Below are 54,874 nucleotides of genomic sequence, written 5' to 3'. Positions count from 1 at the left end.
CGTCTGCACCTTCTGCGGGTAGGCGTCGCCCGGGATCAGCTGCAGCTTGACCTTCAGGTCCGGGTGCTTCTTGACCAGCAGGTCGATGCGGGCCTGATACGTCTTGCGGTCGGGGTCGCCGCCCCAGACCGTCATCAGCAACGGAGCGTCACTCGAGCCGCTGCCGGACCCGCACGCCGTCAGTGTGACGACCCCCGCTGCGACTCCCAGCCCCAGAAAACCCCGACGAGAAAACCGCGCGCTGTCAAGCGTCATGGCACTGCCCTTCCTTGAGACATGCACACGCCTTGAGGTCGCCCGGATGATCAGGCCGGACTTCGAATGGCGGTTAAAATAACCGTCGTTTTAAGCCAGCGACAAGACCTTGTTTCGTGTGGGTTCAGTTGTTACCCGGGGCTCGAGGCAGCACAAAAGCGGGCATCGACGAGGTTGTTGCAGGTGGACCGGCGCGGGTGCCGCGGGGGCGCCCTTCAGCCGGGCAGGAAGGTGGCGATCGCCTCGTGGAGGCGAGCCGGCTGGTCCAGGTGGACGTCGTGCGCCGCGTCGGCGATGCGGACCAGGTGGGTGTCCGGGCGATGGGCGAGCATCGTGGACGGCTCGTCGGGGCGCATCGTGCCCTGTTCGCCCTGGATGAGGAGCGTGGGACAAGTGATGCGGGACCACTCGTCCCAGTAGGCGGTGGTGGCCAGTTCGGCGATCGTGTCGATGATCGTGGTCCGGTCCATGGTGGAGTGCCAGCCGTCGGCTCGCTGCTCCAGCGTCCTCGTCCATGCCTCGTGGCCGAGGAAGGATTGCGCCTCCTCCAGGGACTTGAACGGGGTCGGCCAGCTGTCCAGCCAGGTCGCGATCTGGGTGGGGAGGTCGGGGGCCGGGCCCGCCGGGCCTGCTTCGATCAGGATCAGGGACTTCACCAGGTGCGGGTGGGACGCCGCCAGCACCGCCGACTTCGATACGACCGCCGAGCGGTGGGTACCGGCCCACGCGGATCTGAACTGGGCGAACATGACCGCGCCGCCGTTCAGCCTCTACGACTGGGAGGACTGGGGCAAGGCGCCGCTGGGGCTGGACTCGGCCTCCGTGCGGGCGAGTTCCCTTGCTGTCCCGGCTTTGGCCGATCGCGTACGACATGAGCGCCGGTCCGACTTCGAGAGCCGGGACGGCAAGCTGATGACGTTGTTCGTCTGCTCGAAGATTCTCGGGCCGTACACGCACCCGCAGGACCCTCGGCTGGAGCCCGCGCGGTGCATGGCCGAGGAGGCCATCGATGGGTTTCTGGCAGGCTGAGCACGCGGGCGGCTGGAGCTTGTCTCTTGGATGTGGGCGGGTGCGCGATGTGGCCCCCCTACTCCATCCCACGGTCTAATGCCGTGCCATGGACGCAGGAGTGGCAGCTGTCATCAACGCAGCGATCGGCACCCTTGGAGGTGTTGGGGGCGGGTTGGTCACCGCCATGAGCCAGGGGTTCCAGCAGCGACGGCAGCGGCAGATCGACCGAGAACACGACCTGGAACAGGCTCGCCGCAACGCCTACAGCACGTGCATCAGCACTTCAAAGCAGGTGTCTGCGGCGTAGTGGAAGTCAGCAGCGAGTCTGCGCATTGACGGCAGTACGGAGAAACAGTGGCATGAGCCCGCGGCCGGTGCCCATGCGGCATGCGCGCCCTTCAGTTCCGCGGTGGCTGAAGTCACGGTCGTAGGACCCACATTTGTGGCTGACGCGGCCGATGCTCCGCGACGAGCGATGTACGACTTGGACATGGCTGGAACGGCTTGGCATGAGGCTGCATGCCAAGCCGGCGCAGGCCGTCTGGAAGCGTTCGACGCGCGGTACATGCAGGCGGTTGAAGCAAAGCGCGCACCGGGAAGTGCTTTTCAGGCTGCGGCACGCAGGGCGTTGGTCGCGGAAAACCAGTTCTTATCTCTTCGTAGCGCCTCGAACTGCTGGCTGCCAAGACGTACTCACAGCCGCCCGGTTTTCCCGAGGTTGGCGCCTCCGGGGCGAATGCCAAGAGCGCCCTTCGGGCGTCGGCTTTGCCGATTGCGCTTCGCTTCACTCTTGACACTCGCCCCTCCACCGCGGGTTTTGCCCGGCCGGGCGGCCCCAGGGTGGAGCGGCGGGGATGGTGGGGAGGGGTGCAGGACCGTGGCCGGGTTACCGGCCCGTGGTGGGGGGGCAGGTCGGGATCCGCGGGTTGCCAGGCGGCGGGAGAGCCATTTGCCGCCGCCGAGCCAGTGGCCGTCTGCCAGCAGGGCCAGTTCCGAGGCGCGTTGCAGGAGTGGGTCACCAGGTACACCCGTTCCAGGTGGTCTGAGCAGCCTCGTAGGTCGTCCAGCATGTCGGTGAGTGCGTACCGGTGGTAGTTCAGCTCCTCCGCTGAGAGGAAAGGCGGTCCGGCGGCCAGGACCTGTCCGGCCGATCACGTGGCCGCCCGGTGTCCGAGGCTCCCGACCGCCGATCGCGACGGCGCAAGGCGCGGCTGTGTGTCCGGCCGCCCCGGTGATGGGCCATGCAGACGAAAAAGCAGGGAAAGCGACCCGTTCGGCCCATTCATGGACGTCACCATTCCCGTAGTCCTTCGTTCTTGGACCGCCAGGTTCGACTTCCTTTTTTCCGACATGGAAGGGAATTCATGCGCTCCATCAGAGCCCTCGCCGTCGCCGTTTCCGTAGGCGCCCTGACGATGGGCATCACCACGATTTCGCAGGCGATCGACCTGCATCACCCAGGCGCGAAGCAGGTCAGGTCGCACCTCCCCGCCAAGGGAGGAGAGAAGGGAGACGGCAAGGGCGGCAAGAAGGACCATTCGCGCTCCCCCGCCAAGGGCGGGAAGAAGGGGCACGGCAAGGGCGGCAAGAAGGTCCACGTCGAGAACTACAACCTGCACCACAGCTGCGTGGGTAAGTCGTTCGACTACTGCACGAAGAACGTCAACTTCAAGCAGACGCTGATCGGCGATGTCACCACGGGGCTGATCGGCCTTATCGGCACGACCAGCACGCCGCCGAACACGAACGGCACCTCTACGCCGCCGAGCACCAACACCACCACCACCCCGCCCGGCGACGCGCAGTGGTGCTCGCCCGGCTTCTGGCGCAACCACCACCCCGAGGCATGGGGCCCCACGGGTCTGACCGGCTCCGAGTCCTACAGCTCGGTGTTCAACGGCGATCTGCCCTCGCGGACCCAGGCCGGCATCAACGCCGGAGCGCCGACCAACCCGTCGATCCTCTTCGTCCTGCAGAACCCGCAGTACTACGGCGGTGACGACACGAACCGGATCGCGGACGAGCTGAGCGACCGGCACCCGGACATCAACTTCACGGGTGAACGCGTCGACAACTGCCCGCTGTGACAGACGGCTTGTGCGGTGGACGCCCCCCGTCCACCGCACAAGCCATTTCGCCTTCGCGGAAGGAACGTGAATGCAACCATCCACGGGAACCCCCACCGCACTCCCCCATCCCCGCCCGGCGGAGGACGACGGCGCGGCACCACACTGGTCCCCGTGGGCGGTGTGCACGCTCGTGGCGACCGGGCTCCTCCTCGCCGGGACCGTGGTCTTCCACGTCGCCATGGTCTTCCTCAGCCTCGCCCCCTCCAACGCCGTCATCACCCGGCACCGCGAGGTGGTCAACGCCTATGTCCAGCCGGAGTTCGGCCAGGACTGGAGGCTGTTCGCACCCAACCCCCAGCAGCGCAACGAGGCCGTCGGCGCCCGGCTGCGCACCGCGGGCGCCGGCGGGACCCAGGTCGTCTCCCGGTGGGTCAACGTCACCGCCGAGGACATCGAGGCGATCAGGGGCAATCCCGCGCCCAGCCACGCGCACCAGAACATGCTCCGCCGGGCCTGGGACGGCTACGTCAACAGTCACAGCCCCAAGGAACGGCCCCAGAGGGGCCAGCTCAGCGAGCTGTCCAGCACTTACCTCAAGCGAGTCGTCCTCCAGCGGATCGGACGCGAGTGGCAGGGCCGGCCGATCGTCGGCCTCCAGGTCGCCGGCCGCTTCACGGCCGTCCCACCGCCGTCGTGGAGCACGCGGCAGACCCCGGACACCACCACCTACCGGGTACTGCCCTGGTGGCCGGTGACGGACCAGGACTACAGGGAGCTGTGAGTTGAGCACCGTACCGTTCCAGCGACTTGCCCGGTTCGCCTGCGCCACGCAGGCCCCCTACCAGGCCGCGGTCTTCAGGATCGGACTGGCCGCCGTCATCACGGCCTTCCTGCTGCGGGAATGGCCGCACCGCCGTGTCCTGTTCGGCGACCGCAGCCCCTTGTCGCACGACATGGCCCTCACCCTGATCGCGGAGGAGGGCACCTTCACCGTACTGAGCTGGTGGGGCGGGCAACTCTGGTTCGAGATCGTCTACACGCTGAGCATCGTGGCGGCGCTTGCCGTCATGCTCGGCTGGCGCACCCGGACCATGGCCGTCCTGCTCATGGTGGGGGTGATGTCCCTGGAGAACCGCAACACCCTGGTCGGGGACGGCGGCGACAACATCATCCGCATCATGGTGATCTACCTGGTGTTCACCCGCTGCGCCCAGGCGTGGTCCCTGGACGCGCGGCGCGCCCGTGCCGCCCGGGCGCGCGGCTCGAACCCGTCCGCCGACGGGACCGGTGTCGTCCTCTGGGCGGTGGCGGGCGCCCTGCTCTTCTGGGCGTTCGGCCTTCCGTTCCAGGGCGGCTGGCCGCTGGTCCTGTGGCTCCTGTGGGCAGTGCACGGCGTCTGGTACGTGGTGAACCGGCGCCTCCCGAGGCACGAAGCGCGCTCCGTCCTGGACGGCTGCGCGGCCATGCTGCACAACGCCGCGATGCTGGTGATCGCCGTACAGGTCTGTCTGATCTACTCCACGGCCGGCTGGTACAAGATCCAGGGTCTGCGCTGGCAGGAGGGCTCCGCCCTCCACTACGCGCTGCACCTCGACTACTTCACCCCGTGGCCCTGGCTCTCGGCCGTCGTCGCGGCCAACGCCGTGCTCGTCCTGGCCCTCACCTACCTCACCGTCGCGGCGCAGGTGGCCTTTCCCTTCGTCCTCGGCAACCGCAAACTCAAGAACGTGCTGCTGGCGGTGATGATCGCGGAGCACCTCGGGATCGCCGTCCTGCTCGGCATCCCGTTCCTGTCGCTGGTCATGGTGGTGTGCGACGCGGTGTTCCTGCCGACGGCGCTGCTGCTCAGGGTGGGCAGGTGGCGCGGACGCCGCACGCCAGGCCCATCCGGCCCGGTCCCGCGGGGACTGGCCACGTCGACGCCACCGGCGGCCGCCCCCGAGCCCGCGCGGAGCATCTGACCCAGTTCCACACGCCCGGCAGTTCGTAGTGCGTCCTCGCTCCAGATCCCTTCGGGCACCAGGCGATGTCCGCCACTCATGAGCGGAACCACATGACGACCGCTGCGGCGGTGACAGTGCAGAGGAAGACGTGGCCGCGTCCCCCGTCGGTGTGTTCGCCGTGTGGTCGCGTTCCGCAGGATGGCCGGGACGGCGGGGGCTGTCGATCTATTTCCCGTCGTCGGGAAGGCTTCCGTCGCCGCCCAGGTTGGCGACGATCCGGCGCAGCACGTTGATCGTGGTGACGAAGTCGGCCGGGTCGATGTTCTCGTGGGTCTGGTGGTGGACGCGCAGGTTGCGGTCCCGGGCGCGGAGGCGGGCCGCCTCGCCCGGCTCGGTCAGGGTCATGGTGCCGGTGGTGGCGTCCTCGGTGAGCCAGCCGCGGGTCACCAGGTCGTCGTAGACCGCGTCGAAGTCGGTGTCGAGGTCGTCGTACGGGAGCAGGCGTTCGGTCAGGGTGGGGCGGGTCCACACGCCGGGGGCGCCGGCCGCGTGGTTGAGGGTCCACCAGTGAGGTTGGGTGAGGTCCTCGACCGCCAGTTGGGCGCGGAGGGCTCCTACCACTCTGCGGTAGGCCATGCCGGTCCATGCGCCGATCGGCTGGGCGGCCAGTTCTTCGTGGCTGTACTCCTTGAGGTCCTTGGTGCCGGTGCTCATATCCGTCCTCGTCCTCTCGTGGTCGCCTGGACACGGTCAGCGTAGGACCTCGACATTGGTTGAGGTCAACGCCCAAGACTCAGTCAGGAGTTGAAGGTTCTGATCGCCTCGTAGAGGCGGTCCGGCTGGTCCAGGTGGACGTCGTGGGCCGCGTCCGGGATGCGGGTGAGGTGGGTGGCCGGGCGGCGGGTGAGCATGGTGGTGGGCTCGTCGGGGCGCATGGTGCCGTGTTCGCCCTGGACGAGGAGTGTCGGGCAGGTGATCTGTGTCCACTGGGGCCAGTAGGCGGTGGTGGCCAGTTCGGCGACCGAATCGACCATCGTGGTGCGGTCGAAGGTGGGGTGCCAGCCGTCTTCTCGCTGCTCCAGGGTTCTCGTCCAGGCCTCGTGGCCCAGGAAGGTCTCCGCGGCCTCCAACGACTCGAACGGCGTCGGCCAGCCGTCCAGCCAGGTCGCGATCTGTGCGGGGAGTTCCGGGTTCGGGCCCGCCGGGCCCGCTTCGACCAGGATCAGGGACTTGACCAGGTGAGGGTGGGAGGCGGCCAGCAGCATCGCCGTATGGCCGCCGAGGGACTGTCCCACCAGGGTGACGGGGGCCAGGGCCAGTTCCTCGATCAGGGTCACGGCGTCCTGGACGTGGGCCGCGCGGGTCGTGGTCGCGGGCGTGCGGGTGCTGGCGCCATGGCCTCGGGCGTCGTACGTCACCACGCGGTGGCCGCCGGAGAGGAGCCGGGCGGCGACCTCGTCCCACTCGCCCTGGTGGCCGGCCAGGCCGTGGAGGAGGAGGAAGGGGGTGGCGGATTCCTGTTCGGGGCGGTGGTCGTGGTGGGCGATGCGGGTGCCGTCCGGCGTGGTGAGGGTCGCGGACGTGGTGCGGACGGTTCTCGGGTGGGGAGTCTTCAACTGACCTTCCTCCGGTGACGGCTTGAGCCAGCCTCTCCTTCCCCGACGGCCGCCGCCAGCCGATTTGCGTGGGGCCGGCGGTGACCGTCTTACGCGGGCTGCGGGGTTACGGCCGTAAGCGGGCTACCGTGTTACGGCCGTACGCGGACCACCCGGCTACGGCCTCGGGCCCAGGTCCGCTCGGCCGAACAGCAGGGCGTAGCCCGGCGGTAGCTGGGCCAGGATGCGGGTCACCAGGTCGTCGCCGACCAGGGGCGACAGGACGCCCAGGACCGAGCTGACGTCCCAGCGCGCTGTGGCGGGAGTGGCTCCCGGTGTGCGGGCCGCGACCGAGTCGACGAACTCGGCGGCCGTCAGCCGGTCGGTGGCCGGGATCTGGGAGGCGATCAGCCGGGCGGCCTCCCCGGGCAGGGCGCGGGCGAGGTCGACCCGTTCGTCACCGATGACGTGGGTGCCGAGGGCGGCCAGGACGGTACGGGTGACCTGTTCCGCCTTCGACCAGGTGGGGTACAGGCCCGACTCGCGGACCGCTTCGATCAGTTGGGGCCAGCCGTTGCCGTCGGCGGCGTGGGGGGCGCGGCTCGTCGTCACACGGGGCACCGTCGTCGTGCTCATGTGTGGGGTTTTCCTCCGGGTGCGTGCGGGGGTGCGGGCGTGGGTGGGCGGGTGGGTCGCGCCGCCGGGAGCTCGTACCGGCGGCGCGACGTGCACCAGGGCGTGCGGTGAGGTCAGCTGCTGAGCTGCCTGCGCGCGTCTCCGCCCGTGATCTGGATGCGGCGCGGCTTGGCCTGCTCGGCCACCGGGATGCGCAGGGTCAGGACGCCGGCCTCGTAGGAGGCGTCGATGCGCTCCGTGTCGAGCGTCTCGCCGAGGAAGAGCTGGCGCGTGAACGTGCCGGTGGGGCGCTCGGCGACGAGCGGTTCCGCGCCCTCGGGGGCGGGGGACCTGCGCTCGGCTCGAACGTTGAGGACGTTGCGCTCGACGTCCAGTTCGATCGTCTCGGGGTCGATGCCGGGGAGGTCGAAGTGGACGAAGAAGTCGTCCCCGGAGCGGTAGGCGTCCATCGCCATGGCCGACGGGCGGGTGGCGGCGGGGCCGAAGACCTGCTGGGTGAGTCGGTCGAGTTCACGGAAGGGGTCCGTGCGCATGAGCATCACTGGTCACTCCTCTCTTCAGGTGCAGTCGGTGCGATGCCCTACGGTCTGCGTCTTCTTATATAGCTCGGAGGAGGAAACTTGACAAGCCCTGGCTCAGGTTCGCGGGCTGCGGCAAGCGTGCCCCTGGCGCGTGTGCACCTCGGCGTGGGAGTTAGCCTCAAGATCTCGAGCAGCAGCAGGAGGCAGATATGGCGAAGGTTCCCAGCGCGGTGGTCGCCGCGAGCGGGCTCGTGGGCGGGTACGGCGTGGCCCGCTGGACCAGGCAGCGGCCGCTCGGCGGGGTCGTGCTCGCCGTGGCCGGAGTGGCGGCCGCGCGGCAGTGGCGGCAGCAGGCCGGTGGGGTGGCCGCGGGGGTGTTGTCCGCCGCGTATGTCGCCGCCTTCGCCGGGTCTCATCCGCTGGCGAAGAAGGTGGGCGCCTGGCCTGCCGTGTTCGGGGCGGCGGGGGCCGTGGGGCTGGCGTCGTGGGCGGTCGCGGACCGGCGCGGCTGACCGGCCGATCTCGACGGACACGGCAAGCCGGCACAGCAGGCGGAGACAGCAAAGAACCCGGCCCTGAATCCCAGGGCCGGGTTCTCGTCGGAGCGCCGGGCAGGCCTTGCACCTGCATTTCCCCACAGGAAGTGGGGCGTCTTTCCTTGGACCACCAACGCACTGTCCGTTGACCGGAGTTCCGGCGGCTGGACGCAGATCAACTATAGCGCAGTTCTGTTGTCGCCCGCGCCGCCCGGTCGTCTCCTCACCGTCCCCCGCAGGTACGGGACTTGCGACGCTGAGGTACGACGACGTGCCTTGCCCCGGGACCCGCCTGCACCCCGGCCGACGGCCTCTCTACGCCGTCGCCGAACGGGCCCCCTCCGTGTCGGAGCCGCCCTTGGGGTCGTCGTCCGCCCCGCCGCTGTCCGCCGCCGTCAACGGCTTGGCGATGTCCTCCAGGGAGCGGCGTTCCGCCTTCACCGCGAGGAACGCAGCGACGAGGCCTGCCAGGCACATCAGGGTCGCGCCGATCTGGAAGGCGAGGACCGTGTCGCCGACGACACCGGATTCCGTGAGCTTGGCGAAGATGAGCGGGCCGCTGATGCCGCCGGCCGCCGTGCCGATGGCGTAGAAGAACGCGATCGACATGGCGCGGGTCTCCATGGGGAAGACCTCGGAGACCGTCAGGTAGGCGCTGGACGCGCCGGCCGAGGCGAAGAACAGGACCGCGCACCAGCACGCCGTCATCGTGTCCGCGCTCAGGGAGCCCTGGTCGAAGAGCCAGGCCGTGCCGAAGAGGAGCAGGCCCGAGAGCAGGTAGGTGCCGGAGATCATGATGCGGCGGCCGACCGTGTCGAAGAGCTTGCCGAGGAGCAGCGGGCCGAAGAAGTTGCCGAGTGCGATGACCGCGAAGTAGTAGCCGGTGTTGCCGCTCGGGACGTCGAAGAACGTCGTCAGGATCGCGCCGAAGCCGAAGGTGATCGCGTTGTAGAGGAACGCCTGGCCGATGAAGAGGGAGAAGCCTAGGACGGCGCGCCTGCGGTAGTCGGAGAAGACCGTGCGGCCGATCTCCAGGAAGGAGACGCTGCGGCGCTGGTGGATGGTGATCTCGCCCTCCGGGTGCGGCAGCGGCTCGCCCCGCTCCTCCTCGATCTTGCGCTCGATGGAGGAGACGATGCGTTCCGCTTCGTCGTCGCGGCCGTGGATGAGCAGCCAGCGTGGGCTTTCGGGGACGTGCCGGCGGACGAGGAGGATCACCAGGGCGAGGACCGCGCCCAGCGCGAAGGTGAGGCGCCAGCCGACGTTCGCCGCGAAGATGTCCGTGTCCAGCGCGACGATGGACAGCAGCGAGCCGAAGACGGCGCCCAGCCAGAAGCTGCCGTTGATCATCAGGTCGGTGCGGCCGCGGTACTCCTTGGGGATCAGTTCGTCGATCGCGGAGTTGATCGCCGCGTACTCGCCGCCGATACCGAAGCCGGTGAGGAAGCGGAAGAGGAAGAACCACCAGGTGTCGAAGGCGATCGCGGTGAGGGCGGTGGCCGCCAGGTACACGGCCAGCGTGATCATGAAAAGTTTTTTGCGCCCCCATTTGTCGGTGAGGCGGCCCCAGAAGAGGGCTCCCAGGCAGGCGCCCGCCACGTACAGGGCGGCCGCCATGCCGGTGACCTCGCCGGAGGTGATGGGCAGGCCGCTGCCGGGCTCGGACAGGCGGCTGGCGATGTTGCCGACGACGGTGACTTCGAGACCGTCGAGGATCCACACGGTGCCGAGGCCGATGACGATCGTCCAGTGCCAGCGCGACCACGGGAGGCGGTCGAGGCGGGCGGGGATGTCGGTGGTGATGGTTCGGCCGGTCCCGGCCTGGGCGGTGGTCATGGGCTCCCTCCTCATCGAGCGGACCCCGGTTCGAGTGCCCTGAGCGGTTTCTCTTACGCCCTGAGCTACCTCTCCCACCCGCCGAGCTGCCCGTCTCACGCCCCGAGCGCGCGCGACACCGTGTAGATGAGCAGACCGGCCAGCGAGCCGACCACCGTGCCGTTGATGCGGATGAACTGCAGGTCGCGGCCGATGTTGGCCTCGATCTTCTTCGTGGTGTGCTCGGCGTCCCAGCTCGCCACCGTGTCGGTGATCAGGGAGGTGATCTCCTTGCGGTAGGTGGTGACGACGTAGACGGCCGCGTCCTCCACCCACTGGTCGACCTTGTCCTGCACCTTGCGCTCGGCCGCCATCCGCGAGCCCAGCGACAGCAGGGACGCCCGCACCCGCAGCCGCAGTTCGCTGCGCTCGTCCTCCGCCGCGGCGACGATCATGGACCGTACGGCCGTCCAGGCGCTGGCGATGAGGTCCTGGACCTCGCCGCGGCCCAGCACCTCGCCCTTGAGCCGCTCGATGCGGGCGCGGGTGTCGGTGTCGGACTGGAGGTCGGAGGCGAAGTCGGTGAGGAAGCGGTCGAGGGCGCCGCGCGCGGGGTGGGCGGGCATGTCGCACATCTCGGTGGCGAAGCGCAGCAGTTCCTTGTAGACGCGCTCGCCGACCTTGCGGTCGACGAACCTCGGCGTCCAGCCGGGGGCGCCGCCCTCCACGGCGTCCATCACCTCGTCGCGGTGCAGCACCAGCCAGTCGTGCGCGCGGGTGACGACCAGGTCGACGACCCGTTTGTGGCCGCCGTCGGCGACGACCTTCTCCAGCATCTTGCCGATGCCGGGCCCGATCTCCTGGGCGTTCGCGCGGCGGGTGATGGCCTCGCCGACCACGGCCTGGACGTCGGAGTCGCGCAGGACCGTCAGGGCGCCGCGCAGGGCGGTGGACAGCTCGGCGGTGACCCGGTCGGCGTGTTCGGGGACCGCGAGCCAGGCGCCGAGGCGGCTGCCGATGCCGACGGCGCGCAGCCGCTGCCGTACGACGTCCTCGGAGAGGAAGTTCTCGCCGACGAACTCGCCCAGGGAGACGCCGAGCTGGTCCTTCTTGGTGGGGATGATCGCGGTGTGCGGGATGGGGATGCCGAGGGGGTGCCGGAAGAGGGCGGTGACGGCGAACCAGTCGGCGAGCGCGCCGACCATGCCCGCCTCGGCGGCGGCGGCGACATAGCCCGCCCAGGGGCCGGCGCCGGAGTTCTGCGCCCACTTGGCGAGGACGTAGACCACGGCCACGAACACCAGGAGCCCGGTGGCGGTGAGCTTCATCTGCCGCACGCCGCGCTGTTTCTCCTCGTCCGCCGGGCTGAAGGTCGTCATCGCACGGTTCACGACGGCACCGGGCCGGGCATGCTGCCCTCCGGCACCGGCGTCCTTTTCTGCTGCTTTCGTCCGTTCCATCCGCTCCACCCGCTTGGTGATCCCGCACACATTGTCCCTTCCTGACCGACTCCTGGAACGGAACAGGAGTTCCCGGCGTCTGTCGGGAGGGGGTATTGCCATGGGGTCCTGTGAGCTTCCCCCGGTCCATGACGCATCATGGGCACATCAGATCGGAGCCTTGGGCTCCCATCGCCCGAGGAGAACAACACAGCATGACCCGAGGACGTGGCTACGCCCTCCTTGCCCTGGTCGTCGCAGCGATCGTGGCCCTTTCCACCGCCATTTACGTCGGCGTGGCGCCCGACGACAGCCTGCGCGACCGGGCCGCCCTCGGCGACGGCCGCGCCCCTCACAACTCCGCGGCCCCCGCCTCCACCGGCACCTGGGTCGGCACCTGGTCCACGTCTCCCTCTGCCGCCGAACCGGGCACCGAGACGACCGGCATGGCGGACCGTTCGGTTCGCAACGTCGTCCACACCAGCGTCGGCGGTACGAGTGCCCGCGTGACGCTGTCCAATCTCTACGGCCAGTCGCCGCTGAGCATCACGCGGGCGACGATCGCCGTCTCCGCGGGCAGCGGTACGGCGGCGGCACTCGCGGACACCATGCGGCAGCTGACCTTCAGTGGCGGACCCACCGTCGTCATCCCGCCCGGCCGACAGGTGATGAGCGACGCGGTAAGGGTCGTCGTCCCGCACGACTCCGACGTCCTGATCACCACCTACACCCCGGCCAGCTCCGGCCCGGTGACCTACCACCGGCACGCCCGGCAGATCTCCTACCTCGCCCAGGGCGACCAGACGCAGGACGCGACGGGCACGCCGTACACCGAGCAGACCGGTTCCTGGCGGTACCTGACCGCGCTGGACGTGCTGAGCAACGAGTCCGACGGCACGATCGTCGCCCTCGGCGACTCGCTGACGGACGGCATCACCTCCACGCCGGGCACCAACAGCCGGTGGACCGACGTGCTCTCCGACCGGCTGCGCGCGGAGATCGCGGCCGGGCGGGACCTGCCCCGCTACAGCGTCGTCAACCAGGGCATCAGCGGCAACCAGGTCCTCGCCGACGGGCTGGGCCGCCCCGCGGACAACCCAAGCGGGCTGAACCGCTTCCAGCGGGACGTGATGGAGCGGACGAACGTCAAGGTCGTCGTCATCGACCTCGGCGTCAACGACATCCTGCGCAACCCGCGCCTCGCCGACCCGAACGCGATCCTGAACGGACTGCGCACGTTGGTGGGGCAGGCCCACGCGCGCGGCATCAAGGTCGTGGGCGCGACCCTGATGCCGTTCTACGGACACCGCGGGTACACGGAGGCCCGCGAGGCGGTACGCCGGACGATCAACGCGGAGATCCGTGCCGGCCGGGTCTTCGACGCCGTGGCCGACTTCGACCAGGCGCTGCGTGATCCGTACGACCCGAGGCGGCTGCGGGCCGACTACGACTCGGGGGACCATCTGCACCCCAGCGACAAGGGATACGCGCGGATGGCGGAGTCCTTCGACCTGGAGACGCTGAAGGGGTCGGCGCCGGCGGAGCTGTAGCCCGGCCCCGCCCCGTGCCCGCCGCCTGTCCGCAGGCGTCCCCGTGCCCGCCACCTGTCCGCAGGGGCGGGCACACGGCTGCCGGGGCTCGGGTTCCGCACACGGCTGCCGGGGCTCGGCCTCCGCACACGGCTGCCGGGGCTCAGAACCCGCCGTGCGAATCCCGCCGGGGCGGCTCGTCCAGCTCCCGCCGCCCCGTCTTCCGCTCCAGCTTCTCCTGGCGCCGTTCCTCTCGGATCCGCAGCTTCTCCGCCCGCGTCAGCTTCCGCTGGACCCCGACGCCGCCCCAGAACGCGAAACCCGTGACGACGACCCGCGGGGCGCCCGGCTCACCCGGCACGCCCTCCTCGCGGTGATCGAAGCCGCCCATGACGCCGATGCCGCGGACGACGACCTCGACACCGGGCGGGACGATGACATCCACCCCGCCCATGATCGCGATCGCGCTGACCTCGACCTCGCGGTCCGCGAAGTTCGCCTCGCGCAGGTCGATCTCCCCGCCGCCCCAGAAGGCGAAGCAGGTGAAGCGCCGGGGCATCGTCCAGCGCCCCTTGCGCTGGAAGCCGGACATCACGGCGACGGCCCACGTGGACGAACCCTCGCCGCCCACGATCCGCCCGGACCAGTCCGAGCCGGCGGCGGGATCCTTCGTCAGGGACACCGACGGCACCGTGACGCCCTCGGCCGGCAGGTCCCGCGTGATGGGCGCCAGTTCCCCGTACGTCCGCGCCCGGTACGTCGCGTCCAGCCGCTCCTCGAACTCCTCCATGTCGAGGCGCCCCTCCGCGAGGGCGTCCCGCAGGATGCCGGCGACCCGTTCACGGTCGGCGTCGGAGGCACGGAGGTCCGGGACTGCGTCGTCGGTCATACACAGCAGATTACGAGTTCGCCCCGCCGGGGGCTACGAGATCGTCCGCTCGGCCTGCTCGACGTACATGCGGGCGATCACCGCCTCGATGTCCGGCTCCCGCACCGACAGATCCACCAGCGGGTACTCGGCCGCGACCCGCGCCACCAGCGGCGCCGCCGACTCCCCCGCCGGGAACGCCAGCCACTGCCGCGGACCGTCCACACGGACCACCCGCGCGGGCGCCGGTGCCTCGATCGGCGGCAGCTCCCGCTCCAGGTCCACCACCAGCGTCCGCTCGCTCTCCGCCGCCTCGTGCAGCCCGGCGAGCGGACCGTCGTACATCAGGCGCCCGTGGTCGATGACCATCACCCGCTTGCACAACTGCTCGATGTCCTGGAGGTCGTGCGTGGTCAGCAGCACCGTGGTGCCGCGCTCGGTGTTCAACTCCCGCAGGAACTCCCGCACCTTGGACTTGGAGACGACGTCCAGCCCGATGGTCGGCTCGTCGAGGTACAGCACCTCCGGGTCGTGCAGCAGCGCCGCCGCGATGTCACCGCGCATCCGCTGGCCGAGGGAGAGCTGCCGCACCGGCACGTCCAGCAGGTCGCCGAGGCCGAGGAGATCGACCAGACGGTCGAGGTTCTGCCGGTAACGGGCGTCCGGGATCCGGTACATACGGTGCATCAGCCGGTAGGAGTCGACCAGCGGCAGGTCCCACCACAGCGTCGTACGCTGCCCGAACACCACGCCGATGCGGTGCGCGAGCCGCGTCCGCTCCCGGGAGGGATCGATGCCGGCCACCCGCAGCCGGCCCGCGCTCGGCGTGAGGATGCCGGTCAGCATCTTGATCGTGGTCGACTTGCCGGCGCCGTTCGGGCCGATGTAGCCGACCATCTCACCGCGTTCCACACGGAAGGAGATCGAGTCGACGGCCCGCACCTGCCGCCGCTCCCGCTTCATGAAGCCGGTCTTCTTGCGCACCTCGAAGACCTTCTCCACACCCTCCAGTTCGATGAACCCGCTGCTTGAACCGGTCAACTCAACTCCCTGTACTCCGGTACGAACGAAGCCCCGTCCGCCACGCCAGCCCGGCCAGCACGCAGCAGAACACCGCCACCAGCGGCGAGGCGAACGCCGCCCACCCGGGCAGCCCGATCGGATACGGCCGCCCCAGCACATGGGCGGCCGGCACCCAGTTGACGAAGGCCAGCGGCACCATGAAGGTCACGCCCCGCACCAGGTCCTTGCCGAACACCGTCGGCGGATACTGCAGCAGCGTCGTCCCGCCGTAGGTGAAGGCGTTCTGCACCTCGGCGGCGTCCTGCGCGTAGATCTGGAAGGCCGCCCCCGCGACGAACACCGCCGAGAAGATCGCCGCGCCGCTGACCACCATCACCGGCACCAGCAGCACCTTCACCGCGCTCCAGTCCACGTCCACCGACACCAGCGCCCAGCCCAGCACCACCGCGCCCTGGGTGATCCGGCCCAGCCGGCGCAGCGCGAACCGGTCGGCCCCGACCTGCGCGAGCACCGGCACCGGACGCACGAGCAGCGTGTCGAACGAACCGTCGCGCATCCGGGCGCCCAGGACGTCCATCGAGCCGAGCGCCAGATCGGCGATCCCGAACGACGTCACGGACAGCCCGTACAGGAAGGCGACCTCGGGCAGCGACCAGCCGCCCAGCGAGTCGACCTGCGAGAACATCAGCAGGATCCCGACGAAGTCCAGGCCGGTCACCGTCAGGTTCCCCAGCACCGTGACCAGGAACGAGGCGCGGTAGGTCATGCTGGACCGCACCCACATCCCGGCGATCAGCCGGTAGGCCCGCAGCCCCTCGGCCGCAGCACCGCGCTCACCCACCCTGCACCACCACCCGCCGCGTCGCGGCCGACTGCATCAGCCTGCCCGCCGCCAGCAGCGCCACCGCCCACGCCGCCTGGAAGGCGAACGCCCTGAGCGGGTCCGTCTCCCCCATCAGCACGTCCGCCGGCATCTGGATCTGCGCCGCCCACGGCAACACCCGCACCACCTCGCCGAGCGTGCCCGGGAAGGCGTTCAGCGGCAGCACCATGCCCGAGAAGAAGATGCCCGTGACCATCAGGACCTGGCTGACGCCCATGCCGTCCATCAGCCAGAACACGCTCAGCGCCGCCAGATAGCGGATCGCGAAACTCACGACCGTCGCCAGCAGCAGCGTGACCACGAAAGCCGCCCACGGGGCGACGTCCGTCGGCAGCGCCATCGGGAAGAACACCGCGCCGAACACGAACGGGATCACCCCCCGCCCCAGCATCTGGAACAGCGCCCGCCCCACGTCGCCCGCCAGCCACCACAGCTGCAGATCGGCCGGCCGGTACAGGTCCACGGCGATCTCACCCGTGCGGATACGCTCCATCAGGTCCTTCTCGGCGCCGCCGCCCTGGATCGCCAGCGTCGCGTAGAGGCACTGCCCCAGCCACACGTACGTCACGGCCTGCGCCTGGTCGTACCCCCCGAGATGCGGCTTCTGGTCCCACAGCGCCAGATACGTGTAGACGAGGATGACGCCGAAGACCGTGTTGGTGAACACCCCGGCCACCGTGGCCGCCCGATACGTCGCGTACCGCCGGAAACCGCCCGCCGCGACGGCCGCGTACAACCGCCCCGAACCCACATCCACCGCCCTCCTCGCCCCCCGGCACCGAAGCGCAGGAGCCTAGTGCGCCCGCGATCGGGCACGCCACGCAATTTCCGGGAGCGGCAGGGGCGCCGGGGGGTGAGTACGCACCGGCCCAGACGGTACGATCCGTTGCGTCCGCGCGGGCCGAGGCGCCCGTGGCCAGGGCGAGCAGCGTGGCGGCGGTGCCGGCCGGGCGGAGCGTACGAGCCGTCGCGATCCACGGCCGTGTCCCCCTTCGGGCGAATGTCGCGCAGGCGAGATCACGATTCGGGCAGGCGTGCGGAACAGCACGACTCGCCTCGTGCCCGCCCGCGCACGGCCCGCCTCACCACGCGGCTCGCAGCCCGGCCCTCGATCAGGGAACTGATCAACGGATGGGACAGTCTTCATCACAGGGGCGCAAGAGCGAGCAGAGACGTACGGGAACGACGTACGACGCGAAACAGGAGTCCGTGCACGACATGAGTGACGAGCCTCAGCCGCAGCAGCCGAATCCGGGCTGGGCACCGAACCAGCCGCAGGCAGACGCCGACGGCGACCCGGGCACGCCCGAGGCCGGGCCGGCCGGGAAACCGAAGCGGACCGGCTGGCGCCGGATAATCCCGACCTGGCGCATGACGCTCGGCGGCTTCGTCATCGTCGTCCTGCTGCTGGTCGGCGGCTTCTTCCTGGGCTACTCGCTGGTGCAGATCCCGCCGGCCAACGCGCTCGCCACCAAGCAGGCCAACGTCTACCTCTACGCGGACGGCTCCGTGATCGCCCGCGATGGCGAGGTCAACCGCGAGAACGTCACACTCCCGCAGATCTCCAAGGACGCCCAGCACGCGATCCTGGCCGCCGAGGACCGCGACTTCTACACCGAGTCCGCCGTCGACCCCAAGGCCATGGTCCGCGCCGCCTGGAACACCGCCCTCGGCAAGGGCAAGCAGTCCGGCTCCACGATCACCCAGCAGTACGTGAAGAACTACTACCTGCGCCAGGACCAGACCGTCACGCGCAAGGCCAAGGAGTTCTTCATCGCGATCAAGCTGGACCGCGAGGTCAGCAAGGACCACATCCTCGAGGGCTACCTCAACACCAGCTACTTCGGCCGCAACGCCTACGGTATCCAGGCCGCCGCCCAGGCCTACTACGGCAAGGACGCCAAGGACCTCGACCCGGCCCGCGCCGCCTACCTCGCCGCGCTCGTCAACGCCCCCAGCCAGTACGACGTCGTCGCCCACCCCGAGAACCGCAAGGCCGCCGAGTCCCGCTGGAACTACGTCCTGGACGGCATGGTCAAGAAGGGCTGGCTCAGCGAGTCGGAGCGGGCCGGCATGAAGTTCCCCATGCCGAAGGAGTCCACCCTCTCCACCGGCATGTCCGGGCAGCGCGGCTACATCGTCCGGATCGTCAAGGACTACCTCACCGAGAACAAGATCATCGACGAGAGCAAGCTCGACGCCGGCGGCTACCGCATCACGACCACCCTGCAGAAGGGCAAGCAGGACGCGTTCGTGAAGGCCGTCAACGACAAGCTGATGTCCAAGCTCGACAAGAAGAACAACAAGGTCGACACCTACGTCCGCGCCGGCGGCGCCTCCGTCGACCCCAAGACCGGCAAGGTCGTGGCGATGTACAACGGCGTCGACTACGTCAAGCAGTACACCCCCAACGCCACCCGCAGGGACTTCCAGGTCGGCTCCACCTTCAAGCCGTTCGTGTTCACCTCGGCCGTCGAGAACCACTCGGAGACCCAGGACGGCCGCGTCATCACCCCGAACACCATCTACGACGGCACCAACAAGCGTTCCGTCCAGGGCTGGACCGGCCAGCCCTACGCCCCCGAGAACGAGGACCAGCGCTCCTACGGCGACATCACCGTCACCGAGGCCACCGACAGCTCCGTGAACTCCGTGTACGCGCAGATGGCCGCCGACGTCGGCCCCGCGAAGGTCAAGCAGACCGCCATCGACCTGGGCGTCCCCGAGACCACCCCCGACCTCGCCGACGGCCCCGCCATCGCGCTCGGCACCGCCACCGCCAGCGTCCTCGACATGGCGGAGGCCTACGCCACACTCGCCAACCACGGCCGGCACGGCACCTACACGATGGTCGAGAAGGTCACCAAGGAGGGCACGCCCGTCGAGCTGCCCGAGCGCCGCACCCGGCAGGCCGTGAGCCGCGAGGCCGCCGACACCACCACCTCCATGCTGCGGAGCGTCGTCCAGAACGGCACGGCCTCCGCCGCGCAGGCCGCGGGCCGCCCCGTCGCCGGCAAGACCGGCACCGCCGAGGAGGACACGGCGGCCTGGTTCGCGGGCTACACCCCCGACCTCGCCACCGTCGTCTCCGTCATGGGCCAGGACCCCGTCACCGCCGCCCACAAGTCGCTGTACGGCGCGATGGGCCTGGACCGGGTCAACGGCGGCGGCGCACCGGCCGAGATCTGGACGCAGTTCACCCAGGACGCCCTCAAGGGCAAGCCCGCCAAGGAGTTCGACCTCAGGCTCCAGCCCGGCTCCGACGTCTCACAGGCCCCCAGCAGCGACGCCCCGGCCGAACCGACCACCGGCGCCACCACCGACGGCGGCACGACCACCGGCGGCGAGGAAACCGGCACCCAGACGCCCGGCCAGAGCCCCAGCGCCCCCGAGGGGCAGACCGAGGGCCAGACCGACGGCGGCACCACCGACGGCGGCACCGGCGGCCAGTCCCCCACCGGCGGCGGCACCGCGGACGGCGGCACGACCGACGGCGGCGCGACCACCGGCGGCGGCACCACCGACGGCGGCACGACCGAGGGCGGCGGTGGCGACGCGAGCGACGGCGGCGCGACCGGCGGTCCGACCGGCCCCGGCTGGGGCGTGGTCCCGCAGGGCGCCCGCCGCGAGTAGCTCAGTGACCGCTGGTCGCCTTCAGCCCCACCACCGCGACCAGCAGCAGACACACGAAGAAGATCCGGGCGGCGGTCGCAGGCTCACCCAGCACCGCCATGCCGAACACCGCCGCCCCGGCCGCCCCGATCCCCACCCACACGCCATAGGCGGTACCGATGGGCAGGGTCTTGGCGGCCTGCGACAGCAGCAGCATGCTGGCGACGATGCCGGCGCCCGTGAGCACACTGGGCAGCGGACGCGTGAAGCCGTCGGTGTACTTCATGCCGACCGACCACCCCACCTCGAGCAGACCGGCGACGACGAGCAGAACCCAGGCCATGACGGGCACCTCCGGGAAAGGGCTGACGGTGTCGGTGCGTCGTCTTTGCCTTCATCCCGGTACGGCGCGTCTCGTCGGGGTTCCCTCCAACGTAGCAAAGCCGCACGACATGCCGAAGGGGCCGGTGACCAGGGTCACCGGCCCCTTTCCGCACAGCTGCCGCCGGTCCTACAGGTACAGGCCCGTCGAGTCCTCGGCCCCCTCGAACCGGTCCGCGGCCACGGCGTGCAGATCACGCTCGCGCATGAGCACGTACGCGATCCCCCGCACCTCCACCTCGGCCCGGTCCTCCGGGTCGAACAGCACCCGGTCGCCCGCCTCCACGGTCCGCACGTTCTGCCCCACCGCGACGACCTCGGCCCACGCCAGCCGCCGGCCGACCGCCGCCGTGGCGGGGATCAGGATGCCGCCGCCGGAACGCCGCTCGCCCTCGCTGGTGTCCTGCCGCACGAGTACGCGGTCGTGCAGCATCCGGATGGGCAGCTTGTCCGGATGGGTACTGTGCTCGTTTCTCTTGGCGCTCACGCCCTGAAACCTACCTGTCTTCCCCGGATACGTACGCAGTCGGGTCAGCCCTTGCGCCGCCGCGCGCTGACCGCGAGCAGCCCGACCACGCCCACCACGACGAGCGCCACGGGCACGACCCGCTCCAGCCGGGGCGCCCCGTCCTCGTCCACGAACCGGGCCCGCACATCGGTGACGGCCCGGTTGACCCCCACGTAAGCCCGTCCGAGGGTGTGATCAATGTTGGAAGCGACCTTGGCCTTGGCATCCCCGACGATCGTCTTCGGGTGCACCCGCACCCCGATCTCGTCGAGGGTCTCGGCCAGGGTCGTGCGGCGGCGCCTGATGTCCGCCTCGATCTGCGCCGGGGTCCTGGTGTCCGCCGTGTCCGCCACCGTGTCGCCTCCGAAGTCGGTGTGAAGCCTGTGCGGGACAGTCTGTCAGCTCCACGGCTCATCACACTGTCAGCACCCCCGGTTACGCTGGCCAGATGAGCGAGCGACTCCAGCCGGGGGACGTGGCCCCCGCCTTCACCCTGCCCGACGCCGACGGCACCGAGGTGTCCCTGTCGGACCACAAGGGCCGCAAGGTCATCGTGTACTTCTACCCGGCCGCCCTCACGCCCGGCTGCACGAAACAGGCCTGCGACTTCACGGACAACCTGGAGCTGCTGACGGGCGCGGGCTACGACGTCATCGGCATCTCCCCCGACAAGCCGGAGAAGCTGGCCAAGTTCCGTGACAAGGAGTCCCTCGAGGTCACCCTGCTGGCCGACCCGGACAAGCAGGTCCTGGAGTCCTACGGCGCCTTCGGCGAGAAGAAGAACTACGGCAAGACCTACATGGGCGTCATCCGCTCCACGATCATCGTGGACGAGGAGGGCAAGGTCGAGCACGCGCTGTACAACGTCCGGGCGACGGGGCACGTGGCGAAGATCATCAAGGATCTGGGGATCTGAAGCCTCACTGATTCTTCCCGCGAGCGGCTCGTACCGGCAATGCCCGGTACGAGCCGCTCCGCTTTTCGGGCGTGACTGTCCGATAAACGGTTCGTTACTCCGTACGAGATCACGAACGGGTGGTCGAGGACGGAGGGCGTTTGATGGGGGCCAGTGCGTACACCAGAGAGCGGCTGGAGGAGGCGGCTCGGGGGGCGCGGACACTGTCGGAGGCATTGCTGTCACTGGGGGTGGATCCGCGGAGCCCGACGCGGGACTACATCCGGGAGCGGATGAAGAAGCTGCGGGTGGACACGTCCCACTTCGAGCGGGAGGGAAGCAAGTGGACGAAGAAGGTTCTGCAGGCGGCCGCTTCCGCCTCGTCCAGCGTGAACGACGTGTTGCGGCGCCTCGGGCTTGAGCTGGTCGGGGGTCACCACACTCACATCAGCCGCCGCATCAAGGCGTACGGCATCGACACTTCGCACTTCGTGCCCTCGGTCCGCACGGAGAAAATGCGGCACAACCAGCGTCGCCGGACCGCCGAGGAGATCCTCATCGAGGACACCTCCACGCACCCCAGAAGGGTTCCGAGCGCCCGACTAAAGAGAGCGATGCGCGAGCTGGGTATCGAGGAGCGCTGCGCGATGTGCGGTATCGGAGCCGCCTGGCTGGGGGAACCGATGCCCTTGGAGGTCGACCACATCGACGGCAACTGGCGCAACAATCGAGTGGAGAACGTTCGGTTCCTCTGCCCCAACTGCCATTCAACGACGGACAGTTACCGAGGGCGTGGCACGGGGCGCGCGCGAAGGCATGCCTCATGAGCAGGCGGCGGGGCCGGCCCACCCCCGAAGAACTGCGCGCCGCGGTCGCCGCGTCCTTCTCCCTCGCAGAGGTGCTGCGTCGGCTGGCTAGACCGGACAACGGCGGACAGCGGGCCGCGTTGCGTCGACAGATCGCGCAGGAGCAGCTCGACACGGCGCACTTCCTGGGGCAGGCGCACAACCGGGGCAAGCCAGGCACCATCCCGGCCAAACGTCCCGAAGAGATTTTGGTCCGGCATGGCGCCAAGCGCAGGACCACGACCACCCTGTTGCGCCGCGCACTCAGCAGTGTCGGCGTACCGGAGCAGTGTGTGCGGTGCGGCATCGGTCCCGAGTGGCTCGGCAAGCCCATGACGCTGGAAGTCGATCACATCAATGGGGACTGGAGTGATGACCGGCTGGAGAACCTGCGGTTGCTGTGCCCCAACTGTCATGCGGTCACTGCCACCTGGTGCCGAGGCGGGAGAGGCAGATAGACGAGCCACGGCTGCCCGGTAGCATGGCCTGACACGCGGCCGTTGCTGAACGGTATAAGCAGAGGTTTTAGGTGCCTCGGGGCGTTTGCCCATGTGGGTTCGACTCCCACCGGCCGCACGCCAAGAGGGGCTGCCCAGTCGGGCGGCCCCTCTCACGCATCTCAGTCCAACAGCTCCCGTACCACCGGCACCAACGCCCGGAACGCCTTCCCCCGGTGACTGATCGCGTTCTTCTCCTGGGGGGTCAGTTCCGCGCATGTTCGGGACTCGCCCTCCGGCTGGAGGATCGGGTCGTAGCCGAAGCCGCCCGAGCCGGTCGGCTCGTGGCGCAGCACTCCCCGCAGCTGTCCTTCGACCACCCGCTCCGTGCCGTCCGGCAGGGCGAGTGCCGCCGCGCAGGCGAAGTGGGCGCCTCGGTGTTCGTCGGCGATGTCGGAGAGCTGGGCGAGGAGGAGGTTCAGGTTGGCCTTGTCGTCGCCGTGGCGGCCGGACCAGCGGGCGGAGAAGATGCCGGGGGCACCGTTGAGGACGTCGACGCAGAGGCCGGAGTCGTCGGCGACCGCGGGCAGGCCTGTCGCCTGGGCCAGGGCGTGGGCCTTGAGGAGTGCGTTCTCGGCGAACGTCACGCCTGTTTCCTTGACGTCGGGGATGTCCGGGTAGGCGTCGGCGCCGACGAGGTCGTGGGGCAGTCCGGCTTCGGCGAGGATCGCGCGAAGTTCGGTGATCTTCCCGGCATTGCGGGTGGCGAGGATCAGGCGGCTCATGGCCACCACAGTATGGCCCCGAGCGGCCGGACCTCCGGCGCCCCGTAAGGGGCGCGGGGAACTGCGCGATCGGCCACGGCGGACCCGCAGACGGCTACCCGCACAACTCGGCACCCGGGTAGCCGCAGTCGGCTCAGGCAGCGCAGCGTTACGGCGTGCAGACCTTCGTCAGTTCGCCCGCCGCGTCCGTGACCGGGCTGATGTCGGGTGTCTCGTCGCCGTTCTTGATGGAGGTGCGGACGTTGTCGACGGCCTTGTCGAGGTCGTCGACGGCCTTGCTGACATCCGCGTTGTCGGTCTTGTCGCCGATGTCGCCGAGGTTTTTGTCGATGGAGTCGAGGGACTCGTCGACCTGCGTGGGGTCGTTGGCCGCGCTGTCGACCGCTTGCTGGAGTTCCGTGACGCTGTCGGCGATGGCGTCGGCGGTCTGGACACAGTCCAGCGCCTTGTCGACGGCGGCGCAGCCGGTGGTGAGTCCGGCGGTCAGCGCGACGGCCGCCAGGGTGGCGGCGACGGCTGCGGTGCGGCGTCGGCGGCTCGCGGCCATGGAGCGGTCCCTCTCGTTCGGTGGGGCCGGTCGGGCCCGCGTGGCTGGCCGGGCGCACAGGGATGAGCCGTGCGCCCGTACTTCTTCAGACGCGAGTGTGCTCGGCGCGGTTGCCCGTGCCGGGCATCCGTCTTGGTGTGCCCTTTACTTTCCGAGGGCGGTGTCGAGTGCGGTGCGCTGGTGGGTGGCGAGTTCGGTGCAGCCGGCGACGGCGAGGTCGAGGAGGGCGCCCAGTTCGTCGCGGGCGAAGGGTTCGGCTTCGGCGGTGCCCTGGACCTCGACGAAGCGGCCGTCGCCGGTGCAGACGACGTTCATGTCGGTGTCGGCTGTGACGTCTTCTTCGTAGCAGAGGTCGAGGAGGGGGACGCCTGCGACGATGCCGACGGAGACGGCGGAGACGGTGCCGGTGAGGGGCTTGCGGCCGGGCTTGATGATTTTCTTGCCCTGGGCCCAGGTGACGGCGTCGGCCAGGGCCACGTATGCGCCGGTGATGGCGGCGGTGCGGGTGCCGCCGTCGGCCTGGAGGACGTCGCAGTCGAGGACGATGGTGTTCTCGCCGAGGGCCTTGTAGTCGATGACCGCGCGCAGTGAGCGGCCGATGAGGCGGCTGATCTCGTGGGTGCGGCCGCCGATGCGGCCCTTGACGGACTCGCGGTCGCCGCGGGTGTTGGTGGAGCGGGGCAGCATGGAGTATTCGGCGGTGACCCAGCCTTCGCCGCTGCCCTTGCGCCAGCGCGGGACGCCTTCGGTGACGGAGGCGGTGCAGAAGACCTTGGTGTCGCCGAAGGAGACGAGGACGGAGCCTTCGGCGTGCTTGCTCCAGCCGCGCTCGATGGTGATGGGGCGGAGCTGCTGGGGGGTGCGGCCGTCGATTCGAGACATGCGGATGAGCCTATCCGTACGCGCGGAAGGGCCCCTCCCGTGGTGGGAGGGGCCTGGTGGTGAGCTGGAGTGTCGGGGGGTGTCAGGGGGTGAAGCCCGGGACGATCCCCGCTCTTCACATCAGGTCTTCGATCTCCGCTGCGATGGGGTCGGCGTCGGTGCCGATGACGACCTGGATGGCGGTGCCCATTTTGACGACGCCGTGGGCGCCGGCGGCCTTCAGGGCGGTCTCGTCGACCTTGGCGGGGTCCACGACCTCGGTGCGGAGGCGGGTGATGCAGCCTTCGACTTCTTCGATGTTGTCGATGCCGCCGAGCCCGGCAACGATCTTCTCAGCCTTGGTGGCCATGTTCGTTCTCCCTGATCCGAACCGCTTTGTCGCAGTAACCCACAGTTGGCCCATCTTTGCGAGCGGTCATGTCGTGTGTGCCGAAGGATGGCGTCACGTCTGCGTGACCGTCCGGACGACTGGTCTACACCACGAGCCCGTCTCTCGACAAAGGGGACCGGAGATGAGTGCCGAGAGCCCGGCCGGATCCGCGGCCGCCGTCAGCCCCGCGCGTGCTCGCTGGAACCGATTGTTCCAGGGGTTGCAGAAGATGGGCCGCAGTCTGCAGTTGCCGATCGCGGTGTTGCCGGCGGCGGGGATCCTCAACCGGCTGGGGCAGCCGGATGTGTTCGGGGACGACGGGCTGGGCTGGACGAACGTCTCGAAGGTGATGGTGGGGGCGGGGGGTGCGCTGCTGGACAGTTCGCTGGGGTTGCCGCTGCTGTTCTGTGTGGGCGTTGCGATCGGGATGGCGAAGAAGTCGGACGGTTCGACGGCGCTGGCGGCGGTGGCCGGGTTCCTCGTGTACTTCACGGTGCTGCGGCAGTTTCCGGAGGGTTGTCCGGAGGGGTCGGTGGCGGTGCCGAACGTGGGGTGCCAGGTGACCGAGGGGGACCGGACGGTGACGGCGTTCACGTTCCAGAATCCGGGAGTGTTCGGCGGGATCGTGATGGGGCTGCTGGCGGCGTTCTTCTGGGCGCGTTTTCATCGCACGCGGCTGGTGGACTGGTTGGGGTTCTTCAACGGCCGGCGGCTGGTGCCGATCATCATGGCGTTCGTGGCGATCGCGTTCGCGGCGTTGTGTCTGTGGGTGTGGCCGCCGATCGGTGACGCGCTGGAGGGTTTCAGCGACTGGATGGACGGCCTGGACGCGTGGGGTGCGGGTGTGTTCGGGGTGGCGAACCGGGCGTTGCTGGTGGTGGGGCTGCATCAGTTCCTGAACGTGCCCATCTGGTTTCAGTTCGGCTCGTTCACGAGGCCGGACGGGACGGTGGTGCACGGTGACATCAACATGTTCCTGGCGGGTGATCCGGAGGCGGGGCAGTTCCTCTCGGGGTTCTTCCCGATCATGATGTTCGCGCTTCCGGCGGCGGCGCTGGCGATCACGCACTGTGCGCGGCCGGGCCGGCGCAAGGAGGTCGGTGGCCTGATGCTGTCGGTGGCGTTGACGTCGTTCGTCACGGGCATCACGGAGCCGATCGAGTATTCGTTCCTGTTCGTGGCGCCAGCGCTGTATGTGGTGCACGCGTTGCTGACGGGGGTGTCGATGGCGGTGACGTGGGGGCTGGGGGTGCACGACGGGTTCAGCTTCTCGGCGGGGTTGATCGACTACGTCATCAACTGGAATCTGGCCACGCGGCCGTGGCTGATCATCCCGATCGGGCTGAGTTTCGCGCTCGTCTATTACGTGATCTTCCGGTTCGCGATCACGAAGTTCGATCTGAAGACTCCGGGGCGGGAGCCCGAGGAGGACGTGGAGGACAGCGCCAAGGCGTGATCCTCGCAGCGGGCGGAATTGGCGGGTTCCACTCGTTCGGCCTACCGTGCTACAACTGGTCTACACCACTCAGTGGTGGAGGTAGCGCGGTGATGACCGCGTTCCCCTTTCTGTGAGACGCCGCCGTCCCCCGTCGAACTCTTCCTGGGCGGCGCCGTGCCCCCTGGAGGAAGTTCATGTCCACAGACACAGCCGCGCCCGCGAGCCCGAGCAAGGGGTCGGCCGTGATGGCCGTCATGCAGCGGATCGGCCGCAGCCTCATGCTGCCGGTCGCCGTGCTGCCCGCCGCCGCCCTGCTGGTCCGCCTCGGCAACACCGACATGCTCGGGCGCGAGTCGTTCCCCGCCTTCATCACGAAGATCGCGGGCTTCATGGCGGCCGGCGGCAACGCGATCCTCGACAACATGGCGCTGCTGTTCGCCGTGGGCATCGCGATCGGTTTCGCCAAGAAGTCGGACGGCTCCACCGCCCTGGCGGCCGTGGTCGGTTACCTGGTCTTCAAGAACGTGCTGGCCACGTTCACCGACAAGAACCTGCCGAAGGTCGCCACGGCGGTCGACGGCAAGGTCGTCATGGTCGACGCTCCCGTGGACGCCAAGGTCCTCGGCGGTGTGGTCATGGGCATAGTCGTGGCCCTGCTCTACCAGAAGTTCTACCGGACCAAGCTGCCCGACTGGGCGGGCTTCTTCGGCGGCCGCCGTCTCGTGCCGATCCTGTCCGCCTTCGCCGGCCTGGTCATCGGCATCGTCTTCGGCTACGTCTGGCCGGTCCTCGGCACGGCGCTGCACAACTTCGGCGAGTGGCTGGTCGGTTCCGGTGCGGTGGGTGCGGGCATCTTCGGCGTGGCCAACCGTGCGCTGATCCCGATCGGCATGCACCACCTGCTGAACTCCTTCCCGTGGTTCCAGGCCGGCACCTACGAGGGCAAGAGCGGCGACATCGCCCGGTTCCTGGCGGGCGACCCGAGCGCCGGGCAGTTCATGACGGGCTTCTTCCCGATCATGATGTTCGCCCTGCCGGCCGCGTGCCTGGCGATCGTGCACTGCGCCCGTCCCGAGCGTCGCAAGATCGTCGGCGGCATGATGCTGTCGCTCGCACTGACCTCGTTCGTCACGGGCGTCACCGAGCCGATCGAGTTCACCTTCATGTTCATCGCCCCGGTGCTGTACGCGATCCACGCCGTGCTCACGGGTGTCTCGATGGCGCTGACCTGGGCCCTGGGGATGAAGGACGGCTTCGGCTTCTCGGCCGGCGCGGTGGACTTCTTCCTCAACCTGGGCATCGCGACCAACCCGTGGGGCCTGGCCCTGGTCGGCCTGTGCTTCGCGGCGGTCTACTACGTGGTGTTCCGCTTCGCGATCACCAGGTTCAATCTGCCGACGCCGGGCCGCGAGTCCGACGAGGAACTCGCCGAGCTCCAGAAGGCCGAGGCGAAGTAGCCCGCGTCACGTACGAAGGCCCCGGAACCCGCTCGGGTTCCGGGGCCTTCGTGTGCCGGCCGGGCCTTCAGATCTCGTACGTCTGCCGGGGTGCGGCGAGGTCGACCGGACCGTCGTAGACCTCGCGGGCGTCGGCGACGTTGACCTGGGGGTCCGTCCACGGCGGGATGTGGGTGAGGACCAGGCGGCGGGCGCCGGCCCGGGCCGCCGTCTCGCCCGCCTCGCGGCCGTTGAGGTGCAGGTCGGGGATGTTCTCCTTGCCGTGCGTGAACGCGGCCTCGCACAGGAACAGGTCGGCGTCCCGGGCGAGTTCGTCCAGGGCGGGGCTCACGCCGGTGTCGCCGGAGTACGTCAGGACCTTGCCGCCGTGCTCGATCCGGATGCCGTACGCCTCCACGGGGTGGGCCACCCGCTCGGTGTGCACCGTGAAGGGGCCGAGCTCGAAGGTGGACGGCTTGACCGTGTGGAAGTCGAAGACCTCGCTCATGGAGGAGGCGGAGGGGGTGTCCGCGTAGGCGGTGGTCAGCCGGTGTTCCGTGCCTTCGGGGCCGAAGACGGGGAGTGGGTCGCAGCGGCCGCCGTCGTGGCGGTAGTAGCGCGCGACGAAGTACGCGCACATGTCGATGCAGTGGTCGGCGTGCAGGTGGCTGAGGAAGATCGCGTCGAGGTCGTAGAGACCGCAGTGGCGCTGCAACTCGCCCAGGGCACCGTTGCCCAGGTCGAGAAGCAGCCGGAAGCCGTCGGCCTCGACGAGGTAGCTCGAGCAGGCCGATTCCGCGGACGGGAACGACCCCGAGCAGCCGACGACGGTGAGCTTCATGAAGCAGAAACCTCCGCTGGCGGGAAATGTCTGAGAGGGGCGTCGGGGGTCGTGCGGTCCGTCGAGCGTAAGGCGCAAAACCTCCGGTAGCTCCTCCGCCAAGGCCTGTTGTGGGCGAACTCACCTGTGCTGTCACCGGTTCGGCTGGCAGGGTCGGGGAGTGATCCTCGTGAGAGGGGCGCGTGGCAGGGGCGGCGCCGGTAACGTCTCAGTATGGACACGTCCTGGTGGCTGGCGCTCGCCGCGGTGGTACTGCTCGCGCTCGTTGCCACGCTCGTCGACGGCTGGGGCCGCGGGCGGCGGCCGTCGGCCCGGCGGGTCCGGACGGCGGCCCCGGCCGCCGCGCCGGAGGGCCGGCCGCAGCCGGCGGAGATCTGGTGGGCGGACGTGCCCTACGAGGACGCGACCCGCACCAAGGACCGGCCCTGTCTGGTGCTGGCGGTGCGTGGGGAGCGGGCGACGGTCGCGAAGATCACCACCCGGTTCCGGGACGAGCGCACCGGAGTGATCCCGCTGCCCCCGGGCTCGGTGGGTGACGCCCAGGGGCGGGCGAGTTTCCTGGAGACGGACGAGCTGCGGGAGGTCCCGGTGTGGGGCTTCCGGCGGCGGGTCGGAGTGGTGGATCCGGCGCTGTGGGACCAGGTGCGGTACCTGGCGGGCTGAGCACCGGAAAAAGGGCTGGAGTCATGGACTCCAGCCCTTTGTGTCGGTGTTCGCCGTCGGCTACGCCCAGAGCTGGCCCTGGAGCGTATCGATGGCCTCCTCCGTCGTGGCCGCCGTGTAGACGCCCGTCGAGAGGTACTTCCAGCCTCCGTCGGCGACGACGAACACGATGTCGGCCGGCTCCCCGGCCTTGACGGCCTTCTTGCCGACGCCGATCGCGGCGTGCAGCGCGGCGCCCGTCGAGACGCCGGCGAAGATGCCCTCCTGCTGGAGCAGCTCGCGAGTGCGGGTGACCGCGTCCGCGGAGCCGACCGAGAAGCGGCTGGTCAGGACGGACGCGTCGTACAGCTCGGGGACGAAGCCCTCATCGAGGTTGCGCAGGCCGTAGACGAGGTCGTCGTAGCGCGGTTCGGCGGCGACGATCTGGATGCCCGGCTTGTGCTCGCGCAGGAAACGGCCCACGCCCATGAGGGTGCCGGTGGTGCCGAGGCCGGCCACGAAGTGCGTGACGGACGGCAGGTCCTCGAGGATCTCGGGGCCGGTCGTGGCGTAGTGGGCGCCCGCGTTGTCCGGGTTGCCGTACTGGTAGAGCATCACCCAGTCCGGGTGCTCGGCCGAGAGCTCCTTGGCGACGCGCACGGCGGTGTTGGAGCCGCCCGCCGCCGGGGAGGAGATGATCTCCGCGCCCCACATGCCCAGCAGGTCCCGGCGTTCCTGCGAGGTGTTCTCCGGCATCACGCACACGATGCGGTAACCCTTGAGCTTCGCCGCCATCGCCAGGGAGATGCCGGTATTGCCCGACGTCGGCTCGAGGATGGTGCAGCCCGGGGTCAGGCGGCCGTCCTTCTCCGCCTGCTCGATCATGTGCAGGGCCGGACGGTCCTTGACCGACCCCGTCGGGTTGCGGTCCTCCAGCTTCGCCCAGATGCGGACGTCGGCGGACGGCGACAGCCGCAGCAGGCGCACCAGGGGGGTGTTGCCGACCGCGGCCAGGGGGGAGTCGTAGCGCATCGGTGATCAGACCATGCCGCCGGCCACGGCCGGCAGGATCGTGACGTTGTCGCCGTCCGACAGCTTGGTGTTGATGCCGTCGAGGAAGCGGACGTCCTCGTCGTTCAGGTAGACGTTGACGAAGCGGCGCAGGCTGTCGCCGTCCACGATGCGGGCCTGGATGCCGGCGTGCCGGGTCTCGAGGTCGGTGAAGAGCTCGGCGAGGGTGTCTCCCTTGCCCTCCACTGCCTTCTGACCGTCGGTGTAGGTGCGGAGGATGGTCGGGATGCGGACCTCGATGGCCATGGCTTCAGGGCTCCTGTCGGGAGTGGTCGGTCAGGGCGCGCGGCAGCGCAGGAACAGCAGGTGGTGCGTGTGTGCAGCGCCGCGGCTCACGGCCGTACGGCGGCAGGGACCGGCGTCAACAGATGGCGCTGGCGAGCCTGCACAGGTCGACGTGCAGCCGCGCCACGAGCAGATCGCCCGGCGTCTTTTCGCTCACGTCATGGAAAACCATGGGCTCATCGTATCGATTCCCGGTCCGGGTCCTGGAATGTGATCCCACATGGCGGACGCATTCGGGCCGGAGAGTGAGACCGCCCTGCTCAGACGTCCTCAGTAGGCCTCGACTACCTGGACTTCCTCCTCCGTGACCTCGCCCTCGACGATCCGGAAGGAGCGGAACTGGAACTCGCCGGCCCCGTCGGTGTCGGCGGTGGAGACCAGGACGTAGTGGGCACCGGGCTCGTTGGCGTAGGAGATGTCGGTGCGCGAGGGGTAGGCCTCGGTGGCGGTGTGGGAGTGGTAGATGACCACCGGCTCCTCGTCGCGGTCGTCCATCTCGCGGTAGAGCTTGAGCAGGTCGCCCGAGTCGAACTCGTAGAACGTGGGCGACATGGCCGCGTTCAGCATGGGGATGAAGCGCTCGGGGCGGTCCGAGCCCGCCGGTCCGGCGACGACGCCGCACGCCTCGTCGGGGTGGTCCTTGCGCGCGTGGGCGACGATCTGGTCGACGAGGGCCTGGGTGATGGTCAGCATGCCGGCAAGGATAAGCAGAAGGGCCGTTCCGTACCGAGGAATGGTACGGAACGGCCCACATGCCGGACGCCCTGAGCGGCAGCCGCAGGGGGTGCCACGAGTACTCCCTGCGGCTGGGCGTCCGCGCGTTGGTCAGCCGACCTTCTCGAACTCCGCGTCGTCGCGGCGCTGGGCGATCTGCGGGTTGCGGCTCTTGAGGACCGCCCAGCCGACACCGAGGGCGACGGCCCAGCCGGCCGCGACGTACAGGCAGACCCGCGCGTCCTTGTCGTACGCGATCATGCAGGTCACGCCGATGAGGAAGAGGAGCGCGACCCAGCTGAAGAGCGCTCCGCCGGGGGCCGGGAAGGACGAGGCGCGCAGCCGGCCCGCGTCGACCGCGGCGCGGTAGCGGATGTGGCTGACGAGGATCATCATCCAGGTCCAGATGCCGGCCGCGGTGGCGACGGAGGTGACGTAGAGGAACGCCTTCTCCGGGACGACGTAGTTCAGGACGACGCCGATGCCCATGAGCGCCACGGAGACCGTGATGCCGACGGCGGGCGTCTTGCGGGCGTTCAGCTTGCCGAACGCCTGCGGGGCCTCGCTGTTGGAGGCCAGGTCGCGCAGCATCCGGCCGGTGGAGTACATGCCCGAGTTGCAGGACGACAGGGCCGCGGTGAGCACCACGAAGTTGACGATGCCGGCGGCGAGCGGGATGCCGATCTTGCCGAACGCGTGGACGAACGGGCTCTCGCCGGCGGAGAACTCGGTCCACTTGACGACGGAGAGGATCACCAGCAGGGCGCCGACGTAGAAGACGATGATGCGCCAGGGCAGGGTGTTGATGGCCTTGGGCAGGGTCTTCTCGGGGTTCTCCGACTCGCCCGCGGTGACGCCGACGAGCTCGACGGCGAGGTAGGCGAACATGACGCCCTGGAGCGTCATCAGGCTGGAGCCGATGCCGTTCGGGAAGAAGCCGTCGTGCGACCAGAGGTTGGAGACGGTGGCGGTGTCACCGGCGTCGGAGAAGCCGAGGGTGAGCACGCCGAGGCCGATGACGATCATGCCGATGATGGCCGTGACCTTGATCATCGAGAACCAGAACTCGACTTCGCCGAAGATCTTGACGGAGATCAGGTTGACGCCGAAGAGCACCACCAGGAACACCAGGGCGCTGACCCACTGCGGGATCTCCGGGAACCAGAAGTGGATGTAGATCGCGGCGGCGGTGAGCTCGGCCATGCCGGTGACCACCCACATGAGCCAGTACGTCCAGCCCGTGACGAACCCGAAGAACGGGCCGAGGAACTCGCGGGCGTACTCGGCGAAGGAGCCGGAGACGGGCCGGTAGAGGAGCAGTTCGCCCAGCGCCCGCATGATGAAGAAGATGACGACGCCCGCGAGGGCGTACATGAGGATGATGCTGGGGCCGGCCTTGGCGATATTCGCTCCGGCACCCATGAACAGGCCGACGCCGATGGCGCCGCCGATGGCGATCATCTGGACCTGGCGGCTGCCGAGGCCGCGCTCGTACCCCTCTTCGGGCACGTTTTCCGTGTCGACCTGCGCAGAGGTCATGTGTGGTGCGCCTTTCTCCATGCCGACCCGGACCTCTCGTCGGCCTCGGATCGGGTTTCGATCCCCCCGGAATGATGGAGCTGAGCGGGCCCGGAAGCCCGCTCGTGCCTGGCCGGCGGTTGCCGGCTCGGTGGCGCACCCGGCCGAACATTCGGGTGGTGTTCGCCGGGCGGTCGTGAAGATTTATCACGGCCGCAACACTGATCACAGGCAGGGGATGTGGCACACCCCACAGGAAAAAGCGGACAAAGCGCTTTCGAAGAGGCCATAGAAGGCGGGTGCGGTGACGGGATCGTTATCCGGATTTGAGTGTCCTCTGAGCGAACACTCTTCGGTCACCCGCCGGTCACAAAACCTGCACTGATCAGGGCATAAGGGTTCCGACCAGCGTCTCCTGGAGTCCACCCAGCCACAGGTAGGCCATCACCATCGGCTTGCGCGGGTCGTCGTCCGGGAGGCGGTAGAGGAGGTCGGTGTCCTCGTCGTCGGTGATCTCCAGCCGCGAGCCGATCGCGAGCCGCAGGTCGTTCAGGGCGCCCAGCCACTGCTGGGACTCCGCCGGCGACAGCTTCAGCACCGCGCCGCCCTCGCCGGCCGAGGCCGAGGAGAGCGCGTCGAGGGAGCGGATCACCGCGAGGGCACTGTCGCGCTTGCCGGCCCGCAGGTCGTTCTCGGTGTAGCGCCGGAACTCCGCTGAATACGCCCGCTGCTCCTCGGCGTCCCGCGACGAGGCGGGCTGCTCGGGGTCGCTGTAGGCGTCCGGGAAGAGCCGCCTCAGCACCGGGTCGGCGGGCGGCTCACTGGGGCCGTCGGCGAACAGCTCGGCGAGCGGGTCGCCGGAGGTGTCCTCGGCGGGCCCGGGGCCGATGAGTTCCAGGAGCTGGACGGCCAGCGACCGGATGATGGAGATCTCGACCTCGTCGAGGGCGACGGCCGCGCCGCCGCCGGGGAGCGGTTCGAAGGTTCCGGGCATGAACGCCTTTTCGCTGCTGGGCGGGGAACTGGCTACTTGCGGTCCTGCTGGAGGGTGGCCCACAGGCCGTAGCCGTGCATGGCCTGCACGTCGCGTTCCATCTCCTCGCGGCTGCCACTGGAGACGACCGCCCGGCCCTTGTGGTGGACGTCGAGCATGAGCTTGGTGGCCTTGTCCTTGGAGTAGCCGAAGTACGACTGGAAGACGTACGTCACATAGCTCATGAGGTTGACCGGGTCGTTGTGGACGATGGTGACCCACGGGAGGTCCGGCTCGGGTACGGCGAAGACCTCCTCCGCCGACTCGGTGCGTTCGATCTCCAGGGGCGCGGGTGACGTCACACTGCCCATGCTGCCACCCGAGGGGGGTAGTCGCACAAACGGGCCTGGCCGCAAGGCGATCGCGTGTCCGCCGACCACAATCGTCAGATTGACGAAATGGGGGTACGCTCCTCACCGTACGGCGGACACCGGGACACCCCCGGACCCCCGGCCGAGACACCACACGGCGAGAAATGGCGAGGAGAGCTGAAGTGGACGTAGCGGACCTTGGGCTGCCGGTGGATGTTCCCTCGACGGCGCTCTTCACGGACCAGTACGAGCTGACGATGCTGCGGGCCGCCCTCGCGTCGGGCACGGCCGAGCGGCGCAGCGTGTTCGAGGTCTTCACCCGGCGGCTGCCGAACGGGCGCCGCTACGGCGTCGTGGGCGGCACCGGACGGGTGCTGGACGCGGTGGAGAACTTCCGCTTCGACACGGCCGTGCTGAACTTCCTGCGCGAGCGGGAGATCGTCGGCGAGGAGACCCTGGACTGGCTCGCCGGCTACCGGTTCAGCGGGGACATCTGGGGCTACCCCGAGGGCGAGGTGTACTTCCCGGGCTCACCGATCATGCGGGTCGAGGGCACCTTCGCCGAGTGCGTGCTGCTGGAGACCGTGATCCTGTCGATCCTCAATCACGACTCGGCGATCGCCGCGGCCGCCTCGCGCATGTCGGCGGCCGCGGGTGACCGGCCGCTGATCGAGATGGGCGCCCGGCGCACACACGAGCTGGCGGCGGTGGCGGCCTCCCGGGCCGCGTACGTCGGCGGCTTCGCGACCACCTCCGACCTGGCCGCCGGCTTCCGCTACGGGATCCCCACGGTCGGCACCTCCGCGCACGCCTTCACCCTGCTGCACGACAGCGAGCGGGACGCCTTCCAGGCCCAGGTGAACACGCTGGGCCGGGGCACCACGCTGCTGGTGGACACCTACGACGTCGCCGAGGCGGTCCGTACGGCCGTGGAGGTCGCCGGGACAGAGCTGGGCGCGGTGCGGATCGACTCCGGCGACCTGCTGCTGGTCGCGCACCGGGTGCGGCAGCAGCTGGACGAGCTGGGCGCGACCGACACGAAGATCGTCGTGACGTCGGACCTGGACGAGTACGCCATCGCCTCACTGGCGGCGGCGCCGGTGGACGCGTACGGCGTGGGGACGCAGCTGGTGACCGGCTCCGGCCACCCCACCTCCTCGATGGTCTACAAGCTGGTCGCGCGGGCGGAGTCCGCCGATCCGAAGGCGCCGCTGGTGCCGGTGGCGAAGAAGTCCAGCGGCGGCAAGACGTCGGTCGGCGGACGCAAGTGGGCCGCACGGCGGCCGGACGCGTACGGGGTCGCCGAGGCCGAGGTGATCGGCACCGGTCCGGTGCCGGCCGGGCTCGCGGACCGGCAGCTGCTGGTGGAGCTGGTCAAGGGGGGCGAGGTGGTGGCGCGCGAGCCGCTGGACGCGGCGCGGGAGCGGCACACGAGGGCGCGCGCGGGTCTTCCGATGTCGGCCACGCAGCTCTCGCGCGGGGAGCCCGTCCTTCCCACGGAGTACCTGCACGAGACCACGGGTAGCTAGGGGGTGCTCTGAAAGTCCAGTGCGGCGAGGGTGCGTGCCGGGCGCCGCGGGTGCTGTGCGGGGCTTTCAGAACACCCCCTGCCGTGACGCGCCGACCCGTGCCCTCTTCCGACCCCTCAACCATGGCCATAGGCTCGTAAGTTCACCGGCCGGGCCTGCCGACCTCATAGCCGAAGGACACCGACCATGCGCCGCGCCTTGATCGTCGTAGACGTGCAGAACGACTTCTGCGAGGGGGGCAGCCTCGCCGTGGCCGGTGGCGCCGACGTGGCCGCCGCCGTCACGGAGCTGATCGGGCAGGCGGCCGGGTCCGGCTACCAGCACGTCGTGGCCTCGCGCGACCACCACATCGCCCCCGGCGGCCACTTCTCCACGAACCCCGACTACGTCCGCTCCTGGCCCGCGCACTGCGTCGCCGGCACGGAGGGCGTCGGCTTCCACCCGAACTTCGCCCCCGCCGTCGCCTCCGGCGCGATCGACGCCGTGTTCGACAAGGGGGCGTACACGGCGGCGTACAGCGGCTTCGAGGGAACCGACGAGAACGGCACGTCCCTGGCCGACTGGCTGCGCTCCCGCGAGGTCACGGAGGTCGACGTGGTCGGCATCGCCACGGACCACTGCGTACGCGCCACGGCCCTGGACGCCGCCCGGGAGGGTTTCCGTACGCAGGTCCTCCTCGACCTGACGGCCGGCGTGTCCCCGGAGACCACCGAGCGGGCGATCGAGGAGTTGCGCGCGGCGGGCGTGGAGCTGTCGGGCAAGCCGGTCCTCCAGTAGCGCCCGCGCCCCGGCCCGGTCAGGTCGTGGCCGTCGGGCGCCTGAGGAGGGCTCTGATCGGACGCCACAGTTCCTGGACCAGGTCCGGGCTCGTCGCGACACCGTTGCCGGGGGCCGTGCGCCATATGAGGCCGTCGGGGTGGTGCAGGACCGCGGTGATCTCGTCGGGGGTCGGCGGGGCGGCGTTGCCACGCAGGTAGACCGACCGCAGGCCGAGGTTGCGGAGCCTGGTCAGGGCCCGGGCGCGGTTCGCGGAGTGGACGAGGACGCGGACGGCGCCGGGGCCGTCGGCGGCGGGGCTGGGCAGGTTCAGTGCCACCACCACCATGCCGTTCGGCAGCTTGCAGAAGCCTCCTGCGGCCATGCGCTCATCCCCCCGTGTCGGTCGGTGTCAATAAGAGAGCCACAGGACGCACCTAAACACGGATCGGCGGTGACCCGCCAGTGGGTCACCGCCGATCATGCTCTGACCTGCAAGGATGCGGATTACCTACCCGCGGCGCCGACCTCCAGCTCGATCGTCGAGCCGTCCTTGGCCTCCTTGAGGATCTTGATCTTCGTGTTGGTGTCAGTGATCTTGACACCCGCGGTCGGGTTCGACTCGTCGTAGTAGTCGTTCTTCCGGTCGTTGAAGACCGGGACGCCCTTCGAGCCCGGGATGTACTTCGCCACGTCCGCCTTGTGCAGCGTCATACCGTCGGTGCGGTAGAGGCTGAACGGCGAGTCGTAGGCCTGGATGCGGTTGCGCATCAGCGTGCCGTCGGCCCACTTCAGCGCGTCCGGGTGCGAGTCGACCGGCAGGACCAGGCCGGCGCCCTGGTGCTGGCTGGTGTTGTTGTCCGCCTGGGAGGTGTCCCACTTCCAGATCAGCAGGCCGTTCTGGTAGGCGTAGTGCTCCACCCAGTCCGGGCGCGCCGTGAAGCCGAAGTTGTACGGGCCGGTCTTCAGCGTCTTGTCGTACGACACGTACTGCCGGTTCTCAGCGAGGTAGTACTGCGCGTAGTCCTTGGTGAAGGACGCGCCGATGCGGGAGAAGCCGGTGGCCTTCCACGCCGCGTCCGCGCTCTCGGCGTTGTCGGAGAAGACGGGCGCACCGTCGGCCGTCACCGTGATCGCGTCGGCCGCGAAGCCCTTCTGGGCCACGCCGCCGTCGGTCTGGTAGCGGAAGCGGAGGTCGATCTTCTTGCCGGCGTAGGCGTCGAGCGGGAAGGCGAGCTTCTTGTAGCCGTCGACCGTGCCGGTCAGAACCGGCTTGTCGCTGCCGTCGCGCGGGATCGGCTGGCCGTCCACCGTGCCGTCGAGGGCGGTGAAGTTGGCACCGCCGTCGGTCGACACCTCGGTGTAGAGGTAGTCGTAGTTGGCCTCGATGTCGTACCAGCCGTCGAGGGTCAGCTGTGCCTTCGACTTGCCGGTCAGGTCGACCGAACGCGTCAGGGTGTTCTTGAGGTTGTCACCGCTGCCGCTCCACCACTGGGTCTTGCCCTCGGCGGGAGTGACGATCTCGGTGGTGACCGCCTTCTTGGGCAGCTCGACCACGAGCGCCTGCTTGTGCTTGGTGTTGTACTCCGCCACACCCAGCTTGTGCCAGGAGTTGACACCGGCCTTGGCCCGGTCGTAGTTCAGCCAGCCCAGCTGGAGCTTGTCCCACGCGGTCATGTCGCCGGGCAGGTCGCCGATCTCGTTCTTGCCGGTGCCGAGCCAGGAACCGGACGACATCAGCGTCCAGAAGCCGGTGGAGTTCTCGCCGCCCGAGGTGTCGTAGTGGTCCGGCAGACCGAGGTCGTGGCCGTACTCGTGGGCGTAGACACCGAGTCCGCCGTTCTCCGGCTGGACGGTGTAGTCGCCGACCCAGATGCCGGTGTCGCCGATCTTCGCACCACCGAGCTTGTTGTTCTCGGGGCCGGTGGCGCCGGCGTCGGTGCCGAAGGCGTACCAGCGGTGCGCCCAGATCGCGTCGGTGCCCTGAGCGCCGCCGCCCGCGGACTCGTCCTCGCCGGCGTGCACGATCTGGAAGTGGTCGATGTAGCCGTCGGGCTCGTTGAAGTCGCCGTCGCCGTCGAAGTCGTAGCGGTCCCACTCGTCGAAGCGCGCCACGTCCGCCTTGATCTGCGCGTCGGTCCTCCCCGCTGCCTTCTGCTGGGAGACCCAGGCGTTCAGACCGTCGCTGACGACGTTCCACACACTGGAGCAGTTGGTGTCACCGCAGGCGTTGTTGCCGTAACGCGCCTCGTTGTAGGGGACCTTGACCCAGTCGGAGACCTCGCCGTCGACCGAGTAGCGGCCCGAGGACTGCTTCTCGTAGTAGGTCTTGACCGAGTCGACGCCCTTGCCGGAACCGAAGTACAGGTCCTGGAAGTAGTCCCGGTCGTAGTCGGCCCGCCAGGCCGTGGAGTTGTCCTTCTTGCGGTCGGGCTTGGGTATCGTGTTGTGCAGCGGGCCCGGGGTGCCGCCGTAGCGGCTGTCGACCTGGTCCCCGAACTCGACCAGGATCGTGAAGATCTTGTCGGTCTTCTCGCGGCCGAGCTCGACGTACTTGTCGTCGCCCTTCTTGCCCTTGAGCTGGACGACCTTCGAACCGTCGCGGTTCTTGACCTTGGTCTTGCCCGATATGACCTGCTTCAGTGCCTCTTCGCGCTGAGCGTCCTGAGTCTTGCTCAGCGGGCCTTCGAGGTCGTGCTCGTCGTGGTGACGATCCGCCGGGTCATGCCGGTCCACGGTGGTGGACCGGGGAGCCGAGGCGTCGTCGGCCACCGCGTACGTCGAGGCGGTGGCGGTGGCCGCCGCGAGCGCCACGCTTATGGCGGCCGCTCTGAACGTCCAGGGTCTACTGGTCACTTGAGATCCTCCCCCGCGTTCGGGCGCGCGGCAGGCAGGGTCCCGGTCATGGAAATCCGCGCGCGCGTGATCAACGCGTGTAGTCAAGTGACGACATTTGACTAGAGGTTTAGAAGAAAAGACAGACCTTGACTTGGACAGGTCAAGTGCATTATGCGGAGGCAATGTTCGTTTTACGGACAACCGAACAGGTGCCCCGCAGCCCTCGGCACCGGCCCTGCGGGCGCGCCATATGTCCACTCCGTGGACGTCATGACTCCGTGCGCCCCCTGTGCACCGCCCTTGTTGATTAGGTCACGCTTACCGTTGGTTCCGGTCGGGCACGCTGCCGGTGAGAATGTCGGATGGCGGAACGCCCGGAAGCCGGCGCAATGCCAGGTCGACACCCCCGTGGACCCCCACTTTCGAGGACATGATGGCCATGCCCCGTCCGACTGCCGCACAGCTCGCCTACGGTTCGTGCACCGTGATCTTCTCGACCCTCGCCATGCTGCTGCTGTCTCAGACGACTTCGGGCGCGGGGATCGCGATCATCGCCGCCGCGGCGCTCGCCCTCGGACTGCTGGTCGCCATGACGGTGCCGCTGTCCGGGAAGCGCCCGGGCGCGATGGAACAGCCCGCCGCACCCCGGGAACCGGTACGGGCCTCGGTCCCGGCGCCGGCCCCCGAGCCGGTGCGCGAACGGGCGGCCTCCTGACCGCCCGTTGCCCCTTCGCGCACCGCCCGCCCTTCCTCACCTGCCTCAATCGGTGCTGACCACGACCGTTTTGGCCGCCTTGTCGTGCAGGCCCTGCTTGTAGGGCCGGTCGAAGAAGCTCCAGCCGCCCGAGATCGCGGTCCAGACGCAGGCACAGCAGAAGGCGAACGGGATCCACAGCACCGCGGCCCGCGTCAGCGCGTTCTGCACGGAGGGCGTCGCGCCGTTGTCCAGGTTGGCCACGCGCAGGCGCAGCAGCTTCTTGCCGAGGGTCTGGCCGGTCCTCGCGGTCATGACGGTGTCGTAGGCGATGTAGAGGACGGCGGCGACCGCCGACTGCCAGAACGACTTGCCGACCTCGATGCGGTCGCTGTCCACGTCGTACTCGTTGACATCGAAGCCCCAGGTGAGCAGCCAGACGACGACACCCACCAGGATCATGTCGATGATGCGGGCGAGGGTGCGCTTGCCGCTGTCGGCGAGCGGGGGCATGCCGGCGAGAGGGTCGGTCGGGTAGGAACCGCCGCCGTACGGATCACCGCCGTACGGATCACCCCCATAGGGGCCGCCGCCCGGAGGACCACCGGGACCGCCCTGGCCCCCGCCCGCGTACGGCGGGGGTTCGCTGCCGTAGGGCGAGCCCGTGCCCTCGCCGGGCGGCTCGTTCGGAGGGCGCTTCCTGAACGGGTCGTCTTCCGGGGGCTGCTGACCGGAGCCGGGGGGCGGTTCACTGCTCATGGCCCGAGTCGACCGCGAACCCCCGGACTCCGCATCCGGCAGACGGCCGTCCGAGGGAGCTCAGCCCGCCACGAACGTGTGTGCGGCCTTGTCGTGCCAGCACTGGCGCCACGGCCGGTCGAAGAGGCACCAGGCCACGCCGATGATCCCGACGACGAGGAGCCCGGGCACGCTGTAGACCAGCCAGCGGCGCAGGGCCGCGCCGAATTCGGGGCTGTCATGTCCCTCGATGTCCCGGACTTCCAGGCCCATCAGCTTCTTGCCGAAGGTGCGGCCCCACTTGGCGGTGGGCAGCACCTCGCAGAGGACACCGGCGAGCAGCAGGACGGCCAGGATGATGCCGAGGTAGATCGAGGTGGTGCCGTCGAGCAGCCAGACCGTGACGGTCTCGCCGGAGAGCTTGGCCGCGTCGATCTTCTCGTTGACGTGGTCGATCGCCTTGCCGCCGAGCGGGACTGCGGCCGCGGCCGTGAGGGCGGCGAGGACGACGGTGTCCAGCAGCCGGGCCACCAGCCGCTTGCCGAGCCCGGCCGGGCGCGCCTCCGCCTGGCGCCGGGCCGCCGCCTGGAACACGTCCTCGACCGGCGGCTTCCAGGGCGCGACGGGCTGCTCGTCACCGCCGGCTCCGGCGAGCCGGTGCACCTGCTGCGCCCAGGACGACTGCCCGCCACCGGGGCCCGCGCTGAGGGGCGTACCGGAGGAGGAAGCGGGCGCGGCGCCGGGCTGGGCGCCGCCGGGTCCGGCGGACTGCGGAGGGACGGTGGGGGCCGCCTGGGGTCCGGACAGCGCCGTCGGGGCGGGCCCGGAGGCCTGCGCGCCGTCGTTTCCGGCGCCCGCCTGCGCGGCGGAGGCCCGGGCGGCGGCCGCCTTGCCGGCGCCGAAGCCGGGCCCCGCGGAGCCGCTGCCGGTCGGCCCGGCCTGCGGGCCGAACGCGGGCCCCGACGGGCTCCCCGCGAACGCGGACGCCGCCGCATCACTGCCCGAGCCGGCCGGTCCGAAGCCGCTGCCGGCCGCCCCGGCCTGCCCCCCGAAGCCGGACGCCGGTGAGCCGCCCGCACCCGCCGGGCCGAAGCCGGAGCCTCCGGAGCCGGGCGCCCCGCCCTGGGCACCGAACCCGGCCCCCGCCGGACCACCGTCCGGACCGGCCGGTCCCCCGGCCGGTTGCGAGCCGCCACCGGCCGGACCCGTGCGCGGGGACACCGCGCGGAACGTCATCGTGCCGTCGTCGGGGGCATCGGCCGGGGCCCCGCCCCCGGGCTGCCCCGTCGGACGGCGGAACACGAACGTGCCGCCCCCCGCCGCGGCGTTCGTCTCCTGGCCGGCCGGAAAGGTGCCCGCCGTGCCGTCGGTGCGGGCGGACTCCCCGTCGGGCCGCTGGTCGGAGCGCGGCACCCTCGGGTCACCGGCTTGCGCGCCCTGCTGGGCCGCGCCCTGGGCTCCCTGCGGCGCGCCCCACGAGACGCGGCGGTCCTGGCCGCCGCCGAAGCCGGACTGACGGGAGCGGTCGGCGCCCCAGGCGGAGGCCGGTTCGGGACGGCTGCCGTGCTGGGCGTCGGCGGCGGACGGCCCCTCGACCGGGTCCTCGTCGAAGAAGTGCGGGCCGGTCTCCTCGACCGAGGCGGGCTGCGCCGTCCCCGCTCCGGGCGGCGGCGCGAGCGACTCGCCTTCCCCGGGCGCCGGACGGCTGGTGCCCGGCACCCAGGAGGCACCGTTCCAGTACCGGACATATCCAGGAATGGACGGGTCCGGGTAATACCCTTCGCGGGGCCTGTCGTCACCGGGGGCCGGGGTTGGGGCGCTCATGTCCGTCGTCCCGTATCTGCTCGGGGGCCAAATGGGGGCCTCCACATCTATCAGACGTGCGCGAGCCGCACCGCCGCTCCCACCGGACCCACCCCTTTCGAGCACCGATGTGCTACGCGCCGCGCCGCTCCGGCGGATCCCCCTGCGGAAAAAGTTCCGGCAAGGCGCGTAATGCCGGGGCCCCTGCTCGCTCTCTACCCCTGACCGGCCCTCGCGGGCAGCCATGAGGAGAAGGGAACACCGCCATGCACACCGTGGTGGAGCGGGAACTGGAGCTGAAACTCGTCCTGTCGCCGGAGCGCAGGATCCCGGTGCCGGCCCGGCTCGGGTATCTCACCGACGACCCCTACGCCGTCCACGTCACCTTCCACATCAACTCCGAGCACCCCGTGTACTGGACGTTCGCCCGGGACCTGCTGGTGGAGGGCGTGTTCCGGCCCTGCGGGCAGGGGGACGTGCGGGTGTGGCCGACGAAGACCGAGGGGCGCGGCGTGGTGCTGATGGCGCTGAGTTCGCCCGCCGGGGACGCCCTGCTGGAGGCCCCGGCGGCGGCGGTGTCGGCCTGGCTGGAGCGCACGCTGCGGGTGGTCCCGCCGGGGACGGAGGGTGAGCAGCTCGGGCTGGACGACGAACTGGCCCAGCTGCTCGCCCAATGAGAGGCCGGGCCTCAGAAGAGCTTGCCCGGGTTCAGGATGTTCAGCGGGTCGAAGGCCTGCTTCACGGCCCGCTGCATCTCCATGCCCACGGGGCCGATCTCGCGCGCCAGCCACTCCTTCTTCAGGACGCCGACGCCGTGCTCGCCGGTGATGGTGCCGCCGAGCTCCAGGCCGAGGGCCATGATCTCGTCGAAGGACTCGCGGGCGCGCCGGGACTCGTCGGGGTCCGCCGGGTCGAAGCAGACCGTCGGATGGGTGTTGCCGTCGCCCGCATGGGCGACGACACCGATGGTGAGCCGGTACTTCCCGGCGATCCGGTCGACGCCCTCGAGCATCTCGGCGAGCCGGGAGCGCGGCACGCACACGTCGTCGATCATCGTCACGCCCTTGACCGCCTCCAGCGCGGTGAGCGACAACCGCCGCGCCTGGAGCAGCAGTTCGGACTCGGCCACATCGTCGGCGGGGACGACCTGGGTGGCGCCGGCCGCCTCGCACAGGGCGCCCACGGCGGCGAGGTCGGCGGCCGGGGCGGTGGTGTCGAACGCGGCCAGGAGCAGGGCCTCGGTGCTCTCGGGGAGGCCCATCTGCGCCATGGCGTTGACGGCCTTGACCGTCGTACGGTCCATGAGTTCGAGGAGTGACGGGACGTGGCCGCCCTCCATGATCCGGCACACGGCGTCGCAGGCGGCGGCCGCGGAGGCGAACTCGGCGGCCAGCACCAGCTGCTCGGGCGGCTTGGGGCGCAGTCCGAGGACGGCCCGTACGACGATGCCCAGCGAGCCCTCGGAGCCGACGAACAGGCGGGTCAGGTCGTAGCCGGCGACGCCCTTGGCGGTGCGGCGGCCGGTGGACATGAGGCGGCCGTCCGCGAGGACGACGTCGAGGCCGAGGACGTACTCGGCGGTCACCCCGTACTTCACGCAGCACAGGCCGCCGGAGGCCGTGCCGATGTTGCCGCCGATGGTGCACATCTCCCAGCTGGAGGGATCCGGCGGGTAGTACAGGCCGTGTTCGCCGACGGCCCGGGACAGGGCGGCGTTGACGACGCCGGGTTCGACGACGGCGATGCGGTCGACCGGGTTGATCTCCAGGATCCGGTCCATCCTGGTCAGGGAGAGCACGATGCAGCCGTCGGAGGCGTTGGCTGCGCCGGACAGGCCGGTGCGGGCGCCCTGCGGGACGACCGGGACGCGCAGGGCGGTGGCGGTGCGCATCACGTGCTGGACCTGCTCGACCGTACGGGGCAGCACGACAACGGCCGGAGAGCCGGCCGGGCAGAAGCTCGCCATGTCGTGGGCGTAGGAGGCCGTGACGTCGGGGTCGGTGAGGACCGCTTCGGCGGGCAGGCCGCCGAGCAGCAGGTCCAGGAGGTTGCCGGTCGCTGCGGTGTCCTCGGAGCGGGGCGCTTCGATACGGCTCATGATCACAGGTTCGCACCCGGGGCCATCGGTGTGAACCCCGTCGGCGGCACCCTTCACCTGCCCGGGTGTGGTCGTCGTACTGACGCACAGTGAGCGCCATGGAGAACCAGCAGGAGGGCCCGGTGCGGCGGGAGAGCGGCTCCCGGCGCCGCGTGCGCGCCCGGCCGGCGCTGATCGCCTCCGTCGCGGGGTGTGCCGTGCTGAGCGGGGTGCTGGTGCTGCTGCCGCGGGAGCGGTCCGCCGGGACCGCCGCGCCGTCGCCGGGAGCGCTGGCCATGGCGGCGGTCGGCAGCGGGGTGCCGGCCACGCTGCCCGGCCTGGCGGAGCTGATCGACGAGCGGGAGCACGCCGTGCGGACGCGGCCCGGGGACGCGACGTCGTGGGCGGTGCTCGGGGCGGCGTATGTGGAGCGGGGGCGGCGCCTCGCGGACCCGGCGTACTACCCGCGCGCGGAGAAGGCGCTGCGGACGTCGCTGAAGGTGCGGCCGCAGCGCAACACCCGGGCGGTGGCGGGGCTTGCCGCGCTGTCGATCGCCCGCCGGGACTTTCGCGCCGCGCGCCGGTGGGGTGAGGCAGCGCTGAAGCTGGAGCCGCGGCGGTGGACGACGTATCCGCTGCTCATCGACGCCTACACCGGGCTCGGCGAGCACAAGGCGGCCCAGCGGACGATGGACCGGCTGACCGAGCTGCGCTCCGGTCCCGCCGTGCTCGCGCGGGCCGCGGCGGTGTACCGGGACCGGGGCCGGTGGGAGGACGCGGCGGCCTCGCTGGCGGACGCGGCGGCGGGGGCGCGGGCTCCCGCCGAACGGGCCGCCTACCTGGAACGGGCCGGGCAACTGGCCTGGGAGCGCGGGGACCCCGAGATCGCGCTGCGGCACTTCCGGGAGGCGGTCCGCCTCGATCCCGGCCAGTGGGCCGCGCAGGCCGGGCGGGGCCGGGCCCTGGCGGCCCTCGGCCGGACGACGCAGGCCCTGAAGGCCTACCGGGCGGCGCTCGCCGGGCAGCCGTGCCCGCGGTACGCCCTGGAACTGGGCGAGTTGTACGAGTCGCTGGGCAGACCGGAGGCGGCCCGGGTGCAGTACGGCCTGCTGCGGGAGCGGGTACGGAGCGCGGCGGCGGGCGGGGCCGACGAGGAGCTGGTCCTGGGGCGGTTCGAGGCCGACCACGGCGATCCGGAGGCGGCGGTACGGCGGTTGCGGGCGGAGTGGAGGCGCCAGCCCGCCACGGAGGTCGCCGACGCGCTGGGTTGGGCGCTGTACCGGGCCGGGGAGCCAGGGGAGGCCTTGCGGTTCGCGCGGCGGGCGACGGACCCGGTACGCGGCGGCGGGGTACGCGACGCGCAGTCCATGTACCACCTGGGCATGATCGAGCGGGAGCTGGAGCGCTACGGCGCGGCCCGCCGGCACCTCGCGGAGGCCCTGCGGATCAACCCGCACTTCTCGCCGCTGCATGCGCCCGCGGCACGGTCGGCGACCGAGGCGTTGGGCGAGCCGCCGGATGAAGGGGTGCCGAAGATGGACGGCGGGGCGGACGGCGGGGCGGACGACGGGGCGGGGTAGCCGGGCACCGCCGGTGTGCGCCGTCGTGGGCGCCGCGCGCCGTCGCGGCGGACGCGGAGACGGCCGCCGCTTGATTCCGCCGCGGCGGCGGTCAACGACGGCGCGGCCCGGCGGTGCCGGACCCGGCAGCCGACGCGCCCGACGTTCGCTGGTCGTGCGGGTGCCCCGTGACACCCGCACAACCCGAGGCGCGGGCGACTACAGGTTGCCGCGGCGGGCCTGCTCGCGTTCGATCGCCTCGAACAGGGCCTTGAAGTTGCCCTTGCCGAAGCCCATCGAGCCGTGACGTTCGATGATCTCGAAGAAGACGGTCGGACGGTCCTGGACCGGCTTGGTGAAGATCTGCAGCAGGTAGCCGTCCTCGTCGCGGTCGGCGAGGATCTTCAGCTCGCGCAGCGTGTCGATCGGCACGCGGGTCTCGCCGACCCACTCCCCCAGCGTGTCGTAGTAGGAGTCGGGCGTGTTCAGGAACTCGACGCCGGCCGCCCGCATCGTGCGGACCGTCTGCACGATGTCGTTGGTGTTGAGCGCGATGTGCTGCACGCCCGCGCCGCCGTAGAACTCCAGGTACTCGTCGATCTGGGACTTCTTCTTGGCGACGGCCGGCTCGTTGATCGGGAACTTGACCTTGAGCGTGCCGTCGGCGACGACCTTCGACATCAGCGCGCTGTACTCGGTGGCGATGTCGTCGCCCACGAACTCCTTCATGTTCGTGAAGCCCATCACCTTGTTGTAGAAGCCGACCCACTCGTTCATCCGGCCGAGCTCGACGTTGCCGACGCAGTGGTCGATCGCCTGGAAGGTGCGCTGCGCGGGCGGCTCGACCATCGGCCTGGCCGCGACGTAGCCGGGCAGGTAGGGGCCGTCGTAGCCGGAGCGCTCGACGAGGGTGTGGCGGGTCTCGCCGTAGGTGGCGATGGCGGCCAGGACGACCGTGCCGTGCTCGTCCTTCAGCTCGTACGGCTCGGCGACCGAGCGGGCACCGTGTTCCAGGGCGTAGGCGTACGCGGCGCGCGCGTCCGGGACCGCGATGGCGAGGTCGACGACACCGTCACCGTGCTCGGCGACGTGCTTCGCGAGGAAGTGGCCCCAGTCCGTGGAGGGCTTGATGACCGAGGTGAGGACGAACCGGGCGGAGCCGTTCTCCAGGACGTAGGCAGCGGTCTCCCGGTTGCCGTTCTCCGGTCCGGAGTAGGCGACCAGCTTCATGCCGAAGGCGGTGGAGTAGTAGTGCGCCGCCTGCTTGGCGTTGCCCACGGCGAAGACGACCGCGTCCATTCCCTTGACCGGGAAGGGGTCGGCCTGCCGGGCGGTGTCGGGAGTGTGGTGTGTGGTCTGCGTCATAGCGGCAGGGTCTCCCCGCCCGGCAAGGTGCGCAATAGTTTGCGTTTTGACTGGGCAACCTGTTCAGCAATACGGCCGTATCGACGGCCCTTCTGTACAGGATGACCATGCCGGGAGGCTGCTGTGGCGATCGATCACCTGGACGGCCGGATCATTCTGCTGCTCGCCCGGGAGCCGCGGATCGGGGTGCTGGAGATGTCCCGGCGGCTGGGAGTGGCCCGGGGCACCGCGCAGGCCCGGCTGGACCGGCTTCAGTCGAACGGAGTCATCCGCGGATTCGGTCCGCAGGTGGATCCGGCAGCGCTCGGCTACCCGGTCACGGCGTTCGCCACGCTGCAGATCCGGCAGGGGCAAGGGGCCGACGTACGCGCCCACTTGGCGACCGTGCCGGAGGTGCTGGAGCTGCACACGACCACCGGCACCGGGGACATGCTGTGCCGGCTCGTGGCCCGCTCCAACGCCGATCTCCAGCGTGTGATCGACCGGGTCGTCGGTTTTGATGGCATCGTCCGGGCCTCCACGGCGATCGTCATGGAGAACCCCGTTCCGCTGCGGATCATCCCGCTCGTGGAGCAGGCCGCGGAGGAGACCTGACGTGTAGGGGTGAGCGCGTGTGAACTTCTGGGAGTACCTGGTCAACCGGCACCAGCAGTTGCTCACGGACGCCTACCAGCACGCGAGCGCCGTGTTCCAGTGCATGGTCGTGGCGACCGTGCTCGGGGTGCTGATCGGCGTCGCCGGCTACCGCAGCGAGTGGGCCGGGAACCTCGCGACCACGACCACCGCCACCATCCTGACCGTGCCGGCGCTCGCCCTGATCGGTCTGCTCATCCCCCTCGTGGGCCTCGGCGTGCCGCCCACGGTCGTCGCGCTGACCCTGTACGGGCTGCTGCCGGTCGTGCGCAACGCGATCGTCGGGCTGCGCGGGGTCGACCCGACGCTGGTGGACGCGGCCACGGGCATCGGGATGTCCCGGCCGGCCCGGCTGCTGCGGATCGAGCTGCCGCTGGCCTGGCCGCCGATCCTGACCGGGATCCGGGTCTCCACCCAGATGCTGATGGGCATCGCGGCCATCGCGGCGTACGCCTCCGGACCCGGCCTCGGCAACGTCATCTTCCGCGGCCTCGCCTCGCTGGGCAGCGCCAACGCGCTCAATCAGGTGCTCGCGGGCACGCTCGGCATCATCGTCCTGGCGCTGCTGTTCGACGCCGCGTACGTCCTGATCGGACGGCTGACCATTCCCAGGGGGATCCGTGCCTGAGACGGAGACCGGTGACCACGGCGCCTCCATCGAACTGGAGAGCCTGACCAAGCGCTACCCCGGCGGTGCCCAGCCGGCCGTGGACAACGTGAGCATGGAGATCAAGGCGGGCGAGGTCGTCGTCTTCGTCGGCCCCTCGGGCTGCGGGAAGTCGACCACGCTCAAGATGATCAACCGGCTGATCGAGCCGACCGGCGGCCGCATCCGCATCGGCGGCGAGGACGTCACCGACATGGACCCGGTCAAGCTGCGCCGCAGGGTCGGCTACGCCATCCAGTCCGCCGGGCTCTTCCCGCACATGACGGTCGCGCAGAACATCGGGATCGTCCCGAAGATGATCGGCTGGCCGAAGACCCGGATCAAGGAGCGAACCGAGGAGCTGCTCGACCTCGTCGGCCTGGATGCCGGGGAGTTCCACAGCCGCTACCCGCGTCAGCTGTCCGGCGGGCAGCAGCAGCGCGTGGGCGTGGCCCGGGCCCTGGCCGCCGATCCGCCGGTGCTGCTGATGGACGAGCCGTTCGGGGCGGTGGACCCGATCACCCGGGACCACCTCCAGGACGAACTGATCCGCCTCCAGCACGAGCTGCACAAGACGATCGTCTTCGTCACCCACGACTTCGACGAGGCGATCAAGATCGGTGACCGGATCGCCGTGCTGCGCGAGCGGTCGCACATCGCCCAGTTCGACACCCCCGAGGCGATCCTGACCAACCCGGCCGACGACTTCGTGTCCGGGTTCGTGGGCGCCGGGGCGGCGCTGAAGCGGCTGAACCTGACCCGCGTACGGGACGTGGAGATCACCGACTATCCGACGGCCACGGTCGACGACCCGTTGCAGCAGATCTTCAACCGGCTGCGGGCCGGCGGCAGCAACGAGGTCCTGCTGCTCGACCGGCGCGGCCGCCCCTACAAGTGGCTGCGGCGCGGCGATCTCATGCGGGCCCGGGGCTCGCTGGCCCGCGCCGGGACCCTGGTGCACGACACGGTCACCCGGGACGCGACCCTGCGGGACGCGCTGGAGGCGGTGCTCACCGACAACGCCGGGCGGGTGGCGGTGACCGGGCGGCGCGGGGAGTACACGGGCGTCGTCGACATGGAGACCCTCATCAACTCCGTGCACGAGATGCTGGAGGCCGACCGGCTCGACGCGATGGAGCACCAGCACGAACTGGAGTCGCTGCGGGCCTCGCAGACGCACGCGGAGCAGGAGGGAGCCGCGGGCCCGGCGGGCGTGAGCGGCCCGGGAGGGGAACGGTGACCATCACGGAGGCCGAGGAGACCTCCGAGCCTCTCGACGAGCCTGAGGCGCCCCCACCCGAGCGCCGGCCGTCCCGCCTCACCTGGCAGAAGCTGACGTTCCTGCCGGCCGCCCTGATCGCCGTGCTGCTCACCACCTGGCTCTGGTTCCAGCAGGCCGACCTGGACGCGCTCACCCGCAACGCCCTGTCGGGCGGCCAGGTCACCAAGGCGCTGTGGCAGCACATCCAGCTGACCGTGATCTCCACGTTCTTCGTGCTGATCATCGCGATCCCGCTGGGCATCCTGCTGACCCGCGGGGCGGTGAGCAGGGCCACCCCGGTGGTGATGGCGTTCGCCAACACGGGCCAGGCGACCCCGGCGATCGGTCTGCTGGCCCTCCTGGTGATCTGGCTGGGCATCGGCCGCAGGGCCGCCCTGATCGGCATCATCGTCTACGCCATCCTGCCCGTGCTCTCCAACACGATCACGGGCCTGAAGGCGAACGACCCGACCCTGCTGGAGGCGGCCCGCGGCATCGGCATGTCCCCCGTGGGGGTGCTGACCCGGGTGGAACTCCCCCTGGCCGTCCCGCTGATCCTCGCGGGCGTGCGCACCGCCCTGGTCCTGAACGTCGGTACGGCGACCCTGGCGGTCTTCGGCGGGGGCGGCGGCCTCGGCGTGCTGATCACGACCGGCATCACCAACCAGCGGATGCCGGTGCTGGTGCTGGGATCGGTCCTCACGGTGGTGCTGGCGCTGCTGGTGGACTGGCTGGCGTCGATCGCCGAACTGCTGCTGCGGCCGCGAGGGCTCCAGCCATGAGGCGGCGTATGTGCCTGGCGGCGGGCCTGCTGCTGGCAGCGGCCGGATGCGGCCTGACCAGCGGTTCTCCCCTGACCGACGACGTGGAGCCGGGGTCGATCGGCCGGGGTGAGCCGCTGAAGGGCGCCCATCTGACGGTGACGTCGAAGTCGTTCACGGAGCAGCTGATCCTGGGCGCGATCATGGGCATCGCGTTCGAGGCGGCCGGTGCGGACGTGATCGACCGCACCGGCATCCAGGGTTCCATCGGCAGCCGTGAGGCGGTCCGCAAGGGCGACGCGGACGCCGGGTACGAGTACACGGGCACGGCCTGGATCACGTACCTCGGGCACAGCAAGCCGATCACCGATCCGCGGCGGCAGTGGGATGCGGTGAAGAAGGAGGACGCGGAGAACGGGCTGGTCTGGCTGCCGCCCTCGACACTCGACAACACGTACGCCCTGGCGATGAACCAGGAGAACGCGAAGAAGTACGGCACCAAGACCATGTCGGACGTGGCGAAGCTGGCGAAGTCCGACCCGGGGGCCGTGAAGCTCTGCGTGGAGGTCGAGTTCGCGAACCGGGCGGACGGGCTGCCGGGCATGCAGAAGGCCTACGGCATGAACGTCCCGGCGCGGGACATCACGCAGATGGACACCGGGATCATCTACACGCAGACGGAGCAGGGCAACTGCACGTACGGGGAGGTGTTCACCACCGACGGGCGCATCAAGTCGATGAACCTGGCGGTGATGGACGACGACAGGAAGTTCTTCCCCAACTACAACGCCGCGCCGATGATCAACGCGAAGTCCCTGAAGGAGTGGCCGGCGATCGCGGAGGTCCTGAACCCGGTGACGGCGAAGCTGAACAACTCCGTGGCGCGGACGCTGAACGCGAAGGTGGACGTGGAGGGGGAGGATCCGCACCAGGTGGCGCTGGACTGGCTGGTGGAGGAGGGGTTCGTCAAGGAAGGGTAAGTTACAAAGAACCCGTTGCAAAGGAGGCTTTGCAACGCTACCTTTGCATCGTGAGCGAGAACGAGAAAGTACACGTACGGGAACTCGACGCCCGGTCCCTCCGCGGACTGGCACACCCCCTGCGCATGCAGTTGCTGGACGCCTTGCGTTTCGGCGGCCCGGCGACTGCCTCGCAACTGGCCCAGAAACTGGGCGAGTCCAGCGGGGCTACCAGCTATCACCTGCGCCAACTCGCCGAGTACGGCTTTGTCGAGGACGCCCCCGAGCGAGGAAAGGGACGCGAACGGTGGTGGAAGGCCGTCCACAACGGCCTCCGCTTCGACGACTCCCTCCTCGACGACGCGGACCCGGCCGTACGCGGAGCTGCGGATATGTACCTCCACGAACTCGCCACCACGCAGACCCGCGACCTGTCGACGTGGATAGGCAACCGCGACTCCTGGCCCGAGGAGTGGGCTCGTTCCTGGGACATGAGCAGCGCGACGCTGACTCTCACGCCCGAACTGACGCGGGAGCTCGTCGAGAAGATGCACGCCCTGGTCGAGACCTACCGCGGCCGTGCTGCCGCCGAGAACGCACCCGGCACCGAGCAGGTCCGCATCCAGACGCACGCCTTCCCCATCCGGACCACCTGAAGGGTTCGCCATGCACCCCGACATCCACCTCACCCTGCACCATGCCCGCGCCGCGGAACTGCGCGATGAGGCCGACCCCCGCCCGGCGCGCCGCCATGGCCTCCGTACGCGCCTGGGCTGGACCCTCGTGGAAGTGGGATTAAGGCTCGCTGCCCGGCCCGGAACGGCACCCGCCCACTAACAACTCGGCACGGACCCCTTGCCGGTCTCCAGGGCCACCAACGAACTCACCGTGCTCTTCAGCGTGGTCACCGGAATCAGCCGCAGGCCCTTCGGCAGCTCGGCGCGAGCATCACCGCACTCCGCCTTGGGAACCAGGAACACCGTCGCCCCGTCCCGCTTCGCGGCCTGCGTCTTGAGGGCGACACCCCCCACCGCACCGACCCGGCCGGCCGCGTCGATCGTGCCCGTACCGGCGATGACCCGGCCACCCGTGAGATCGCCACCCGTGCCGTCGCCGTCGAGCTTGTCGATGATCCCGAGGGAGAAGAGCAGCCCCGCGCTGGGCCCGCCCACGTCCGCGAGTTTCAGGCTGACCTCGATGTCCTTGTCGTCGAGGTCGAGGTAGCCCAGCGCGGCCCGGGTCGCCGCGTCCTGGGACTCCTTCATCTGCTTCTCGTTGTGCCGCTCGATCTCCTTGACGCTGTTCCCGCTCGGGTAGACGGAGTCGCGCGGCATGACCGCCTGGTCAGTGCGGAACCAGCTGTCGATGACGTCGGGGAGCGAGACGCGGGTGTCCGGGGAGGTCGCCTCGATGGTGGTCATCCGCAGCTGACCCCGGGCCTCCCGGACCGGCGCCCCTGAGATGGTGATCACCTGCGCGCCCTTGTTCTCGCCCAGCACGTTCGCCGTCAGCCCCGGCTGCGCCACCGAGAACGGCAACGGCGCCAGCGCCGCCGTCGCGAGCAGGGCCACGACGGGCAGGGCGCAGACGGCGATGGTCTGGAGGCGCGTGAGGCGAGAGAACACGGGATCAATCTAACGCGGGAGGGGGACACGCCCGGGACCAGGGCGTCCGGGGGCTGTGCGCGGAGGCCGCCGGCCGTCAGCGCAGCGCCTCCGCGACCTCCCGGGCCGCGTCGACGACCCGCGGCCCCACCCGTTCCGGCACCGCCTCCGCCAGCATCACCACACCCACGCTGCCCTCGACGCCCGTCACCCCCAGCAGCGGCGCCGCCGCCCCGCAGGCACCCGCCTCCAGCTCCCCGTGCGTCAGCGTGCAGACGGGGTCGGCCATCGGGTGCTGCCGGGCCGCGAGAATGGCCTTGCCGGCGGCACCCCGGTCCAGGGGGTGCCGGAATCCGGCGCGGTAGGCGACGTGATAGTCCGTCCAGGTCGGCTCCACCACGGCCACGGCCAGCGCGTCCGCCCCGTCGACCAGGGTCAGATGCGCCGTCGCGCCGATGTCCTCGGCCAGTGACCGCAGCGCCGGCATCGCTGCCTCCCGCACCAGCGGGTGGACCTGCCGCCCCAGGCGCAGCACACCGAGCCCGACCCGGGCACGTCCGCCCAGGTCACGGCGTATGAGGGCGTGCTGCTCCAGCGTGGCGAGCAACCGGTACACGACGGTCCGGTTCACGCCCAGCCGGAGGGACAGCTCGGTCACGGTCAGCCCGTGGTCCGTGTCGGCGAGCAGCTTGAGGACACGTAGTCCCCGGTCGAGCGTCTGGGAGGTCTCCGCGGTCACGACGCCCACTCCTTAGTGGTGAGGTCGGCGGCCCCCCGGTCGGCGGATGCGTCACCGAGTCCCGTCGGTAACGCGCTTCAGAGGCCGCCGATCGGCCGGCGGCCCGGCCTGTCCGGGCCGCGTCGCTTCACGGCTGCGCTCCGCGGCGGCGCTGCCACGGGGCGTGTGCGTAGCCGGACAGTAGCGAAGCAGGTTCGCTGAGCGGAAGGCTCCGTCCAGAATCCGGGCACGACCCGCG

General features: G+C 70.1%; 58 protein-coding genes, 1 tRNA gene, 1 pseudogene and 1 riboswitch (1 of these 61 only partly in view). Of the genes and pseudogenes, 25 read left to right on the top strand and 35 right to left on the bottom strand.

The window, feature by feature from the left end; translation table 11 throughout:
* Positions 1–135, bottom strand: the beginning of a protein-coding gene (locus IO24_RS0127750; RefSeq protein WP_234335405.1) for an ABC transporter substrate-binding protein. Its footprint begins 1,032 nt before the window's first position; only the first 135 of its 1,167 coding nucleotides appear in the window; the start codon lies at positions 133–135; the stop codon falls past the left edge of the window.
* A gap of 335 nt (positions 136–470) precedes the next feature.
* Positions 471–1,004, bottom strand: coding sequence for an alpha/beta fold hydrolase (locus IO24_RS0127745; RefSeq protein WP_107063035.1), 534 nt, complete (start codon positions 1,002–1,004; stop codon positions 471–473).
* On the opposite strand from IO24_RS0127745, the pseudogene IO24_RS41050 reads away from it, so the two are divergent.
* The 4 genes and pseudogenes from IO24_RS41050 to IO24_RS0127720 all read left to right on the top strand — a co-directional run.
* Positions 946–1,284 (top strand): annotated as a pseudogene (locus IO24_RS41050) (hypothetical protein); the annotation flags it as partial. The gene IO24_RS0127745 and the pseudogene IO24_RS41050 sit on opposite strands and share 59 nt — an antisense overlap.
* A gap of 1,346 nt (positions 1,285–2,630) precedes the next feature.
* Positions 2,631–3,353: a hypothetical protein gene (locus IO24_RS42195; RefSeq protein ID WP_031140140.1), complete on the top strand. Its 723-nt coding sequence runs from the start codon at positions 2,631–2,633 to the stop codon at positions 3,351–3,353.
* A gap of 70 nt (positions 3,354–3,423) precedes the next feature.
* Positions 3,424–4,116 carry a DUF5819 family protein gene (locus tag IO24_RS0127725; protein WP_157851292.1) on the top strand — a complete coding sequence of 231 codons (693 nt, stop codon included), beginning with the start codon at positions 3,424–3,426 and terminating at the stop codon, positions 4,114–4,116.
* Between the two features lies 1 nt (position 4,117).
* On the top strand, positions 4,118–5,296 hold the full coding sequence (locus IO24_RS0127720) for an HTTM domain-containing protein (protein ID WP_045297309.1): 1,179 nt from the start codon (positions 4,118–4,120) through the stop codon (positions 5,294–5,296).
* Positions 5,297–5,503: 207 nt separating this feature from the next.
* Here the strand turns inward: IO24_RS0127720 and IO24_RS0127715 are convergent, their stop codons facing one another.
* The 4 genes from IO24_RS0127715 to IO24_RS0127700 form a co-directional block, all read right to left on the bottom strand.
* Entirely contained in the window at positions 5,504–5,992 is a 489-nt protein-coding gene (locus tag IO24_RS0127715; RefSeq protein WP_031140134.1) for a hypothetical protein, read from the bottom strand.
* Positions 5,993–6,075: 83 nt separating this feature from the next.
* Positions 6,076–6,894: an alpha/beta fold hydrolase gene (locus tag IO24_RS0127710; protein ID WP_031140132.1), complete on the bottom strand. Its 819-nt coding sequence runs from the start codon at positions 6,892–6,894 to the stop codon at positions 6,076–6,078.
* Positions 6,895–7,050: 156 nt separating this feature from the next.
* Entirely contained in the window at positions 7,051–7,509 is a 459-nt protein-coding gene (locus IO24_RS0127705) for a DUF2267 domain-containing protein (RefSeq protein ID WP_031140130.1), read from the bottom strand.
* Between the two features lie 113 nt (positions 7,510–7,622).
* Positions 7,623–8,048: an Hsp20/alpha crystallin family protein gene (locus IO24_RS0127700; RefSeq protein WP_031140128.1), complete on the bottom strand. Its 426-nt coding sequence runs from the start codon at positions 8,046–8,048 to the stop codon at positions 7,623–7,625.
* Between the two features lie 191 nt (positions 8,049–8,239).
* Between IO24_RS0127700 and IO24_RS0127695 the strand changes: the two genes are divergently transcribed.
* The gene (locus IO24_RS0127695; protein WP_031140126.1) at positions 8,240–8,542 is read left to right on the top strand and encodes a hypothetical protein; all 303 of its coding nucleotides are present in this window, start codon (positions 8,240–8,242) and stop codon (positions 8,540–8,542) included.
* 339 nt (positions 8,543–8,881) lie between these two features.
* On the opposite strand, the gene IO24_RS0127690 is transcribed toward IO24_RS0127695, so the two are convergent.
* Positions 8,882–10,402 carry an MFS transporter gene (locus tag IO24_RS0127690; protein ID WP_031140124.1) on the bottom strand — a complete coding sequence of 507 codons (1,521 nt, stop codon included), beginning with the start codon at positions 10,400–10,402 and terminating at the stop codon, positions 8,882–8,884.
* A 95-nt stretch (positions 10,403–10,497) separates the two neighbouring features.
* Positions 10,498–11,841 (bottom strand): DUF445 domain-containing protein, encoded by a 1,344-nt coding sequence (locus IO24_RS0127685; protein WP_031140122.1) that lies wholly within the window; start codon positions 11,839–11,841, stop codon positions 10,498–10,500.
* Positions 11,842–12,035: 194 nt separating this feature from the next.
* Between IO24_RS0127685 and IO24_RS0127680 the strand changes: the two genes are divergently transcribed.
* Positions 12,036–13,370 (top strand): SGNH/GDSL hydrolase family protein, encoded by a 1,335-nt coding sequence (locus IO24_RS0127680; RefSeq protein WP_031140120.1) that lies wholly within the window; start codon positions 12,036–12,038, stop codon positions 13,368–13,370.
* 142 nt (positions 13,371–13,512) lie between these two features.
* Here IO24_RS0127680 and IO24_RS0127675 read toward each other — a convergent pair whose 3' ends face one another.
* Genes IO24_RS0127675 through IO24_RS0127660 form a run of 4 tightly spaced genes read right to left on the bottom strand, consistent with a single transcriptional unit; the run spans position 13,513 to position 16,874 of the window.
* Positions 13,513–14,238 carry a DUF1707 SHOCT-like domain-containing protein gene (locus IO24_RS0127675; protein ID WP_045296683.1) on the bottom strand — a complete coding sequence of 242 codons (726 nt, stop codon included), beginning with the start codon at positions 14,236–14,238 and terminating at the stop codon, positions 13,513–13,515.
* A 33-nt stretch (positions 14,239–14,271) separates the two neighbouring features.
* Positions 14,272–15,258: an ABC transporter ATP-binding protein gene (locus IO24_RS0127670; protein ID WP_031140116.1), complete on the bottom strand. Its 987-nt coding sequence runs from the start codon at positions 15,256–15,258 to the stop codon at positions 14,272–14,274.
* A 1-nt stretch (position 15,259) separates the two neighbouring features.
* Positions 15,260–16,024: an ABC transporter permease gene (locus tag IO24_RS0127665; RefSeq protein WP_045296685.1), complete on the bottom strand. Its 765-nt coding sequence runs from the start codon at positions 16,022–16,024 to the stop codon at positions 15,260–15,262.
* Positions 16,025–16,073: 49 nt separating this feature from the next.
* The gene (locus tag IO24_RS0127660; RefSeq protein WP_031140112.1) at positions 16,074–16,874 is read right to left on the bottom strand and encodes an ABC transporter permease; all 801 of its coding nucleotides are present in this window, start codon (positions 16,872–16,874) and stop codon (positions 16,074–16,076) included.
* A 467-nt stretch (positions 16,875–17,341) separates the two neighbouring features.
* Between IO24_RS0127660 and IO24_RS0127655 the strand changes: the two genes are divergently transcribed.
* The gene (locus IO24_RS0127655) at positions 17,342–19,756 is read left to right on the top strand and encodes a transglycosylase domain-containing protein (protein WP_037668593.1); all 2,415 of its coding nucleotides are present in this window, start codon (positions 17,342–17,344) and stop codon (positions 19,754–19,756) included.
* Between the two features lies 1 nt (position 19,757).
* Here IO24_RS0127655 and IO24_RS0127650 read toward each other — a convergent pair whose 3' ends face one another.
* The 3 genes from IO24_RS0127650 to IO24_RS0127640 all read right to left on the bottom strand — a co-directional run bounded on the left by IO24_RS0127650 (position 19,758) and on the right by IO24_RS0127640 (position 20,977).
* Positions 19,758–20,078, bottom strand: a complete 321-nt coding sequence (locus IO24_RS0127650) for a DMT family transporter (protein ID WP_031140108.1) — start codon at positions 20,076–20,078, stop codon at positions 19,758–19,760.
* 33 nt (positions 20,079–20,111) lie between these two features.
* A riboswitch (guanidine-III (ykkC-III) riboswitch) is annotated at positions 20,112–20,179 on the bottom strand.
* A gap of 67 nt (positions 20,180–20,246) precedes the next feature.
* Positions 20,247–20,603, bottom strand: a complete 357-nt coding sequence (locus IO24_RS0127645) for a GroES family chaperonin (protein ID WP_031140106.1) — start codon at positions 20,601–20,603, stop codon at positions 20,247–20,249.
* 44 nt (positions 20,604–20,647) lie between these two features.
* The gene (locus tag IO24_RS0127640; protein ID WP_031140104.1) at positions 20,648–20,977 is read right to left on the bottom strand and encodes a DUF3618 domain-containing protein; all 330 of its coding nucleotides are present in this window, start codon (positions 20,975–20,977) and stop codon (positions 20,648–20,650) included.
* 95 nt (positions 20,978–21,072) lie between these two features.
* On the opposite strand from IO24_RS0127640, the gene bcp reads away from it, so the two are divergent.
* The 4 genes from bcp to IO24_RS0127620 all read left to right on the top strand — a co-directional run bounded on the left by bcp (position 21,073) and on the right by IO24_RS0127620 (position 22,940).
* Positions 21,073–21,540 carry a thioredoxin-dependent thiol peroxidase gene (gene bcp, locus IO24_RS0127635; protein WP_031140102.1) on the top strand — a complete coding sequence of 156 codons (468 nt, stop codon included), beginning with the start codon at positions 21,073–21,075 and terminating at the stop codon, positions 21,538–21,540.
* 143 nt (positions 21,541–21,683) lie between these two features.
* Complete coding sequence (locus IO24_RS0127630) at positions 21,684–22,346, top strand: HNH endonuclease signature motif containing protein (protein WP_031140099.1); 663 nt, start codon at positions 21,684–21,686, stop codon at positions 22,344–22,346.
* Complete coding sequence (locus tag IO24_RS0127625; protein ID WP_031140098.1) at positions 22,343–22,822, top strand: HNH endonuclease signature motif containing protein; 480 nt, start codon at positions 22,343–22,345, stop codon at positions 22,820–22,822. Before IO24_RS0127630 ends, IO24_RS0127625 begins: the two co-directional genes overlap by 4 nt.
* Before the next feature lie 35 nt (positions 22,823–22,857).
* Positions 22,858–22,940, top strand: a tRNA-Leu gene (locus IO24_RS0127620).
* Positions 22,941–22,983: 43 nt separating this feature from the next.
* On the opposite strand, the gene rdgB is transcribed toward IO24_RS0127620, so the two are convergent.
* From rdgB to IO24_RS0127600, 4 genes are all read right to left on the bottom strand, one after another.
* A complete protein-coding gene (gene rdgB / locus IO24_RS0127615) occupies positions 22,984–23,586 on the bottom strand; it encodes an RdgB/HAM1 family non-canonical purine NTP pyrophosphatase (RefSeq protein ID WP_031140096.1) in 603 nt (200 codons plus the stop codon).
* Between the two features lie 148 nt (positions 23,587–23,734).
* Positions 23,735–24,133 (bottom strand): hypothetical protein, encoded by a 399-nt coding sequence (locus tag IO24_RS0127610; protein WP_031140094.1) that lies wholly within the window; start codon positions 24,131–24,133, stop codon positions 23,735–23,737.
* Positions 24,134–24,277: 144 nt separating this feature from the next.
* Positions 24,278–25,015: a ribonuclease PH gene (gene rph / locus IO24_RS0127605; RefSeq protein WP_031140091.1), complete on the bottom strand. Its 738-nt coding sequence runs from the start codon at positions 25,013–25,015 to the stop codon at positions 24,278–24,280.
* Between the two features lie 115 nt (positions 25,016–25,130).
* Positions 25,131–25,364, bottom strand: coding sequence for a PTS sugar transporter subunit IIB (locus IO24_RS0127600; protein WP_031140089.1), 234 nt, complete (start codon positions 25,362–25,364; stop codon positions 25,131–25,133).
* A 163-nt stretch (positions 25,365–25,527) separates the two neighbouring features.
* Here IO24_RS0127600 and IO24_RS0127595 point away from each other — a divergent pair, with 163 nt between their 5' ends.
* Positions 25,528–26,841, top strand: a complete 1,314-nt coding sequence (locus tag IO24_RS0127595) for a PTS transporter subunit EIIC (protein ID WP_031140087.1) — start codon at positions 25,528–25,530, stop codon at positions 26,839–26,841.
* A gap of 176 nt (positions 26,842–27,017) precedes the next feature.
* The gene (locus IO24_RS0127590) at positions 27,018–28,280 is read left to right on the top strand and encodes a PTS transporter subunit EIIC (protein ID WP_031140085.1); all 1,263 of its coding nucleotides are present in this window, start codon (positions 27,018–27,020) and stop codon (positions 28,278–28,280) included.
* Between the two features lie 67 nt (positions 28,281–28,347).
* On the opposite strand, the gene IO24_RS0127585 is transcribed toward IO24_RS0127590, so the two are convergent.
* On the bottom strand, positions 28,348–29,100 hold the full coding sequence (locus tag IO24_RS0127585) for an MBL fold metallo-hydrolase (RefSeq protein WP_031140084.1): 753 nt from the start codon (positions 29,098–29,100) through the stop codon (positions 28,348–28,350).
* 213 nt (positions 29,101–29,313) lie between these two features.
* Between IO24_RS0127585 and IO24_RS0127580 the strand changes: the two genes are divergently transcribed.
* Positions 29,314–29,763, top strand: a complete 450-nt coding sequence (locus IO24_RS0127580; RefSeq protein ID WP_031140082.1) for a type II toxin-antitoxin system PemK/MazF family toxin — start codon at positions 29,314–29,316, stop codon at positions 29,761–29,763.
* A gap of 60 nt (positions 29,764–29,823) precedes the next feature.
* Here IO24_RS0127580 and IO24_RS0127575 read toward each other — a convergent pair whose 3' ends face one another.
* From IO24_RS0127575 to clpS, 7 genes are all read right to left on the bottom strand, one after another.
* Positions 29,824–30,774: a PLP-dependent cysteine synthase family protein gene (locus IO24_RS0127575; protein ID WP_031140079.1), complete on the bottom strand. Its 951-nt coding sequence runs from the start codon at positions 30,772–30,774 to the stop codon at positions 29,824–29,826.
* Positions 30,775–30,780: 6 nt separating this feature from the next.
* Entirely contained in the window at positions 30,781–31,059 is a 279-nt protein-coding gene (locus tag IO24_RS0127570; protein ID WP_030837819.1) for a MoaD/ThiS family protein, read from the bottom strand.
* A 115-nt stretch (positions 31,060–31,174) separates the two neighbouring features.
* Positions 31,175–31,270: a putative leader peptide gene (locus IO24_RS47415; RefSeq protein WP_311688247.1), complete on the bottom strand. Its 96-nt coding sequence runs from the start codon at positions 31,268–31,270 to the stop codon at positions 31,175–31,177.
* Positions 31,271–31,368: 98 nt separating this feature from the next.
* The gene (locus tag IO24_RS0127560) at positions 31,369–31,791 is read right to left on the bottom strand and encodes a M67 family metallopeptidase (protein WP_031140077.1); all 423 of its coding nucleotides are present in this window, start codon (positions 31,789–31,791) and stop codon (positions 31,369–31,371) included.
* Between the two features lie 132 nt (positions 31,792–31,923).
* Positions 31,924–33,351 (bottom strand): amino acid permease, encoded by a 1,428-nt coding sequence (locus IO24_RS0127555; protein WP_031140075.1) that lies wholly within the window; start codon positions 33,349–33,351, stop codon positions 31,924–31,926.
* Between the two features lie 364 nt (positions 33,352–33,715).
* Entirely contained in the window at positions 33,716–34,324 is a 609-nt protein-coding gene (locus tag IO24_RS0127550) for a DUF2017 domain-containing protein (protein WP_031140073.1), read from the bottom strand.
* Between the two features lie 32 nt (positions 34,325–34,356).
* A complete protein-coding gene (gene clpS, locus IO24_RS0127545) occupies positions 34,357–34,674 on the bottom strand; it encodes an ATP-dependent Clp protease adapter ClpS (protein ID WP_030837810.1) in 318 nt (105 codons plus the stop codon).
* A 182-nt stretch (positions 34,675–34,856) separates the two neighbouring features.
* Between clpS and IO24_RS0127540 the strand changes: the two genes are divergently transcribed.
* Positions 34,857–36,203: a nicotinate phosphoribosyltransferase gene (locus IO24_RS0127540; protein ID WP_031140071.1), complete on the top strand. Its 1,347-nt coding sequence runs from the start codon at positions 34,857–34,859 to the stop codon at positions 36,201–36,203.
* A gap of 186 nt (positions 36,204–36,389) precedes the next feature.
* Positions 36,390–36,980, top strand: a complete 591-nt coding sequence (locus IO24_RS0127535; RefSeq protein WP_031140069.1) for a nicotinamidase — start codon at positions 36,390–36,392, stop codon at positions 36,978–36,980.
* Positions 36,981–36,999: 19 nt separating this feature from the next.
* Here the strand turns inward: IO24_RS0127535 and IO24_RS0127530 are convergent, their stop codons facing one another.
* Together IO24_RS0127530 and IO24_RS0127525 are read right to left on the bottom strand one after the other, a co-directional pair.
* On the bottom strand, positions 37,000–37,344 hold the full coding sequence (locus tag IO24_RS0127530; RefSeq protein WP_031140067.1) for a hypothetical protein: 345 nt from the start codon (positions 37,342–37,344) through the stop codon (positions 37,000–37,002).
* 122 nt (positions 37,345–37,466) lie between these two features.
* The gene (locus IO24_RS0127525; RefSeq protein ID WP_031140065.1) at positions 37,467–39,815 is read right to left on the bottom strand and encodes an immune inhibitor A domain-containing protein; all 2,349 of its coding nucleotides are present in this window, start codon (positions 39,813–39,815) and stop codon (positions 37,467–37,469) included.
* 415 nt (positions 39,816–40,230) lie between these two features.
* Between IO24_RS0127525 and IO24_RS0127520 the strand changes: the two genes are divergently transcribed.
* On the top strand, positions 40,231–40,512 hold the full coding sequence (locus IO24_RS0127520; protein ID WP_031140064.1) for a hypothetical protein: 282 nt from the start codon (positions 40,231–40,233) through the stop codon (positions 40,510–40,512).
* A gap of 45 nt (positions 40,513–40,557) precedes the next feature.
* Here IO24_RS0127520 and IO24_RS0127515 read toward each other — a convergent pair whose 3' ends face one another.
* Positions 40,558–41,250 carry an RDD family protein gene (locus tag IO24_RS0127515; RefSeq protein ID WP_031140062.1) on the bottom strand — a complete coding sequence of 231 codons (693 nt, stop codon included), beginning with the start codon at positions 41,248–41,250 and terminating at the stop codon, positions 40,558–40,560.
* Positions 41,251–41,310: 60 nt separating this feature from the next.
* Positions 41,311–43,053, bottom strand: a complete 1,743-nt coding sequence (locus IO24_RS0127510) for an RDD family protein (protein ID WP_078899424.1) — start codon at positions 43,051–43,053, stop codon at positions 41,311–41,313.
* 245 nt (positions 43,054–43,298) lie between these two features.
* Between IO24_RS0127510 and IO24_RS0127505 the strand changes: the two genes are divergently transcribed.
* Positions 43,299–43,709, top strand: coding sequence for an SsgA family sporulation/cell division regulator (locus IO24_RS0127505; protein ID WP_031140058.1), 411 nt, complete (start codon positions 43,299–43,301; stop codon positions 43,707–43,709).
* An 11-nt stretch (positions 43,710–43,720) separates the two neighbouring features.
* Here IO24_RS0127505 and IO24_RS0127500 read toward each other — a convergent pair whose 3' ends face one another.
* A complete protein-coding gene (locus tag IO24_RS0127500) occupies positions 43,721–45,136 on the bottom strand; it encodes an FAD-binding oxidoreductase (RefSeq protein ID WP_031140056.1) in 1,416 nt (471 codons plus the stop codon).
* Positions 45,137–45,228: 92 nt separating this feature from the next.
* On the opposite strand from IO24_RS0127500, the gene IO24_RS0127495 reads away from it, so the two are divergent.
* On the top strand, positions 45,229–46,689 hold the full coding sequence (locus IO24_RS0127495) for a tetratricopeptide repeat protein (RefSeq protein ID WP_031140054.1): 1,461 nt from the start codon (positions 45,229–45,231) through the stop codon (positions 46,687–46,689).
* A gap of 198 nt (positions 46,690–46,887) precedes the next feature.
* Here IO24_RS0127495 and hppD read toward each other — a convergent pair whose 3' ends face one another.
* Positions 46,888–48,033: a 4-hydroxyphenylpyruvate dioxygenase gene (gene hppD, locus IO24_RS0127490; protein WP_031140052.1), complete on the bottom strand. Its 1,146-nt coding sequence runs from the start codon at positions 48,031–48,033 to the stop codon at positions 46,888–46,890.
* A gap of 123 nt (positions 48,034–48,156) precedes the next feature.
* On the opposite strand from hppD, the gene IO24_RS0127485 reads away from it, so the two are divergent.
* Genes IO24_RS0127485 through IO24_RS0127460 form a run of 6 tightly spaced genes read left to right on the top strand, consistent with a single transcriptional unit; the run spans position 48,157 to position 52,949 of the window.
* On the top strand, positions 48,157–48,627 hold the full coding sequence (locus IO24_RS0127485) for an Lrp/AsnC family transcriptional regulator (protein WP_031140050.1): 471 nt from the start codon (positions 48,157–48,159) through the stop codon (positions 48,625–48,627).
* 19 nt (positions 48,628–48,646) lie between these two features.
* Positions 48,647–49,294, top strand: a complete 648-nt coding sequence (locus IO24_RS0127480) for an ABC transporter permease (RefSeq protein WP_031140047.1) — start codon at positions 48,647–48,649, stop codon at positions 49,292–49,294.
* Positions 49,287–50,552: a betaine/proline/choline family ABC transporter ATP-binding protein gene (locus IO24_RS0127475; protein ID WP_031140045.1), complete on the top strand. Its 1,266-nt coding sequence runs from the start codon at positions 49,287–49,289 to the stop codon at positions 50,550–50,552. Before IO24_RS0127480 ends, IO24_RS0127475 begins: the two co-directional genes overlap by 8 nt.
* A complete protein-coding gene (locus IO24_RS0127470) occupies positions 50,549–51,355 on the top strand; it encodes an ABC transporter permease (RefSeq protein ID WP_045296679.1) in 807 nt (268 codons plus the stop codon). The genes IO24_RS0127475 and IO24_RS0127470 overlap by 4 nt, the downstream gene beginning before the upstream one ends.
* Positions 51,352–52,314, top strand: a complete 963-nt coding sequence (locus IO24_RS0127465) for a glycine betaine ABC transporter substrate-binding protein (RefSeq protein ID WP_031140041.1) — start codon at positions 51,352–51,354, stop codon at positions 52,312–52,314. Before IO24_RS0127470 ends, IO24_RS0127465 begins: the two co-directional genes overlap by 4 nt.
* Positions 52,315–52,361: 47 nt before the next feature.
* Positions 52,362–52,949: an ArsR/SmtB family transcription factor gene (locus IO24_RS0127460; RefSeq protein ID WP_420823229.1), complete on the top strand. Its 588-nt coding sequence runs from the start codon at positions 52,362–52,364 to the stop codon at positions 52,947–52,949.
* 177 nt (positions 52,950–53,126) lie between these two features.
* On the opposite strand, the gene IO24_RS0127455 is transcribed toward IO24_RS0127460, so the two are convergent.
* Both IO24_RS0127455 and IO24_RS0127450 read right to left on the bottom strand, forming a co-directional pair.
* Positions 53,127–53,918, bottom strand: a complete 792-nt coding sequence (locus IO24_RS0127455; protein ID WP_031140037.1) for a S16 family serine protease — start codon at positions 53,916–53,918, stop codon at positions 53,127–53,129.
* 76 nt (positions 53,919–53,994) lie between these two features.
* Entirely contained in the window at positions 53,995–54,636 is a 642-nt protein-coding gene (locus IO24_RS0127450) for an IclR family transcriptional regulator (protein WP_031140035.1), read from the bottom strand.
* Between the last annotated feature and the right edge of the window lie 238 nt (positions 54,637–54,874).

This window comes from Streptomyces flavovariabilis, assembly GCF_000725785.1.
In the GTDB taxonomy this organism is placed as follows: domain Bacteria; phylum Actinomycetota; class Actinomycetes; order Streptomycetales; family Streptomycetaceae; genus Streptomyces; species Streptomyces hawaiiensis.
Note: the sequence above shows the minus strand (reverse complement) of the source record. Positions and strands in the feature narration are given on the sequence as shown.

Bases quoted from the DNA above. Each gene is read 5' to 3' on its own strand.
- IO24_RS0127600 (WP_031140089.1), bottom strand. From the start codon at position 25,364: ATGGCCACCAAGGCTGAGAAGATCGTTGCCGGGCTCGGCGGCATCGAC.
- clpS (WP_030837810.1), bottom strand. From the start codon at position 34,674: ATGGGCAGTGTGACGTCACCCGCGCCCCTGGAGATCGAACGCACCGAG.
- IO24_RS0127610 (WP_031140094.1), bottom strand. From the start codon at position 24,133: ATGGCCGCGAGCCGCCGACGCCGCACCGCAGCCGTCGCCGCCACCCTG.
- IO24_RS0127690 (WP_031140124.1), bottom strand. From the start codon at position 10,402: ATGACCACCGCCCAGGCCGGGACCGGCCGAACCATCACCACCGACATC.
- IO24_RS0127535 (WP_031140069.1), top strand. From the start codon at position 36,390: ATGCGCCGCGCCTTGATCGTCGTAGACGTGCAGAACGACTTCTGCGAG.
- IO24_RS0127680 (WP_031140120.1), top strand. From the start codon at position 12,036: ATGACCCGAGGACGTGGCTACGCCCTCCTTGCCCTGGTCGTCGCAGCG.
- IO24_RS0127465 (WP_031140041.1), top strand. From the start codon at position 51,352: ATGAGGCGGCGTATGTGCCTGGCGGCGGGCCTGCTGCTGGCAGCGGCC.
- IO24_RS0127505 (WP_031140058.1), top strand. From the start codon at position 43,299: ATGCACACCGTGGTGGAGCGGGAACTGGAGCTGAAACTCGTCCTGTCG.
- IO24_RS42195 (WP_031140140.1), top strand. From the start codon at position 2,631: ATGCGCTCCATCAGAGCCCTCGCCGTCGCCGTTTCCGTAGGCGCCCTG.
- hppD (WP_031140052.1), bottom strand. From the start codon at position 48,033: ATGACGCAGACCACACACCACACTCCCGACACCGCCCGGCAGGCCGAC.
- IO24_RS0127725 (WP_157851292.1), top strand. From the start codon at position 3,424: ATGCAACCATCCACGGGAACCCCCACCGCACTCCCCCATCCCCGCCCG.
- rph (WP_031140091.1), bottom strand. From the start codon at position 25,015: ATGTCTCGAATCGACGGCCGCACCCCCCAGCAGCTCCGCCCCATCACC.
- IO24_RS0127555 (WP_031140075.1), bottom strand. From the start codon at position 33,351: ATGACCTCTGCGCAGGTCGACACGGAAAACGTGCCCGAAGAGGGGTAC.
- IO24_RS0127685 (WP_031140122.1), bottom strand. From the start codon at position 11,841: ATGGAACGGACGAAAGCAGCAGAAAAGGACGCCGGTGCCGGAGGGCAG.
- IO24_RS0127625 (WP_031140098.1), top strand. From the start codon at position 22,343: ATGAGCAGGCGGCGGGGCCGGCCCACCCCCGAAGAACTGCGCGCCGCG.
- IO24_RS0127495 (WP_031140054.1), top strand. From the start codon at position 45,229: ATGGAGAACCAGCAGGAGGGCCCGGTGCGGCGGGAGAGCGGCTCCCGG.
- IO24_RS0127560 (WP_031140077.1), bottom strand. From the start codon at position 31,791: ATGCTGACCATCACCCAGGCCCTCGTCGACCAGATCGTCGCCCACGCG.
- rdgB (WP_031140096.1), bottom strand. From the start codon at position 23,586: ATGAGCCGCCTGATCCTCGCCACCCGCAATGCCGGGAAGATCACCGAA.
- IO24_RS0127700 (WP_031140128.1), bottom strand. From the start codon at position 8,048: ATGCTCATGCGCACGGACCCCTTCCGTGAACTCGACCGACTCACCCAG.
- IO24_RS0127580 (WP_031140082.1), top strand. From the start codon at position 29,314: ATGGACACGTCCTGGTGGCTGGCGCTCGCCGCGGTGGTACTGCTCGCG.
- IO24_RS0127705 (WP_031140130.1), bottom strand. From the start codon at position 7,509: ATGAGCACGACGACGGTGCCCCGTGTGACGACGAGCCGCGCCCCCCAC.
- IO24_RS0127585 (WP_031140084.1), bottom strand. From the start codon at position 29,100: ATGAAGCTCACCGTCGTCGGCTGCTCGGGGTCGTTCCCGTCCGCGGAA.
- IO24_RS0127570 (WP_030837819.1), bottom strand. From the start codon at position 31,059: ATGGCCATCGAGGTCCGCATCCCGACCATCCTCCGCACCTACACCGAC.
- IO24_RS0127675 (WP_045296683.1), bottom strand. From the start codon at position 14,238: ATGACCGACGACGCAGTCCCGGACCTCCGTGCCTCCGACGCCGACCGT.
- IO24_RS0127630 (WP_031140099.1), top strand. From the start codon at position 21,684: ATGGGGGCCAGTGCGTACACCAGAGAGCGGCTGGAGGAGGCGGCTCGG.
- IO24_RS47415 (WP_311688247.1), bottom strand. From the start codon at position 31,270: ATGGTTTTCCATGACGTGAGCGAAAAGACGCCGGGCGATCTGCTCGTG.
- IO24_RS0127590 (WP_031140085.1), top strand. From the start codon at position 27,018: ATGTCCACAGACACAGCCGCGCCCGCGAGCCCGAGCAAGGGGTCGGCC.
- IO24_RS0127715 (WP_031140134.1), bottom strand. From the start codon at position 5,992: ATGAGCACCGGCACCAAGGACCTCAAGGAGTACAGCCACGAAGAACTG.
- IO24_RS0127575 (WP_031140079.1), bottom strand. From the start codon at position 30,774: ATGCGCTACGACTCCCCCCTGGCCGCGGTCGGCAACACCCCCCTGGTG.
- IO24_RS0127550 (WP_031140073.1), bottom strand. From the start codon at position 34,324: ATGCCCGGAACCTTCGAACCGCTCCCCGGCGGCGGCGCGGCCGTCGCC.
- bcp (WP_031140102.1), top strand. From the start codon at position 21,073: ATGAGCGAGCGACTCCAGCCGGGGGACGTGGCCCCCGCCTTCACCCTG.
- IO24_RS0127665 (WP_045296685.1), bottom strand. From the start codon at position 16,024: ATGTGGGTGCGGTCCAGCATGACCTACCGCGCCTCGTTCCTGGTCACG.
- IO24_RS0127595 (WP_031140087.1), top strand. From the start codon at position 25,528: ATGAGTGCCGAGAGCCCGGCCGGATCCGCGGCCGCCGTCAGCCCCGCG.
- IO24_RS0127510 (WP_078899424.1), bottom strand. From the start codon at position 43,053: ATGAGCGCCCCAACCCCGGCCCCCGGTGACGACAGGCCCCGCGAAGGG.
- IO24_RS0127745 (WP_107063035.1), bottom strand. From the start codon at position 1,004: ATGTTCGCCCAGTTCAGATCCGCGTGGGCCGGTACCCACCGCTCGGCG.
- IO24_RS0127695 (WP_031140126.1), top strand. From the start codon at position 8,240: ATGGCGAAGGTTCCCAGCGCGGTGGTCGCCGCGAGCGGGCTCGTGGGC.
- IO24_RS0127530 (WP_031140067.1), bottom strand. From the start codon at position 37,344: ATGGCCGCAGGAGGCTTCTGCAAGCTGCCGAACGGCATGGTGGTGGTG.
- IO24_RS0127650 (WP_031140108.1), bottom strand. From the start codon at position 20,078: ATGGCCTGGGTTCTGCTCGTCGTCGCCGGTCTGCTCGAGGTGGGGTGG.
- IO24_RS0127655 (WP_037668593.1), top strand. From the start codon at position 17,342: ATGAGTGACGAGCCTCAGCCGCAGCAGCCGAATCCGGGCTGGGCACCG.
- IO24_RS0127520 (WP_031140064.1), top strand. From the start codon at position 40,231: ATGGCCATGCCCCGTCCGACTGCCGCACAGCTCGCCTACGGTTCGTGC.
- IO24_RS0127515 (WP_031140062.1), bottom strand. From the start codon at position 41,250: ATGAGCAGTGAACCGCCCCCCGGCTCCGGTCAGCAGCCCCCGGAAGAC.